Genomic DNA, 57,671 nt, shown 5'->3' on the forward strand with positions numbered 1-57,671 from the left:
GCTTTTCGAGTGCAAAAATGTAAGCAAAATTTTAAATGGAAAAGACCTATTTAAGGGCTTTTCAGCTAGGGTTTTGCAAGGAGAGAGGATTGGCATAGTCGGCGCAAACGGTGCTGGAAAATCGACATTATTAAAAATGCTGATTGGCAAAACCCGCATTGACGGAGGCGAGATCAAAAGGGGCGATATTAAAATCGGCTATTTCGATCAAGCTAGATCCGAAATTTCAGGCGATAAGAGTTTGATTGAGATTTTTTGCCCAAACGGCGGAGATCACATTATGGTGCGCGGACATTATATGCATGTTTATGGCTATCTTAAAAATTTCTTATTCCCAAAAGAATTTTTGGATAAACCAGTCAGCGTGCTAAGTGGTGGCGAGAAAAACCGCGTCGCCCTTGCCAAGCTTTTTACCGAGCAGTATGATTGCCTTATTTTAGACGAGCCGACGAACGATTTGGATATCGCTACAATCAACATTTTGGAAGATTATTTGCTCAGCTTCGAAGGGGCTGTTATCATCGTAAGCCACGATAGATATTTCATCGACAAAATCACAAACAAGCTTTGGGCGTTTGAAAAGGGCAAAATCGAGCAGATTTATATACCATACAGCGAGTATTTGGAGTATGAAGACGAGATAAAAGACCTTGAAATTTATGAAAGCGAGGTCGCTTCTAGCGTGGGAAATACTGCGCCGGAAATCAAAGAAAATAAAAAAGAAAAAACCGCCACTACCAAACTTAGCTACAAACAAAACAAAATTTTAGAAGAATACCCAGCCAAAATCGAAGAGATAGAAAATAGAATAAAAGAGCTAAATCACGCTCTTTCAACCCCTGAAATTTACCAGCAAATAGGGCTTCAACCGCTTTTTGAAGAGCTCGAAGAGAAAAAGGGCGTACTAAATCAAATGGAAAACGAATATTTCGAGGTGCTCTCGCTGGCTGAAAATTTAAAATAGGAAAATTTATGCTTTATTTTTTGATAATCATTTATATAATTTACACGATTTATAAAATTTCACTAGCCCTTTTACAGCTAAATTTCATTAAAGAAAACGCCAAAAAACCAGCCGTGATTTTATGCGAAGCAGACTATCAAAAGGCCGGAATTGTTAGCATTACAAATCTGAAATTTGAAATTTTTAACCTTGCGTTTGGGCTTTTGGTCGCGATTTTTTGGATTTGTTATGGTGCGGGTGCGTTGCAGGAATTTATCTACGCTAAATTTGGCAGGGGCGGCGCAAATTTGGAGGGCGGCGCGAGTATCCTAATCCAAAGCGTTTTTGTTTTGGCTTTCATCATACTTGGCGGGGTGATTGATTTGCCGTTTGAAATTTATGCTACTTTTGTTAAAGACAAAAAATTAGGATTTTCCACAATCACGCCTAAAATTTTCATCGCTGATAAGTTAAAAGCCCTTGCGCTAACGCTAATTTTTGGCTTTTTGGTGGTTTTTGCGCTAGTTTTTTGCGTGCAAAATTTGGGGCAGTTTTGGTGGGTGTATGGGTTTGGCTTTTCGTTTGGGCTGATTTTGCTGATAAATTTGATTTATCCCACACTAATCGCGCCGCTGTTTAACAAAATGTCGCCATTAGCTGAGGGCGAGTTAAAATCGCAAATTGAGATTTTACTCGCAAAATGTGGCTTTAAAAGTAGTGGCGTTTTCGTCATCGACGCAGGCAAGCGCGACAACCGCTTAAATGCGTATTTTGGCGGACTTGGGGCGAGCAAAAAGGTCGTGCTTTTTGACACTTTGATAAAAAAGCTAAGCCAGAGTGAAATTTTGGCAGTTTTGGGGCATGAACTAGGGCATTTCAAACACGGCGACATACTCAAAAATATCGCGCTTGGGGCGTTTATGCTGATTGTGATTTTTGGCGTGTTTGGAAATCTGGCTACAAAAGGGGTTTTTGACGCGCTAAATTTGGTGCGCGACGGCGGTGCGACGCTGATTTTTATCATGCTATTTTTACCGATTTTGCAGAGTTTTTTAGAGCCAGTGATGTCGAAATTTAGCCGTATGCACGAGTTTGGCGCAGATAAATTCGGCGCAGATAATGCGAGTAAAAATGATATGATTAGCGCACTTAAAAAACTTGGTAGCGAAAACAAAACTTTTCCGATTTCTCACCCGCTTTACAGCGCGATTTACCACTCGCACCCGAGCCTGTATGAGCGTATCAAGGAGCTAGAATGAAAATTTTCGAGGCGTTAAAATGGGCACACGGCAGGACAAATTCTAGGTATGTTTCAAGGGAGCTTTTGAAATTTAGCGAAAATTTAAGCAACGAAGAGTTTGTAATGCTCTTTAACCACGCTATGCGAAATGAGGAAAAATTTCGCCAAAGTGTCGAAATTTACGCTTCTGGCGTGCCACTTGAATACATCACAAACAAGTGCAAATTTTTCGATTTTGAGTTTTTCGTCGATGAGCGGGTGCTGATACCTCGCTTCGAGACTGAAATTTTGGTCGATAAAGCTTTTAGTGTGGCTCATCTTTTCAAAACTCCGCGCATTTGCGAGGTTGGCACTGGAAGCGGAATAATCTCGATTTGCCTTAAAAAATTTTTCCCAGACGCGCAAATTACCGCCACTGATATCAGCGAAAGTGCGCTTGAAGTAGCGCGCAAAAATGCCCAAAATTTGGGCGTGGATATTGAATTTGTGCATTGTGAATACCTAAGCGGGGTGCAGGGGGATTTCGATATCGTTGTATCAAATCCGCCATATATCGCCTCCTCGTATAAGCTCGATGAGCGGGTGCTAAAAGAGCCAAATTTGGCGTTAATTGGCGGCGAGAAGGGCGATGAGAAGCTAAAAAAACTAATCTTTTTAAGCGAAAATCGCACGAAATATCTGCTTTGCGAAATGGGCTATGACCAAAAGCAAAGCATGCAAGAAACGCTAAGCGAGCATGGATTTGCCTTTGAATTTTACAAAGATTTAGCTGGGTTTGATCGCGGATTTGTCGCAAGGAAAATGAATTAATGCAGGGCTCGAAACTTCATAGATTGCTTTGCTATAAGGCGTTTGGTTACAGGTATATCGACGCTGGAATCCTTGCTAGTGGCGAGAGATTTTTTAGCGATATTGATAGCCTTTCGCATAGCGTGCAAAACTGCGCGCTGTGCGAACTATCCAAAACACGCACCCACGCTATGGTGCCTTATGGCGATAAAAACGCCAAAATAATGGTAATCTCCCAGTGCCCAACGCACGCAGAAGATGAGAGCGGTGAGCCATTTAGTGGGAATTTGGGCGAGAAATTTAGGGTTAGTTTGAAGGAGCTTTGCGGTTTGGAAATCGGAGAAATTTACGCGTCGTATCTGATAAAATGCGCCCTAAATTTAAACAAAAAACTCACCTCTGAAATCATACTCAAATGCGCTCCCTACGCTATCGACGAGATTAAAATAATTCGCCCCAAAGTCGTGCTATGCCTTGGCGAGCTGTGCGCTAAAATTTTGCTTAAAAACAACAACCTCCCAGATATCAGGCTGATTCACGGCACGCCATTTCGTGAGGGCGGGATTACCTTCATACCGACATTTGATCTAAATTTCCTAAGCCAAAACCCAAGCCAAATTCCACTTTTTCACGATGATTTGCGCAAGATAAAGGAATTTTTGTGAGAGCGATTTTTGCGCTTTTAATCGCTGTTTTTTGCTTGGCGCAGGAGAGTTTCGACGAAAATATTTCGCTAAAAGATCTAAATTTTACGATAAGCGATGATGAAAATTCTAGCACCCAGATTTTGTTTGAGGGCGAGGATTTTATCCAAAAAAGCCTAGATGAGGGATACACGCTCTGGGACCCAGACAGTGAGAAAGGCGAGGTGTATAATCTCGTGGCAAATGCGATGAGTGCGACGATTGAAAACTCGCAAAATTCGGGCTTTAAAGTGGGTGTTTTAATGGCGCAAAATATCCTTGGCTCGCGCGCAGATAGCATTGCAAATGCGCTTTTGGCATTTGTGAGCGAGAGAAATTTGCAGGCGAATTTGCGCTTTTATTACATAGGAAATGAGAGCGAGGAGGGCATTATAGCGGCACTTGAAGCTATGGAGCGCGATAATGTCGCCCTCATAATCGCTCCATTAAATAGATCTGGCGTGGATATAGTAGATGAAAACTCTCAGTATAGTAGTATGGTTTTTGTGCCGACGCTAAATCAAAATTTAAGCGGGTTCGTGTCGAATAATATATATTTTGGCGGTATTGATTACAGCGAGCAAATGCAGTATCTGCTGGGGCGTTTCGCTGAAAATTTATATGCTATCGGCGATGAGAGCGCGCTGTCGCAGGTGCTAAACGATATGGCGTTTGATAGTCGCAATATCGAGGAGTTTTACACGATTAAAAGCAACCGAAATGCGGTTTTTGATTTTGAGGGCGAACTGCCACAAAATGCGAATTTTATCCTAAATTTGCCTAGCTCTAAAATACTCTCCGTAATCGGCGAAATTTCGCACAAAAAGCTAAACACACAAAATCTGCTTGCCACGCAAGTGGGCTTTGACGGCGAGATTATCGGTGCGCTTCCAAGCGCGATTGGCGGGAAATTTTACCTCGCAAACTCCATTTCGCCGGTTTCAAACTCGCTGCTTCATCGCGCGCTTAGCCTTGGCGTGGATTTGCGCTACGAGTGGATTGCATACAGCGCGCTTAGCGGGTTTGACTATTTTTATTCAAATTTCGCTTTAAACCGCTATGAGCGGGCATTTAGCGAGGAATTTTACGATAACGGCCTTAGGTTTGATACCAAAATTTACGAGGTCGGCGAGGGTAAATTTCAAAAATTAAATTAAAATTTCAAATTTTTTTAGAAAGGAATTGCATGAAAAAGTATTTCAAAACACTTTTTTTAGGGCTTTCGTTTTTGTTTTTGCTCGCTGGTTGTGCGAGTAATCAACACGGGTTAAACCAACCTACGCTAGATCAAATCAAATCTCGCGGAACTATCCTAGTGGGCGCTACTGGGGATTATAAACCGCTAAGTGTGCGCGAGCAAAACGGCACGCTATGGGGATTTGACATCGATATTGCAAAAGCTATCGCCGAGCGTCTTGGCGTGGAGCCTGAGTTCGTCGCTACTAGCTGGCCAAGTCTGAGCGATGATACTATGGCAGAGCGCTTCGATATCGCTACTACCGGCATTACGATTAACGAAACACGCAAAAAAACTATGCTAATGAGCGATGGCTACCTTGCTAGCGGTAAGACGATTTTGTGCCGCAAGGGCGACGCTGCGAAATTTACAAGCTTAGATAGTATCGATAAAAAGGGCGTTCGCGTGATGATAAACCCGGGCGGAACGAACGAGAAATTTGCGCGCGCTAATTTTAAAAACGCTAAAATCATCGTCCATAAGAAAAACGCCGAGATCCCAGCGCAAATCGCAAAAGGCGCAGCCGATGTGATGATCACAGAGACCACTGAGGCGCCGTATTATGTGGCAAACAACCCTAAACTAGCCGCTCCGCTGCTAGAAAGTCCATTTACGCGCGATGAAATCGGGGCTTTGATGTCGCAAAACAAGGGCGATTTGCAAAGTTTCGTAAATAAGGTAATCGCTGAAATGAAGGCAAACGGCGAGTTGAAAAAAATCACTGAAAAATACGGATTAGTTTATTCGTATTAAAATTTTAAAATTTTAAAATTTCGGTTGCGAGGACTGCTTTTGGTTTTCGCAACCGCTTTTAAAATTCCACGCTAACGCAATCTTGGATACTGCGCCGAAATTTTAGTTGTAGTATGGCAAGTTGCTTAGCGAAAATTTTGGTAACCTTATGGTGGGCAAGGTGCTCACCCTACGATACCACAACCTGTTACAATAAAAATGGTAAATGCAAAGATGAAATTTATAAATTTAGTCATTTTATATTCCGTTACCCATTGCCTATTCATTTATTATTTTTACACCATTTGGTGCAAATTTTGCAAATGGACTATTAAATTCTTGTCCGCATTTTTTACATTTAATAACACCAATATTTAAATTTGCTTGTTCGGCTTCTAGACAATATGGGCAAATAACATAATTATCAAATTCTGCATCTTTACCTATGACAGTGATAGTTGGGTCTTGATAATCTTTAAAAATTTTTCTATACCATTTTGTATTGAATTCATTTTGAACGATATGTCCAAATCTTACGCAATATATTTTTTCTTCTTCTATATTGCCATCTATATAATTTTCCCAAAACCCTTGATAATTTATAGATTTTGGAGCTATTATTATTTTTTCATCATTTTCTACAATCACCCAATCATCATCTATTTTGTTATCAATAATATCAAAAATATCAGCTGGAAAATCATAACCATATTTATTGTTATTAGTTATAATTTTGTATTTAAAATCGTATTTTTGTTTTTCTAGCAAATTTGCTGTTATTTGAATAACTTCATACAGGGTGTCAAAATTTAAATATTCATTTAGACTTTTATCGATGCATTCTACAATAGGATATTGGCTATTGTCAATATTTGGTTTCAAACTGACTTTCATTATTTAATACCTTTAAATTTGGTTTTATAATCCATATTGTAATAAACCTTATTGTTTGTTTTGTTATAATAGTAATGTATTTCCACATTTTCTGCGTCTATTTTCATTTTAGCACCGTAGGGTGGGTATCCTTGCCCACTGAATTTTATATTTTTATCAAATTTCATCATTTTTAATCCTTTATTCATTATTGCGAAGGTCATTATCATATAGTATTTTACTTTTTTGTTCGCACAAATGTATTAGTTTATCTAACTTTTGTTTATAATCAACAAGTAAATCTAATTCTTTTGATTTAATATGTGTATCAGATAAAAGCCTATTAAATTCATCTCCACAATTAATAATATTCATATTTAAACTACCTTGTTTTATAAACGACAAAACGGTTCCCATAACAAATCCATCTAGCTCTACTAGTTCAGAAAATAAATCATATAATTCATCGTTTTGTGGAACAGGTGGGAATTCTGTTTCTATTATTTTTTTATATTCTTGCTCTATTTTAAACATGTTAATCCCAAAATGTAACTATTTTTCCGTTTTTTGTCCAATAACCACCAATCTTATTTTTACCTGTGCCAGCACCGTAGGGTGGGTATCCTTGCCCACCGAATTTTATATTTTTATCAAATTTTATTTTAGCCCCTTTAATTCTTTTAAAATTTTCGGTAGATAAAAGAAAGTTTTTATATTTTAAATTTGCGAAATTTAGCCATGCCAAACCTCACAACCCCTTGAAAAACTCCACGATTTCGTCGCTGAATTTCACTGGTTTGCCGTTTTGCAGGTATGCGACTCTGACATCTTGGGCGAAGATTAGCTCGTCAAATTCGCGCCCATTTATATCTTTTAGTTTGTAGATTTTTTGCGTCAGCACCGCGCTTGCGTTTTTTAGCTCTTTGAGCGTGGTTTTGATTTCTAGTTCGTCGCCTAGCACCGCAGAGCGCAGGAATTTCGCCTGCAAATCGCTCACCACGAAATGCGAGTGCTCGCCAAAAAACCTCACGCCCGCGCGCATTAGCGCCTCGCTTCTAGCCCGCTCGCAAAATTTTATGTAGTTTGCGTGATACACGATGCCCTGCGCGTCGGTATCGTCGTAATAAATCCTAAATTTCATTGCCTCTGCCTATGCGCAAGTTTGGCACCATTTTTAGGAAAAACAGCACCGTTTGCGCGATTATCATTAGTTTGGCGCACCACTCGCTGGCTTTGTGGATTTGGGCGAATTCGGCTGTTTGCGTGCCTGCTTCGCCTAGCTTTTGCGCGTCAAGGATAAATTCCGTGAAATACAGCACGAAAAGTGTCGCTAAAATGAGGTTTATGAGCGCTAACATGAGGGTTGAGAGTTTTAGGTTGAAAGGCTGGGATTTGTTGTTGTTGAAATTCACCATTTCAAAAATGAGGCAAATTATCGAAATCGGCATTAAAATGGCGTTGTATTTGACAAAAATCGCGCTCATCATCTGACCGCTTTGGAAGTGGCTAAGCACGCCCTCGCCAATGAGGCTTTGCGGGTAAAAAATCGTCGGAGCCACAAGCGCGCCAAGGCTAAGCTCGATACCGATGAGCGCGCCAAGAGCGAGGATATAAATCGAAAAAATCGCTTTCATAAAAATCCTTAAATTTGTAAATTTCGTAAATTTTGTAATTTCGCGCCATTATACCCTAAAATTTGTCTTTATTTGGAAATTTTGAGTAAATTTGGCTGAAATTTAGCCGAATTTCTCAAATTTTATCATTATTTAAGCAATGTTTAAATAAAATAATTTTTCTTTTTTCGTGGTTGGATAGCTCAGTCGGTAGAGCAGCAGACTGAAAATCTGCGTGTCGGCAGTTCGATTCTGCCTCTAACCACCACTTTTATTCAAATTTAAATCCCAAAATCAGTGAAATTTAGGAAGTGGTATTTCGGACACTTTCACAAAAATCGCAAGATAAACCAAAAATTTAGCTGTCTTTATAATAAAATCGAAAAGATAAATTTGAAGCCAAGGGCGAATTTTGCGCCGAAATTTGCAAATTTGCCAGGCAGGGTTACAGAGGCGATAGCTAAATTTTATGACGAGCCAAAATTTGCGGGTGACTTCTTGCAAATTTTAGATAATGCCTGCAAAAACGGCGAAATTTCACGCGCGTGCAAAGATGAAATTTATCGTAGATTTTTAGCCGAGAAATTTTAGGCTAAATTTGAAAATTTGGGAAAATTAGCGCAAATTTCATGCAAATTTTAAACTAAATTTGTCAAATTTAACTCCAAATTCACGCTAAATTTCCCCCAAATTCACCCGAATTTTACCCCGCAAATTCCTCGTTTAAAAACTCCCCAGTATATGAGCGCGTTTTTTTGTAGTTTTTCGCTAGCTGTTTTGGTGTGCCTTGCGCTACGATTTTTCCGCCACCATCGCCACCATCTGGCCCCATATCTATGAGATAGTCGCAGTTTTTGATGATGTCCATATTATGCTCGATGACAAAGACCGAATTGCCCAAATCCACGAGGTGGTGCAAAACCTGCACCAGCCTATCGACATCGGCGAAGTGCAGGCCAGTGGTCGGCTCATCGAGGATATAAAGTGTGTTGCCAGTATCTGTGCGACTAAGCTCTTTTGCGAGTTTGACGCGCTGAGCCTCGCCCCCGCTTAGCGTGGTTGCAGGCTGACCTAGCGCGATATAGCCAAGGCCTACATCTTGGAGGGTTTTTAGCTTTTGGTGTATTTTTGGCACAGCTTTGAAAAACTCCAACGCCTCGTCGATACTCATCGCCAAAACTTCGGCGATATTTTTGTTTTTGTAGTAAATTTCAAGCGTCTGGGCGTTGTAGCGCGAACCGCCGCATGCGTCGCAAACCACGCTGATATCGGGCAAAAAGTGCATTTCGATTTTGATTTCGCCCTCTCCTGCGCATTTTTCGCAACGCCCGCCCTTGACATTGAAGCTAAATCGCCCGATTTTATACCCCCTTATCATCGCCTCTTTTGTCTGCGCAAAAAGCGCGCGGATCTCGTCCATGACGCCAGTGTAAGTGGCTGGATTGGAGCGTGGGGTACGACCGATTGGGCTTTGGTCTAGGTAGATGACCTTGTCTAAATTTTGCAGGCCTGAAATTTTGGCATTTTTTAGAATTTTAACATTTCTGGCGCGGTTAAGCTCCTCCAATGCCGCTGGCAGGATTGTTTGAAGCACGAGCGAGCTTTTGCCGCTGCCACTAACTCCGGTAATTCCGACTAAATTTCGCAAAGGAAATTTTGCGCTTAGGCCGTGAATATTGTTGATTTCGACATTTTTTATGCTTAACCACTCTTTTTGCGGACGGTTTTTTTGGTAATCAATCGTTTTGTGATTGTTCATATACAGCGCGGTTTGCGTGTCGCTTTTAAGCAGATTTTCCACGCTTCCGCTAAATACGACCTCGCCGCCGTATTTACCAGCCCCTGGTCCGATATCTACGACGAAATCCGCTTGTTGTATGGTTTTTTTGTCGTGTTCGACGACGATTACGGAATTTCCCTTTTGCTGTAAATTTCTAAGTGTATTGATTAACTTTTGTGTATCGCGCTCGTGAAGCCCGATACTAGGCTCATCTAGGACATACATTACCCCGCTTAGTCCGCTTCCAATCTGGCTTGCGATGCGGATTCGTTGCGCTTCGCCACCGCTGATTGTGCGCGCATCGCGCCCGAGGGTCAGGTATCCAAGACCTACATCGTTTAAGAAAAATAGCCTTTCGTTGATTTCTTTTAAAATCGGTGCTGCGATTTGCGCCTCTTGCGGGCTAAAATGGGCGAAATTTTTCTCATCGCCAAAGAATTTGACATTTTCTTCTATGCTTGTCTTCACCACTTCGCCAAGGCCTTTGCTAGCGACTTTTACAGCTAAGCTTTGGGGTTTTAGACGCAGTCCGCCACAAGCAGAGCAGGTTTTTTCGCTCATATATTCGTCTAAATCGTTTTCGTTTTTTAGCAAATCATAGGCGTATTTGATTGCGCCCTCGAATTTACGCATTAGTTTGTGTGATTTCCAATAAAACGGCACTTCTTTCGCGCTTCCGTATAAAATAAGCTGTTTTTGCGCCTCATCAAGCTCGGCGTATGGGACATCTGTGGGGATATCGTTTGAGGCGCAAAATCCGAGCAAAAATTTATAATAATAGCTTTTGTTAAACCCTGACATTACCTTAATCGCGCCGTTTTCGATAGAATTTGCCTCGTTTATGATTTTAGCTAAATCTAGGCTAAATTTAATCCCAAGCCCGTCGCACTCCTCGCACGCACCTTTGGGGCTATTGAAGCTAAAAGTCAGCGGTTCAAGCGGTGTAAATGAAATTTTGCAATCAAAGCATGCCATGTGTTCGCTGTAATGGATATGATCGTGCGCAAGCCCGAATTCATCGGCATTTGCGATATCTATTTCGACCTCGCCAAAGCTAAGTTTTAAGGAATTTTCGATGTCGCTTGCGATTCGCGTGGCGTTTTCTTCGCTGATACTGACGCGGTCGATGACGACTTTAATCGTGTGTTTTTTGGTTTTGGCTAGTTCGATTTCTTCGTCAAGTCTGACTAAAACGCCGTCAATCTGGGCTCTGACATAGCCTTTGTTTCGCATATCTTCGATCAAATCAGCAAAAGTGCCCTTTTTTTCGCGCACAAGCGGGGCAGAAATTGAAATTTTCGCGCCATTTGGGAGTTTCATAACCTCGGCGATGATATCAGATGAGCTCATTTTTGAGATTGGTTTGCCGCATTGGTGGCAGTGTTGCACGCCTGTTCTAGCGTAAAGCAAGCGCAAATAATCGTAAATTTCAGTTATCGTGCCCACGGTCGAGCGCGGGTTTTTGGAGGTGGTTTTTTGATCTATCGCGATCGCAGGAGTTAGGCCGTCGATTTTGTCGATATCTGGCTTGCCTACGCGGTCTAAAAACTGCCTAGCATACGCCGAAAGGCTCTCTACATAGCGTCTTTGCCCCTCAGCGTAGAGTGTATCAAAGGCCAGCGTGGATTTGCCAGAGCCGCTAAGCCCCGTAAAAACGACTAATTTATTTTTTGGAATTTTCAAATTTATATTTTTTAGGTTGTGTTCTCTTGCGCCGATAATTGTGATTTTATCGTTCATTTTAGCCTCTTTTTTGTGAAAATTAACCTTTAATTATATCTTAAAATTCTTTGAAAGAGTTTGCAAAAACGCTTAAATTTCAGCCATGTTTGATATAATTTTGAAAAATCAAAATTTAATGGATAAAAATGAAAAAAGTTTTAATCATAGCAAGTGGCGATTTCGCGCGCCATTTTTTAAATAGAATTTACAAATCCAAAGATGTTATCCACGAATACTTCATCATCGCAAAAGACAGCTCCTGCGTGCCTGAGGGGATTTTGGGTATGCAAAATTTCAGCGTGGAGATTTTCGATCCCACAAGCATAGAAAGGCTAAAATTAGTAGTAAATCAGGGCGAATTTGATAGGTGCATAATGATAATGGACATTGAATTTGACGCTAGGGTGAGCCTAAATAATCTCAAAGAAATTGCGCCAAATTTGGAAATTTATCTCGCTGATTTTTGGGATTTGGTGCAAGAGTATAAAGAAGAAAAGCATATTAAAATTTTAAATGTTTTATCGCTAAATTCATCTCGTTTTATGGGTTGTCTGCCAGATAGCCCGGTTTTTGCGCAGTATGTAGGGCTTGGCAGGGGCGAGATAATGGAGGTAAAAATCCCAGTGGGAAGCTCGTTTGCGTATCGCAAGGTAGGCACTCTAAGCTCGAAGCGATACAAAATCCCGATGATTTATCGCCACAACACCTACATAATCACCACGAAAAGCACGGTGATTTATCCAAACGATACGATTCTGGTCGTGGGCGAGCCAAGTGCCTTGCGCGCGGTTTTTGCACAGGTCAAACAGCAAAACGGCCAGTTTCCATCGCCATTTGGGATAAATATTTATGCACTAATTGATATGAAGGAAATGAGCGAGAGCTCGATTTATAAGACGCTAAGAGCGGTGGAGTATCTAGATAGCAGGCTTCAAAATCACAAAATTTGCATTAGGGTGGTGAATCCTAAAATTTCGCCTAGTTTCGAGGAGATTAAGGCCAAAAGCGATGATGAAAAATTTGAAATTTTAATTGATTATAAAGAGAAAAATATATCGAATTTAAACGGCGATGTGAGCGAAAATAAGGCTGGTTTGGTCGTGTGTGTGAGGGAGATTTTCGAAAAAAACAAAGCCTATTTGCAAAGTCTTGGCGTGCCGATTTTAAGCCTAGGGCAGAGCGAATTAGACGCGATAAAACGCAGTGTGGTGGTAAATGGCGGAGCGAATATGGACGAGGAATCAAGCGTGGTTTTTGATATCAGTTCGCAGCTTGGTATGAATATTCACCTGTATATTTTTAACGAAAACGGCGGTAAAGGTGGCGAGTTTGTGCAAAATTATCTAAATTTGTCAAAGCTTTTCTCAAAAGAGCTCATAATCCACGATGATATGAGCAAAAACCCATTAATCGAGCTTAGCGGAGAGAGTGATTTCTTGCAGTTTGTGCCATTTAGCGATAAAATTTTAGCCCCGAAATCGACAGCAATTTTCAAAAAAGACCTTGACAAAATGTATTTCAAACTAAGCCACAATCACCAAATTTTTCTTCCATGCGATATGGGGTAAAAAAATGCAAAATTTATGCTACAATAAGGCAAATAAAGGGGTTAGAATATGAAAATTGATATTGATTTGAAAGAGAAAAGTTACAGCGTTTTTATCGACGAATTAGCCAAAATTTCACTTCCTGGTAAGGTCGCAATCATCACAAACCCCAAGGTTAGCGGGCTTTGGCTCTCGTATTTGTTGGAGAGATTGGAGTGCGAGCAGAAATTTATTATCACGATTCCTGATGGCGAAGAGTATAAAAGCTTAGCCAGCGTGGAGCAAATTTTAGAGCAACTTTTTAGCTCCAAACTAGATCGCAAAAGCACGCTAATAGCACTTGGCGGTGGCGTGATTAGCGATATTACGGGATTTTGCGCGAGTATTTATGAAAGAGGGATAAATTTTATAAATATCCCAACCACGCTTTTAGCCCAAGTCGATGCTAGCGTGGGCGGGAAAACAGGCGTGAATAACCGCTTTGGCAAAAATTTAATCGGCTCATTTTATCAACCACGCGCCGTGTATTGTGAGAGTAAATTTCTCTCAACCCTGCCAGCGCGCGAATTTGGCGCAGGTGTGGCAGAAGCTATGAAAATGGCGGTAACATTTGATAAAGAGCTGTTTGAGTATTTTTGCGAGCATGATTTGAAAAATGAGAGCGAAGTAGCCCATATCATCGCAAAATGCGTGGAAATAAAAGCCGGTGTCGTGGCGAGAGATGAGCGCGAAAATGGCATCAGAGCGGTGCTAAACTACGGACACACCTTTGCGCATGTGATTGAGAATTTGACGAATTATTCTGTGTATTTGCACGGCGAGGCTGTGGCGATTGGCATGGTTATGGCAAATGATTTGGCTGTAAGACTTGGCAAACTAAGCGCAAACGAAGCAGAGAAAATTCGCGCAGTGCTTGCTAAATTCGGACTTCCGCTAAGCTATAAAATCCAAAATGTAGATAAATTTTACGAAATGTTTTATCTGGATAAAAAAAGTGCCTCAGGCAAGATAAAATTCATCATGCCAGACGGAATTGGTGATTTTTTCGTATCTGATGATATCGATGAAAATCTCGTAAAATCGACATTAAGAGCGTTTCAATGAATAGATTTTTAACTCTTTTTTTATTTTTTGTTTTTGCTTTTGGTGAGGGAAATTTAAGCGAAAATTTAGCAGAGCAAAATTTAAGCTTATCAGAGCAAAACAGCTCCGCCACTAGATTAAATAAAGAATATGTCAATTCGAGCGAAAGTGCCGATGTAGCGATGATTGCTCCGCTTGGCGAGCAGATTAGGGCGATTGATGAAGAGATCAAAAACAATCTTTGGGTTAGCAGATTTGCGAATTTCATCGGTTACCAAGAGCTTTTAAAACAGCAAAAAATCCTGCAAGATGAGCAAAAATCCCTAAGCGACGCGGACGAGATCAACGAAATAGGCAAAAAACTTCGCGCCGTAAATGAGCAACTTTCGCTTTTAAAAGAGTATGAAAAAAGCCCATTTTTGGACATTGTCGCTATGCCAGAGACCCCAGAACCAGAGCGCGTGAGCAATCCCTTTTCGATAATCACGGGCTTTTCAACGATTCGAAATTTGCAAGAGCAAAAATTAGAGCAAAAACGAAAAATCGAAAATTTAAAGGTTTTGATAGAAAAACTCGAAACCAAGGCCGAATTATATGCCAAAGTGGAGAAAATTTCCCCAGATGATAAACTTATCAAAGATTACGAAAATTTAAAATATGAAATCGGCGAATTTAGCTCTGCTTACGAGCTTGCTGGGACGACTTATGATGTCTATGAGAAAAAAATAAACTCCCAAATCACCGCGCTAACTGCCGATATCACGGCGCAAATCAAGCGCGCTGGAAATATCCTTATATGGATTGGCATAGTTTTGGCGTTGGCGTTTTTAGCCAAATTTATCGCCAAAAGATATGTTATAAATGATGAAAATTTCTACCTTGTCAATAAAATCATAAATGTCATAAATTTCACCATTATCGTGCTGATTTTGCTATTTTCGTATATCGACAATATGACGCATTTTGTCACCGTGCTGGGCTTTGCTTCGGCTGGTTTGGCGATTGCGATGAAGGATATGTTTATGAGCTCTCTTGGCTGGCTTGTAATCGTATTTGGCGGCACATTTAGGGTAGGGGATCGCGTCAAAGTCTGCAAAAATGGTGTCGTGTATGTGGGTGATATCATCGATATTTCCGTGCTTAGAATGACGATTTTCGAAGATGTTACGATGACTACATGGCGAGAAAACAAGCGCGCCGGCAGGGTTGTATTTATACCGAATAACTACATTTTTACAGATTTGCTGGCTAATTATACGCACTCTGGGTTAAAGACCGTTTGGGACGGCATCGATATCTTACTCACATTTGATAGCAATCACAAAAAAGCTATGTATATCATCAAAAACATAGTCAGGAAGTATTCGAAAGGCTACACCGATATCGCTAAAAAGCAAATGTCAAAACTCCGCTCTCAATATAGCATAAAAAACCCAAATGTGGAGCCTAGAATTTTTAGCTTTTTCGAGCCTTATGGTATTCAAATTTCGGTTTGGTATATGACGAATTCATACGCTACTTTGGGGCTTAGAAGCAATATTTCAAGTGAAATTTTAGAAAGCTTGCAAAAAGAAGATGATATCAAAATCGCTTACCCAGCTTACACGCTTTACAACGGCAAAACTTACGGCGCAAATAAAGCGCCAAATTTCGAGCCAAACGAGCCACCTATGGGGGAAGTATAGGTGAGGGTGTATTTTAAGACCTTTGGGTGTCGCACGAACATTTACGATACTGAATTAATCAAAAAAATGGTGCAAAACGCGCAGATTGTGGGCAATGAGAGCGAAGCAGATATCATTGTGGTAAATTCATGCACCGTTACAAACGGCGCAGATAGCGATGTCAGAGGCTATATTTCGCGTATGAATAGGGCTGGTAAAAGGGTGATTTTAACAGGCTGTGGAGCCAAATCGCAGGGGCAAAATTTGCTAGCAAAAAATCAAATTTTTGGCGTTTTTGGTATGAGCCAAAAGGCCAAAATCGATGAGTATTTGCGCGCAGATACGAAATTTTACGATATCGGAGATTTGGAGTATAAAGAAAGTAGCGTGCTCGGCGATTTTGAGAATCATACGAAAGCCTTTATCAAAATCCAAGAGGGTTGCGATTTTTCGTGTGCTTACTGCATAATCCCCTCTGTAAGGGGGCGTGCGCGCTCTATTGATGAGAATTTGATTATAAATGAGGCGCGAAATTTAGCCCAAAATGGTTTTAGCGAAATCGTCCTAACTGGCACAAATATCGGTAGCTATGGCAAGGATAGTGCCACATCTCTTGGGGCTTTGTTGCAAAGGCTTGGCAGCCTTTCAGGCATAAAGCGCATTAGGCTGGGTTCAATCGAGCCAAGTCAGATTGATGAGAGTTTTCGCGAAATTTTGGGCGAGAGCTTTTTGGAGCGACATTTGCATATCGCTTTGCAGCACACTTCGCAGACGATGCTTAGCATTATGCGTCGCAGAAACACGGCGTTTAGGGATTTGGAGCTGTTTTTGGAGCTAGGCGAGAGAGGGTTTGCGCTAGGCACTGATTTCATCGTCGCTCACCCTGGCGAGAGCGAGGAAGTCTGGGGCGAGGCGGTTGAGAATTTCAAAAAATTCCCGCTTACGCACCTGCACGCCTTTATTTTCTCTCCACGCCGGGGCACAGCTTCTGCTTCGATGAGTGGGAGGATTAATGGCGAAGTGGCGAAAGCTAGGCTTAAAATGCTTAAAAATATCGTAGCGTTAAATAATTTCGAGTTTCGCAAAGCTCACAAATCGCCGCTTTCGGTGCTAGTAGAGCGCAAAAATGGCGAGTGTTACGAGGGATACGATGAGTTTTATAATAAAATTTTGATAAAAAGCGAAAAAGATTTATCTAAAAAATGGGTAAGGATAGAAGATTATGAAGTCAAATTTGAGTCAAATGTGGCAGAAATTTAAGGCAAACAAGCTAAATTTAATCCTTGTGTTTTTGGGATTGCTTATCGTTTTGCTTAGTATTGTGTATTTTAAAGATGACGCGCAATACATCAGCGAGCGCGAATTTAGCGAGCTTATGCAAAGGGATTTGATCAAGCGAGCCCATATCGAGGACGGCGCGCTAAATTTCATTTACGAGGGCAAAAGATACCGCATTTTAGCCGATATCGTCGATCTCAAAGAGCTGGCAAATCACGCAGTTATCAGCAAATCGCACGGCAATAGTGGCGAAATGACAATCAGCGCGATTTTGGTGATTTTCACTTTTGCGTTTTTTCTTTTTGTCTATTATTTCGAAACCGTGCTTTCACGCCGTAAAAAAGGGCAAAATTTAGCTTCGCAAGCCCAAAATACTGCGCCGCAAAATTTCGCACCAAACTCATTTGAACCAGTTAAAAGCGATGTGAAATTTAGCGATATCGCAGGCATTAGCGAGGTCAAAGACGAGCTAATCCAAATCGTAGATTTTCTAAAAAATCCGCTCAAATACCAAAAATTTGGGATAAAACTTCCAAAGGGCGTTTTGATGATTGGGGCTCCTGGTGTGGGAAAAACGCTAATTGCAAAGGCCGTAGCTGGCGAGGCTGGCGTGCCGTTTTTTTACCAAAGCGGAGCGAGTTTTGCCGAGATGTTTGTCGGAGTGGGCGCAAAGCGCGTCAGGGAGCTCTTTGCCAAGGCAAAATCCTGCGCGCCTGCGATTATTTTCATCGACGAAATCGACGCTGTGGGCGGTAAAAGGGGCGTTGGGCGCAACGATGAGAGAGAAGCCACGCTCAATCAGCTTCTAACAGAAATGGACGGATTTGAGGAAAATAGTGGTGTAATGGTCATCGCAGCGACAAATAAAATTGATTTGATTGATGAGGCGTTACTTCGTTCTGGCAGGTTTGATAGGCGCATTTTTATCTCGCTACCAAACTACAAAGACAGGATTGAAATTTTAAAAATTTACCTTGCGGATAAAAAATTTGATTTAAATATAACCAAGGTTAGTCGCCTTTGCGTGGGATTTAGCGGGGCAGGCGTGGCGACATTTGTCAATGAGGCTGCGATGAAGGCATTGGAGAGGGGAAGCGATAAAATCGAGCTAATAGACTTCGAAAATGTGCGCACAAAGGTATTTTATGGTGTGCAAAAAAGCCAAATTTTAACCGAAAACGAAAAAGAAATCCAAGCCTTTTATCAGGCTGCAAAGGCGCTAATCGCGTATTGGTATTCGATGAATTTCGATAAAATCGAGCTTTTAAACGATAAATTTTTAAACGATGATTTCGAAATCCGCTCCAAAACCCAAATGCTAAATCAAATCAAAGTCCTACTCAGCGGCACAGCAGCCCTTGCGATACACAAAAATGACGCCTTTACAAACGGCTCAAACGATGTCAAAGAAGCCACCGAGCTGGCGCAAAAAATGGTCTATGAATACGCTATGGGGGATAGTTTCGTGCCAAATCCAGCCAGCGTCAATGAGATATTAAATTCGTGCTTTGAAGATGTGGGCGAGACGCTTCGCACTATGCAAGAGGCGCTAAATTTGATAGCGAAGCAAATTTTTGTTTATGAGTATATCACTCACTCTGGCGTGCGCTCGATATTGCAACCAGAGCTTGATGAGGACGAGGAAAATTTGGGCGAAGAGCATGGCGAAGAGCAGAGCGAAATTCAGAGTGAAACACCTGCGCCTAGAAGTGATAGATTAAATTTCGATGATTAGGAAAAATATGCAAAAAAAGGTAAAAATAGGAATTTTAACCATTAGCGACCGCGCTTCAAGCGGGGTTTATGAAGATTTGGGAGGCCCAGAGATAAAGCGCATAATGAGCGAGTGGATAGAGGGCGAGGTGGAATTTGACTACTGCATAATCGCCGATGAGCGCGCGCTAATCGAGGGTAGTTTGCGAGAAATGTGCGAGAGCGGGTGCGACGCTGTATTTACCACAGGTGGCACAGGTCCAGCCCTACGCGATGTCACGCCAGAAGCTACCGAGGCAGTGTGCGAAAAAATGCTACCTGGTTTTGGCGAGTTAATGCGCGCTGTGAGTCTAAAATATGTCCCAACCGCCATTTTATCGAGGCAAACAGCTGGTATTTACAAAAACTCTCTTATCGTAAATTTGCCGGGTAATCCAAAGGCGATTTTGCAGTGTTTAGAGCCGATTTTCCCGGCGATTCCATACTGCATAGATTTAATCGGTGGCGCTTATATCGAGGTAAGCGATAAAATCACAGCCTTTCGCCCAAAAAAGAAGTAAAAAATGCAAATTGAGAAAAACGATATTTTAAATTTTGCCAAATATTTCACCAAAATCGCCCACACAAGGGGGCGTTTGCGAATTCGCGTAAGCCCCAAGATTAGGGAGATTAGCGGGGTTAGTGAGGCGGAATTGAAGGCGAAAATCGCTAGTATTAGCGGGATAAAAGAGTATAAATTTAACCCGCTAATTGGCTCTTTGACGATCTTTTATGACAGCGAAATTTTTAAGCCCCAGCTGTGGGAGGAGTTTTTGTCTGGGCAGGTTTCGCCTGAGCTAATTTCGCTTGTAAATTCTACGGCTAATGATATTTACTCTTAAAATTTTCATAATTAAATGAAAATCGTTTTTATAAATTCAGCTAATTTTATACAAAAATATTCTATTATTTCACACTGAAAATTTGATAAATTTATCGTTTAAAACGCCTTAAAATTTTGATTTTAAGGTGTTTTGGTGCAAAATCAAATTTTACTTTTTCTAATTATGATAGCAAAAATCATAAGTATGTAAATTTCAAAATTTTAAAAGGAGAAATTATGCCGATTAGATTTTTTTTAGGTTTAGTTTTTGGCGGGGCTGGTGTCTATGCGCTCACAAATCGCAAAAAAATCGCACAAGGTCTTAGCGAGCTTGCCAAAAGCGAGGGTGCAAAAAAGTTAAAAGATAAGGTAAAAAGTGCGAGTGATGGCGTCAAAACCACGCTAAATAGGGCAAGCGATGAGATTAGCGAGAAATTTAAAAACGCTAAAAACAAGCCAGAAAAAACTGCTAATGAGCCAAAAAAATCCGCAAACAAAAAAAGCAACGAAAAATCAGTCGAAAAACCAGCGAAAAAACCGCGCGCGAAAAAATCAACCACCCCAAAACCACGCGCCAAACGCGCAGGCACTGCGACTGAGACGCAAATTTAAGGTTAGGGTATGAATACCAAACTAACTCTATCTCGCTCGCCAATCGATAATGCCCTAAGTGGCGCGCTAGCTGGGGCGATTGCTGGGGCTGCGAGCGAGATTGCAAATGTCAAAAAAGGCAAAAACAAAAAGCAGGCCATGCGCGACGGGCTAAATTCGGCGCTTCGTGGAGGCATTATCGCAGGTGGGGCGATTTATAGCGCGAATAAACTAGTCCAGGGCGAGTATTTAGGGGCGCTTGTGGGCGCAGTTTTGGCGACATGCGCGCTAGAAATGAGCGAAAATTTAATCACAAAGGAAGCAAAATGAGCAAAAAAAAGATTTCTAAAAAAGAGTTAAAACAAATTTTAAAATATTGCGAAAATAGCGCAAATGGCGAGTTTGGCGAGCTATCAAAATGGATAAATAGCGCACTTGGTGGCAAAAAATCCAAAAACCTTTCAAATTTTGCCGGGCTAAATCAATTAGGCAAAAGCAAATTTTTTAAGAAAAATTCATTTCTAAATGGCGCAATTTTGGGCGCTGCGGTTGTGTATTTTTTCACTAACGAAAATGCGCAAACAAACCTTTTTAAATTTATCGCAAAGGGCTCAGAGCTCTTTGAAATGGGGATTGAGGAGATGAAGGAGCGTTTTTTGGACGCAAAAGCGCAAATGAGCGAAAATGAAATTTGAAATAAAACACGAGTGTGCGGGGCGAATCAGGCTTAAAATTTGCGCTTTTAAAAATTTAAATGAGGGCGAATTTTTAAAAGAAATTTCAAAATTCAGCGGTGTTAAAGAGTGCAGATTTAACGCTAAAATCGGCGCTTTGATTATAAATTATGACAAAAATTTTACTAGTCCAGCTTTCAAAAATACTGCCCGCGAAGGCGAGGGCGAGAGTGAGGGCTCCCGCAAGAGCGCAAACTCTCGCAATAGCGCAAACTCTCGCAATAGCGCAAACTCCCGCAATAGCGCAAACTCCTGCAATAGCGCAAATACTAGCACTCGCGACGAGTTGATAAAACACCTAGCGAATTTAGACTTAGCCAAATTTAAGCGCGCTAAAAAGCGCGAACGCTCTCGCACTCCTAGCAAAAACGCTTTGATTGTCTCGGTCGCTGCGCTTGGGGCGAATTTTTTCTTTCGAAATTCAGCGTTTGTGCGACTTTTTAGCTTGATTGCTTGTTTGCCACTTCTCAAAGAGGGGGCAAAAGAGAGCCTAGCGCATGGACTAACTTCTAAAACGCTCGAAGCTTTGGCTGTGGGGATTTCCTTTGGCAGGGCCGATACTTTCGCGGCAAATAGCACAAATACAATGCTAGCCCTTGGCGAGTATATGGAAGAAAGCACCGTTTATAAAAGCGATGATTTGATAAAAGAGCTAGCTAAACCTGATATTAGCGAGGCGTGGGTTGAGGTAGAGCAAAACGGCGAAAAAATCGAGATGAAAATCCCAGCTAGCAAGCTTAAAACAGGCGATATCGTCGTGGTAAGATCTGGCGATATCATCGGTGTAGATGGCCATATTTTAAGCGGAGAAGCGCTGATTAATCAATCCTCCATGACAGGCGAAGCCTTGCCAGCGCGCAAAAGTAGGGGCGATATGGTGCTATCTGGCACGATTGTCGCAGAGGGCAAAATTCGAATTTGGGCTGAGAGCGTGGGCGATGAAACATCTGCGCACAGTATCAAAAAATACATCGCAAACGCACTCAAAGAGCGCTCGCAAATCGGTGCGCGTGCGATGAGGCTGGGCGATAAGCTAGTGCCTATTACCTTTGGGCTAGCTGGGGTTTCGTATCTGATAAATCGAAATTTCACTAGCGTTGCCTCTGTTTTGCAGGCTGATTATTCCTGTGCGCTCAAACTCCCGACGCCAGTTGCCTTTAAATCGAGTATTTCAAAGGCTGGCAAGGCTGGAATTCTCATAAAAGGAGCGAAAGCCTTAGAGAGCCTTGGAGCTAGCGATACCTTTGTCTTCGATAAAACAGGCACGCTCACACACGGGAATTTAGAGGTCGTAAAAATCATATCCTTTGATAAAAATTTCAGCGATAAAGACATTTTAAATTTGACAGCGAGCGCAGAGGAGCACTATTTCCACCCAGTCGCCCAGGCTATCGTTGAAGCAGCCAAAAAGCGAGGATTTATCCATATCAGCCACGATGAGGTCGAATTTGTCGTAGCGCACGGTGTGAAGACAAACATAGAGGGCAAAATTTTAATCATCGGTTCGAAGCATTTTTTACAAGATGATGAGATGATAGATTTTTCGCCGTTTAAAAAACGGATTGAAAACTTAGAAAATCGCGGTCTCTCGCTACTTTTCATCGCATTTGACGGCAAACTTTTGGGCGTGATTGGACTGCGTGATAGACTTCGTGATAATGCTAAATTTGTGATTTCCCAGCTTCGCAAAATAGGGGTCAAACAAATCATAATGCTAAGTGGCGATGTGAAGCAAAAAGCCGATGAAGTGGCGCGCGAGTTGGGGCTTGACGCGGCGTATGGGGAGCTTTTACCGACGCAAAAAACCGAGATTATCAAAGATTTGCAATCGCGCGGGCATAAGGTTACATTTATAGGCGACGGCATAAACGACGCTCCTAGCCTAATGGCGGCAGATGTGGGGATAGGTATGCCAAGTTCCGCGCACATCGCAAAGGCGAGCGCGCAAATTTTGCTTTTGAAAAACGATATCGAGGGCGTGGCGAAAATCAAAGCCGCAGCAGATGATACACTAAGGCTGATTAGGCGGAATTTTAACGCTACCGTTGGGGTGAATTCGGCGATTTTGCTTTTGGCTACGCTTGGGATTTTAAGCCCGATATCTACGGCGATTTTGCATAATGGCACGACGATTGCTCTGCTTTTAAATTCGATAAAAGGGGCTAAATTTGAAAAGTAAGGATAAAATTTTGGATTTGCAATTTCAGCGAAAACTAGCCAAAAATAGCCTTGCAGTGAGTATGGGAATCTGCGCGTTTAGCGGGTTTAAAAAGGGCAAGGCATGGCGTAAAATCCACAAAATAAGCGGAATTAGCATGCTTGGCTTTGCGATTTGGCACGCAAGTCTGTATGGCACGAGATACAGCGAGTATTTAAGCGGACGCAAAAATTTCAAAAACTCTAAAAAAGGCAAAAACTTTGGTAAAATAGCGCAAAATTTACCAAAGGAAAATAATGAAATTTAAAATAGACGCAAAAGACGGCGCAGCGCGCGCCTGCACCCTAGAAATGGCGCACGGCGTGGTGCAAACGCCGATTTTTATGCCTGTTGGCACGGTGGGTGCTATCAAAGGCCTAGACGCGCACGATATGAGCGATATTTTGGGAGCTAAAATCATTTTGGCAAACACTTACCACATGTATCTGCGCCCAGGAGCTGGCGTGGTAGAGGAGTTTGGCGGACTTCATGGATTTAGCAAATTTGGGGGAAATTTCCTAACAGATAGCGGTGGGTTTCAGGCATTTTCACTGCGGGCAAACACCAAAAACGACGAAAACGGCATAAAATTTAAAAGCCATATTGACGGAAGCACGCATTATTTCACGCCTCGCTCTGTGATACAGACGCAATACGCGCTAAATTCGGACATTATGATGATTTTAGATGATTTGGTCGATTTGCCACGCAATCCAAACGAACTTGAAAGCGAGGCTAAAATCAGACTTAAAAAGCGCATTGATTTGAGCGTGAAACGCACGATAAAATGGGCAAAGGAAGCAGTAGAATTTCACAGCGAAAATAAGGCGCGCGGATCTCACACTCACCAAAATATCTTTGGCATTATCCAAGGCGGCACGGATTATGAAGCGCGAAAAGAGTGCGCGCTCGCACTTTGTGAAATGGGCTTCGACGGGCTTGCGATAGGCGGATTGAGCGTAGGCGAGACAAACGAGCTTATGTATGACACGGTCGAGGGGGTCATGCCTTTTATTGATGAAAACAGACCGCGCTATTTAATGGGCGTGGGCACGCCAGAGGATTTGGTCGAAAATGTCGCGCGGGGCGTGGATATGTTTGATTGCGTAATGCCTACGCGAAATGCGCGCAATGGCACGATATTTACAAGCAGGGGCAAATTTAGCATTAAAAACGCCTGTTTCGTCCATGACCATGGACCACTTGATGATGAGTGCGATTGCTATACATGCAAAAACTTTTCGCGCGGGTATTTAAACCACCTATTTCGCGCGCACGAGCTGACATTTTACCGCTTAGCAAGTATTCATAATCTGCATTATTATCTAAATTTAGTAAAACAAATGCGAGAAGCGATAATGCGGGGCGAATTTGCTAAATTTAGGCTAAATTTTTACGCCAAAAGAGCCAAATAAAACGCCTAAACAAGGCGTTTTATCAGCAAAAACGAAAGTATATAAAGTGGCGCGATAACCGCACAGATTGCGACATGCTGCCACCAAATCAAATCGGGGTTAATAAAGCCAAAAAATCTGTTTAGCACATTTGCGCTAAATACAGCCACGAAATCCACAATCAAGGCTAAAATGAAGAGTTTGACCCCTGTTTTTTTGCTAAGATAAAAAAATGCCTTGGCTTTGTAAAAATATCCGCAAAACCCCAGCACGCCTAGCGCGCACAGCACGCCAAGGCCGTATTTTTGCAGCCCAAAGAAATTATTCATTTCTGCTAGTGCGACAATCAAAGTTAGGATAAAAAATAGATTAAATGAGTTGATTTGGCGTTTGGCGTATAGATCGTGTGTGGCGACTGCAAGGCCGTTAAATGCGAAATTTAGTGGGATTAGATAGGCTAGAAGCCAGATAAAAACTATGGCTAACTCTACGAAAATTCCAAGCGAAGCTGAATTTACAAAGCCTAAATTTGCGCTATTAGCGAGCAAAAATGAGATTATTTCGCCTTTGAAAAACATTAATCCCCCGGCGAAAATCAGTGGCAAAATGCACGAGAGAATTCCGTGTTTGCGTATGAAATTTGAATAAATTTTGCTCTCTAAATTTTCGTTTTGTTTAGGCTCGATTTCGACGAATTCGAAATTTACCTCTTTTTTGAGAAATGAAGTCTCGTCCTGTGGCTCTGGGCTTACGCCGTCTTTTATGTATTTGATAAAAACTGCTTTATCTTTTTCAGCGATGAAGCTTACAAAATCGCCGATTTTTAAATTTTCGTCGTGGAAATCAAAGGTAGAGTAGCTGTATCTTTTGCCATCATCGCCTAAGATTACAGATTTGTTTAGAATTTGTCCTGCAAGTTTCATAAAAACCCCGTGAAAGTGAAATTTCACGGAATTTTATAAATTTAAAGTAAATAAATATTTAAAATTTATTCTACGGTTACACTTTTTGCCAAATTTCGTGGCATATCCACATCGTTGCCAAGGCGCACAGAGATTTCAAGTGCTAGAAGTTGCAAGATTATCATCATTTCGAAAAATTCAGCCATTGGGCTGGTTTGGTCACTGGTTTTGATAAAATCATCTGCTAGGTCAAATTCCTTTGGACTAATGGCTAAAATATATGAATCCCTAGCGGCAAGTTCTTCGACATTGCTTTTGGTTTTCTCATACAGCAGGGATTGTGGCATTAGCGCGATTGTGAAAAGATGCCCGTCGGCTAGCGCGATTGGGCCGTGTTTCATCTCGCCACTTGGGTATCCTTCGGCGTGTAGGTATGAAATTTCTTTTAGTTTGAGCGCGCCTTCAAGTGCAAGCGGATAAAAAATATCCCGCCCGATAAAGAAAAATCCATGTCCGTGTAAATAGTGCTTGCTAAGGCGGTAAATTCGCTCTTGCAGGCGCGGATTTATTTTTAAAATTTGCGGAATTTTAAGCATTGTTGAAATTTGCTCGTTTTGCTCGTCTTCGCTGATAGTTTTGCGCAACCTTGCAGCATAGACGCTTAGCATCCATAGCACCATGACCTGCGTAGCAAAGGCTTTTGTGCTTGCTACGCCCTTTTCGATACCGGCGCGAGTTAGGATTACACTGCCTGCTAAGCGCACGATTGAGCTGTTATCGACATTGCAGATTGCTAGGGTTTTTAATCCTGCTTCTTTGGCGATTTTTAGGGCTTCTAGGGTGTCGGCTGTCTCGCCACTTTGGCTAATTACGATAAAAAGCGCATTTGGGTTTAAAAACGGCTCTTTGTAGCGAAATTCGCTAGCGATTTCGATTTTGGTGCGAATTTTGGCTAGTCTTTCGAAAAGATACGCGCTAACTAACGCAGCATGGTAGCTCGTGCCACACGCACAAATCATAATTTCATCTACACCCTCAAACAAATCAGGCGAAATTTCATCAAATTTAATATCCCCAGCCTTTATCACGCGCCCCATCATGGTCTCTGTGATGACTTGGGATTGCTCGTAAATCTCTTTTTCCATGAAAAATCTATAACCCTCTTTTTGCGCGTAGCCTTTGTCTTTCGGGAGTTCGCCGTAGTTTGGAGAGATTTTTTTGCCGTTTTGATATACGCTGATTTCATCGCTATTAGCCACGCCATACACGCCGTCATCTAGGTAGGTAACCTTGCTTGCTAGTCCGATTAATGGCGCGTCTGATGAGCTAAACAAAACTTCACCACTCTCGCCAAATCCCACGATTAGTGGAGCTGCGTTTTTGGCGAAAAATACCTTCCCAGGCGCTGCTTTTGTGATCAAAAGTGTCGCATAAGCCCCATGCAAACGCGCAATCGTAGCCTCGTAAGCCTTAAATGCGTCGGCGTGAATTTTATAGTATTTTTCAAACAAATGCACGATGACCTCAGTGTCTGTTTGGCTCAAAAACACCACGCCCTCGCTGCTAAGCTCATCTTTTAGCTCTTGGTAATTCTCAATAATTCCATTATGCACGACAAAGCTAAATTCGCCAAAATGCGGGTGAGCGTTTAGCTCGGTCGGTTTTCCGTGCGTCGCCCACCTAGTATGCCCAATCGATACTCCAAAACACTCGCTGCTAAAATCAGCCATTTTTTCATCTAAATTTTTTAGTTTTCCAACAGCCTTAAAATATGTAATATTCGCATTTTCCTTGCCCTCCATAATAGCGATTCCAGCGCTATCATAGCCTCTGTATTCAAGCTCTCTTAGACCATTTAGGACGATATTTTTTTTCTCTTTATTTCCGATATATCCTACGATTCCGCACATTTTTAAATTTTATTCCTTTCAGCAAAATTCGCAAAATTATAGTAATTTTTCGTAAATCGTTAGAAAATTTTTAAAAAATTAGCTAGATTAAATTTTAAAACTATATAATTACGATTTAAATTTTAGGAAGTTTTATGGAAATATTAAAAAAATTAGAAAATAATGAAAGATTAAATTTCGATGAAGCGACCAAATTGTGGGACTTAGACCTTTTCGACCTAGCTAAATTTGCAAACGCAATCCGCGAGCAAAAAAACGGCAAAAAGGTGTTTTTCAACTCAAATCGTCATATAAATCCTTCAAATTTGTGCGCTGATACCTGTAAATTTTGCGCTTTTTCGGCTCATCGCAAAAACGAGAAGCAATCTTACACGATGAGCAAAGATGAAATTTTGGGCATTGTGGCTGATACTGTGGCGCGAGGCACCAAAGAGGTGCATATCGTAAGCTCGCATAATCCAAATTTAAAGCCTGAGTGGTTTTTCGATCTATTTAGCACTATAAAATCTAAATTTCCAAATTTGCATATCAAAGCAATGACCGCAGCTGAGGTGGATTTTTTCAAACGAAAATGGAAAATGCCTTACGAAGAAACGCTAAAAAATATGATTGCTAGTGGCGTAGATAGCATGCCTGGTGGCGGTGCTGAGATATTTGACGAGGGCGTGAGGGAGCAGATTTGCAAAGGAAAGGTAAGCTCGGCAAACTGGCTAGAAATCCATAAAATTTGGCACAAAATGGGTCGCCAAAGTAATGCTACTATGCTTTTTGGTCATATTGAAAATTTCGCTCACCGCACAGATCACATTTTGCGAATTCGAGGTCTTCAAGATGAAGCTCTTAAAAATGGCAATGGTGGCGGATTTAACGCGTTTATCCCGCTTGTGTATCAAAGAGAAAATAATTATTTGCAAACGCCTAAGGCTATGGGTTCGGCTGAGATTTTAAAAACAATCGCGATTGCTCGAATTTTGCTGGATAATGTCGCGCATATCAAGGCGTATTGGGCGACTTCGACGCTAAATTTAGCCTTAGTGGCGCAAGAATTTGGCGCAGATGATATCGACGGCACGATTGAGAACGAAAGTATCCAAAGCAGCGCAGGTGCGCAGAGCAAAAAGGGTGTGAATAAAAAAGATTTTATCGATTTAATTCAAACTGCCGGGTTAATCCCAGTCGAGCGCGATAGTTTGTATAACGAACTTCAAATTTACGCATAAAATTTGATGAATTTTTCGAAAGGACAGAAATGTTAAAGTTATTTAAGTTAGAAGAGAATAAAACTTCTATCAAGCAAGAGTTAAATGCGGGAATTACCACATTTTTGGCTATGATTTATATCGTGCCTGTAAATGCTATCATTATGAGCCAAACAGGCATGCCATACGAGGCGCTAGTTACTGCAACTGCGCTAATTACGATATTAGCGACGCTTTTTAATGGCTTTTTTGCAAATACGCCAGTCGCACTTAGTGTGGGTATGGGCTTAAATGCGTATTTTACATTTGGGCTTTGTATGGGGGCGCAAATTCCATGGCAAACAGCCCTTGGAATCGTGTTTTTGAGTGGATTTTTATTTACTGTTCTTTCATTTACAAATTTCCGAATTTGGGTTATCAAATCAATTCCGCTTGATTTGCGTCGTGCGATAAGTGCTGGTATTGGCGCATTTATCTGCTTTATCGGGCTTAAACAAATGGGCATTATCGTAGCCGATCAAGCTACCCTTGTCGCTCTTGGCAATTTGCGTGATCCGCTTGTTTTGCTTGGTCTTGGCGGACTTACTATCATGATTTTGCTTTTTGTTTTGCAGGTAAAAGCTTCGTTTATTTTGGCGATTTTGATTACCTCTGTGATTGCGTGGGTGTTTGGAATTTCGCCTAAACCAGAGGGTATCGTCTCACTTCCTGCTTCAATCTCGCCGATTTTTGGACAGCTTGATATCATGGGCGCGCTAAAACTCGCGTTTTTGCCATTTATTATCACATTTTTTGTAACTCACCTTTTCGATAGTATCGGCACGCTAACTGGTGTCGGAAATAGGGCGAAAATTTTTAGCGACGAAGATCCAGAGGGTATGAAAAAACTAGCGCGAAATTTAACTGCCGACGCTGTTGGCTCAGTAGGTGGCGCGATAGTGGGCACTAGCACGGTTACAGCCTTTGCAGAAAGCGCAAGTGGTGTCGAGGCTGGTGGTCGCACTGGTCTAACTGCTGTGTTTGCGGCGATTTGCTTTATTTTGACGCTATTTATGCTTCCGCTTTTTAAAGCGATTCCAAGCAACGCGATTTATCCAGTGCTAGTAATGGTTGGAATTTTGATGTTTAGCGAGCTTGGCAAGCTTGATTACAGCGATATTGGAATTTTAATTCCGGCATTTTTTATCGTTATGCTTATGCCTTTTACATATTCGATTACAAATGGTCTAAGCTTCGGATTTATCAGCTATTTACTTGTGCGCTTGGTGCAAAGAAGGTTTAGCGATATAAATTTGGGTGTTTTGGTGCTAGCAGGAATTAGCGCGCTGGTATTTATTTTGCATTAATAAGGAGAAAATATGAAATTTTACAGCTTCGAAGAACTTGATAAAGATAGTAGAATCATCGCCAAGCAGGTGCGCGATAGCTTCGCGCCTGACGCGATTGTAGCGATTGCGCGTGGCGGGCTGACATTTGGTCATGCGCTAGCAAACGCCCTTGATATGAGGACGATTTTTTCGATTAACTCAATTCACTACGCAGATACGCAAAAGCTCGATACAATCGATGTTTTCAATATCCCTGATTTGGAACTTTATAAAAGAATTTTGCTAGTAGATGATATCATCGATAGTGGCGACAGTATGGTCGAAATCAAGCGTGTTTTGGAGGAAAAATACCCTAATGCTGAGATTAAAACAGCGGTGATTTTTTACAAAAGCAAGGCGCTAATCCAGCCTGATTTTAAAATCAAAGAGACCGATGAGTGGATTAACTTTTTCTGGGAAAATTACAAAATAGAAGAGTAAATTTTAAAATTTAGAAGTGGGCTGTGAAAAATTTTAATTTTTTGATTTTATATTTTTGTGCGGTTTTAGCAATGTGCATTATGTATGCGCCACAGCCCCTGCAACCGCATTTCGAGCAAATTTTAGAAATTTCAAAATTTAAAGCCTCACTTTTTACCACTGCAATTTTAGCCCCGCTTGCATTTGCTTCGATAATTTATGGCTATATTTTAGAAAAAGTTTCGATTAAAAATGTCCTAGTGGGGGTGTTTTTTGTATTTGGCGCGAGCGAAATTTGCTTTGCTTTTGCAGATAGTTATGAAATTTTGCTTACTATTCGCATAATCCAAGGCTTCATCGTTCCAGCGGCCCTGACTGGGATAATGAGCTACATCTCCCAAAGCGCAAACAAACAAAACCTAGCCAGCGCAATCGGCGCGTATGTGGGTATGACGATAGCTGGGGGATTTATCGGGCGATTTTTGAGCGGATTTTTTACCGATTTGTTTGGGTGGAGATTTTTCTTTTTTGTGCTTGGAGTGCTTGCATTTGGCGTGAGCGCGCTACTTTATAAAATTTTGCCTGTGATTAAAATCAGCCTTGTCAAACCCAAAATTCGCAACATAGCCCAAATTTTATCAATTCCGCGAAATATCTATATTTTTTGCGCGATTTTTGGCATGTGCTTTGTCTTTCAAGCTACGCTAAATGTTTTGCCATTTGAGCTAAAAAGGCTTCTTGGCGAATTTAACGGCTCGAAAATCGGCTTTATGTATTTTGGCTATATCGTGGGAGTTTTTATTTCCTTTAATGTCGCGCGAATTGCGAATTTTTGCAAGGGTCCGACAAACGCGATTATGATAGGGTTTTTGATATATTTCATCGCGCTTTTGCTTTTGCATGTGGAGAGTTTCGGCGTGATTTTTGGTTCGATGATAGTGTTTTATTTCGGCTCGTTTATGGCGCACTCGGTCGCCACTGCGCATGTCAATAAAAAGGCCACCGCTCACAAGGGCATTACAAACGGACTTTACATTAGTTTTTATTATTGTGGCGGGGCTTTGGGGAGTTTCGTGCCTGGATTTTTGTATGATAGCTTTGGCTGGGGAGCCTTTTTAAGCGCGCTTTGCGTGGTGGTTATGGCGTCGATATTTTTTATATGGAAACTAAAACGATATGAGCTTAGAAAAATTCATTAAAAACGAAATTTTAATCCTAGCGATTTTGTTTTGTGCTGACGCGCTTTTTTTGATTTACGCCATATCAAATTTAAGCATAAGCTACTATGAGGCTGAAATTTTTTATAACCAAAACAGCCTAACTTCGCTCATAGCAAATGTTTCGTGCAAAATTTTCGGACAAAATGATTACGCGCTAAGGGCGCCTTTTTTGATTTTGCATTTCATAAACTGCGCCTTGATTTATAAAATTTCAAAATTTACCCTAAAACGCAGATTTGATAGACTTGTCGCAACTGCGCTATTTATGGGGCTTCCCGCCTCGATGAGTAGCGCGATTTTGCTAAATCCAGCCGGCATTATTATCTTTGCTACGCTTTTGGCATACTATTTTGCCAAAACCAAAAACTGGGGCGCACTTATCGCTGTTTTGGTGCTTAGCGCTTTTATTGATAGGGCGTTTTTTATGCTTTATATTGGTTTTGGAATTTGGGCTTTGAGATCTGGGAAGCGAGAAATTTTTGTGCTAAATTTGGCTCTTTTTGTATTTAGCATAATCTTTTATGATATCGGCACGCAGGGCAAACCGCGTGGGTATTTCCTAGACGCTCTTGGTGTATTTGCAGGGGCGTTTTCGCCTTTTGTTTTTTTGTTTTTTGTCTATGCGATTTATCGAATTTGGATTAAAGAAAACAAAGATTTGCTCTGGTATATCGCTACTAGCGCGTTTTGTTTGGCACTAATTTTTTCGCTTAGACAGCGTGTGGCTATGGAGATGATGCTACCATACTGCGTGATTGCGACGCCACTAATCGTGCGGGTCGTGTTTAATTCATACAGAGTGAGGCTTCCTAGATTTCGCTCTTTTCACAAATTTGCCCTTGGCGTGAGTTTGTTTAGCTTAGTTTTTAGCTATTTTTCTGTGATTTTTAGCGACGCGATGTATGTGGTGTTTTTTCAAAATCGCCCTAGCAAACATTTCATTTATAAATTTGATGTGGCAAAAAATTTAGCTAATGAGTTAAAAAAGCGCGGGGTTGCAAGCGTGCTTTGCGATGATGAGCAAATGCAACTACGGCTTAAATTTTATGGTATAAACAAAGGTTTTGACGCCATAATAGAGGAAAAAAATGAAAGAAATTTTGATCAAAGTATTGATATTTATAAACTTGGCGTTCAAATTGCGAAATTTTATGTTAAAATATAGCGAATTTTTATGAAAGGTAAAAATTATGAGAAAAGGTTTCACATTAATTGAACTTATTTTTATTGTAGTTATAGTTGGGATACTTGCAGCGGTTGCAGTTCCCCAAACAGAGCGAAATGCCCTAGTCGAAGCGAGCGATCAGCTCGTATCACACATACGCTATACGCAACAATTAGCGATGTATGATAATAAATTTGACGCAAATGATCCTAATTGGTTTAGAAGAGTTTGGAGAATACAATTCCATAATGACAATTCCGGTAAAAACGACGGTTGGAAATATACTGTTTTCCAAGATACTTCTAATGCGCTTACTAATCAGCCAAATTGCGGAGAGCCTTATGACTGTGTTGCCAGAGATCCGCAAAATCCAGCTAGACTTTTAACTGCTGGTTTCGCTGGTCAAACCTTTAATAATAGAGGCGATTTGATAAATAACAAAATGTTTTTACAAGGCAAGTATGGCATTGTAAATATTCGATTTACGGCTGGTTGCGCTAATGTGCAAACAATCTCGTTTGATCATATCGGACGCCCAATGGGTGCATTACAAGCTTCTGCTACGCCGTATGATAGGGTGTTTGTCGAGGATTGTAATGTAACACTTACAAATGACGCTGGCGATAGCTCTGTTATTACCATACGCCCAGAAACCGGATATGTTTCATATCAGCTAAGTGGCGCAGATATCAGCCAATAATATAAACCAAACCCAAGGAAAAAGATGAAAAAATACATACTAACGCCTATTTATTATGTCAATGATGTCCCGCATATCGGGCATGCTTATACTACGATTATCTGCGATACTATGGCTAGATTTTATCGTTTGCAAGGGCATGAGGTTATCTTTAAAACCGGCACCGACGAACATGGTCAAAAAATCGAAGAAGCCGCTGCTAAACGGGGCAAAACACCGCAACAATACGCAGATGAAATCAGCGCGAAATTCAGAGAATTATGGGATAAATTCGAAATTTCTTACGATATGTATTCAAGAACGACAGATAAAAACCACGAAATAGGCGTGCAAAATGTATTTCGCAAAATGTATGAAAACGGCGATATTTACAAGGGCGAATACGAGGGGAATTACTGCGTTAGTTGCGAGAGTTTTTTCCCGTCAAATCAGCTAATAGATGGCGAATACTGCCCTGATTGTGGCAAAAAAACTAGAATTTTAAAAGAAGAGAGCTATTTTTTCAGACTTAGTGCTTATGGCGATAGGCTCTTAAAATGGTATGAGAGCGATAAGTGCATTTTGCCTTTGGGTAAGAAAAATGAGGTTATAAGCTTCGTAAAAAGTGGCTTAAAAGACCTTTCTATCACACGCACAGGCTTTGATTGGGGTATTAAAATTCCAAGCGAGTTAAAAGATGATAAACATGTTATTTATGTTTGGTTGGACGCTTTAATGGATTATCTCACTTCCATAGGTTATGGTGTAGATGACGCTAAAATGGACTTTTGGGGCGACACGCTTCATATAGTCGGCAAGGATATTTTGAGATTTCACGCTGTGTATTGGCCGGCGTTTTTGATGAGCTTAAATTTGCCTATGCCACGCACTATCGCAGCGCACGGCTGGTGGACTAGGGACGGACGCAAAATGAGCAAAAGCTTAGGCAATGTCGTAAATCCTGCCGAGGTGGCTGACGCTTATGGTTTGGAGCAGTTTAGATACTTTTTGCTCCGCGAGGTGCCGTTTGGTCAAGACGGCGATTTTTCGCAAAAAGCTATCATTAGTCGCATAAATTCAGAACTTGCAAACGAACTTGGAAATTTATTAAACCGCATTATCGGTATGAGCGCGAAGTATTCGGCAAATATCATAAACTCCAAAGATGTATTAAAATACTACACAGACGAGATAAACGAGGCAAATGCTTTGATAAGCTCGGCGATTGCTCAACTTGAAGAAGTCGCGACAAATCGCTATTTAGAGGAGCTTTGGAAGGCTCTTGCGCTGGCAAATGGCGCGATTGCAAAATACGAGCCGTGGAATTTGATAAAAAATGGCGAGAACGAAAAGGCAAATGCGCTTGTGGCGCTTGTAGCCAATATTTTGGCCAAAGTTGCTGTGCTACTTAGCCCAGCTATGCCAAAAACTGCGGATAAAATCGCATCTGCGCTTGGATTTAAAATTTCAACTGAAATTTACGAAAAACTCTGTCTTCGTGGCGAGTTATTGGATTATAGCGCGAGTGCGTGCGAGCCGCTGTTTGCGAAGGTAGAAAGCGAGCTTATGAGCAGACCAGAGGCGCTAGCTGAGGCCAAAAAAGATGAAAACGCTGAGGCGCAGATCAAAATCGATGATTTTGCAAAATGTGTGATTAAAGTAGGCAAGGTCTTGGAGTGCGAAAATATCGAGGGTAGCGATAAATTGCTAAGATTTATGATTGATTTAGGCGAGGAGGCTCCACGCCAAATCATCAGCGGTATCGCTAAATTTTATAGTCCAAAAGAACTAATCGGCAAACAAGTCTGCGTCCTAGCAAACCTAAAACCAGCCAAAATTTTCGGCCACATTAGCCAAGGTATGATTTTAAGCGCGGAAGACGGCAAACTTACGCTTCTTGGCACACATGGCGAAGTAAAAAACGGCGCGCGAGTAGGGTAGGTTTGTGCTGTTTATCTCCCAAATTTCGGCACAAATTTTGCTAAAATTTAGCGCGAATTTACGCATTTTGGCGATTAAATAATGACAAATTTAGCCAATCTAGTCCGCATTGTAAATGGAAAAATGCTAAACCGCCCGAGTGTTTCGGCGGTGGAGAGTTTTTCTATTTGTGCGCATAAAATTCACAAAAAAGCAGCCTTCATAGCGGTAAATGCGAGTGCAAAAGATGTCGAGACGGCTATTGCAAACGGCGCTTATGCCGTGATTTTTGATAGTGATTTTAAGGTTAGCAACGACGAGGTCGCCTTTATCAAGGTCGAAAATTTAAATGTCGCCTTGCTTAGAATGATTAAATTTTTAGGCGATATTTGGCGCCACCAATTCGTGCTAATTGATGAAATCCAAGCCTCGATTTTGCGCTTCATCAGCGTGCCAAAAAACCTGATTTTTGCTCCAAACACGCTTCACGAGCTTTTTATTCATCTAATCAGCCACGAGCAAAAGCACATTTATTTCACCAAAAATAGGGAATTTTTACAGCTTTTGGAGATTAGCTATCAAAAAATCGAAAAAGATGAAAATTTAAGCGAAACTTACAGCGGGTCGATATTTTATTCGAGTTTTATTTATGATGAAATTTATTATTCAAATTTAGTTTTTCCGCAAATTTTCCTGCCAGATTTGTGTGGAATTTTGAAATTTTTGGGGCGCAAAAATATCGAATTTAGACTTCAAAATTTCAGCGCTCTAAGCCATTTTGAGCCGATTTTCGTGGATAAATTTTTAAATATCACCCCTTTTGGTGAGAGTTACCGCGCCTTTATCATCGAAAGTGATAAAGAGCTTTTTGTGCGCGCGGCGCAGTATTTGCGGGCTAAATTTAGGGATAAAATTTTAATTTGCGCGAGCTGGGACGATGAGTTTGGCGAAACCGCAATCGATTTTAGATTTTCAAAACTAGAAATCCTAAAAACAATCCCAGAGTTTCACTATGCCCTGATTTACGGCAACCGCGCTGATATAGTGAGTTTTTTGAGCCAAAAACCGCGCGAGAAAAATCTGTTTTTTTAAATTTAGGAGGCGTGAATGAAAAGCGTAGAAAATATAGAAAATCTCATTACAAGCAATCCTTGGATTCACAAACTCCACAAGGCTGGGCTTTTGCGCATTATCGCTGAGCCTTGCGATATAGATTTAGAAATCGCTCATATCAGCTATATCGAGGTAAAAAAGCCAAATTCGCAAGCTCTGCTTTTTTTAAATCCGACAAATTCATCTGGGGCGAAATTTGCGCCGGTGCTGACAAATGTTTTTGGGAGTTTCGAGGCGCTAAATTTGATTTTAGGCCGTGAAGTAGAGGAGATCGCAGGCGAAATCGAAGCGCTTTTAAAGCCAAAAAAACCAAAGAATTTTAAAGAAAAAATCGATTTTCTCTCGTATTTAGTATCGCTTCGCAAGGTTTTTACAAAAAGAAAAAAAGTGCAGGGCGAGTGTCAGCAGGTCGTGCATACTGGCGCGGATGTCGATTTGGGCGCGCTTCCTATCCTAAAAACTTGGAAAAACGACGGCGGAGCGTTTATTACTATGGGGCAGGTTTATACGAAAGATTTAAACGGCGATACCCAAAATTTGGGCATGTATCGCTTGCAAGTCTATGATAAAAACCGCCTTGGCATGCACTGGCAAATCCACAAAGACGGCGCGCATTTATATCACGAATACGCGCGCGCTGGGCGCAAAATGCCAGTATCAGTGGCGATCGGTGGCGATCCGCTGTATATTTGGTGCGGTCAAGCGCCCCTGCCAAAGGGCGTTTTTGAGCTTTTACTCTATGGTTTTATCCGCAAAGAGCCAGCCTGCCTAGTCAAATCTATCACAAACGATATTTATATCCCGCATGACGCGGATTTCGTGATAGAGGGCTTCGTCGAGCCTGGCGAGATGTGCGATGAGGGGCCATTTGGCGATCATACGGGCTTTTATACGCCGATTTTGCCGTTTCCGGTGATGAGAGTGGAGGCTATCACGCACAAGACAAATCCGATTTTTGCCGCCACAGTTGTGGGCAAACCGCCACTAGAAGATAAATTTATGGGATATGCCACAGAGCGCATTTTCTTGCCACTTTTTCGCACGAGCGCGCCTGATTTGATTGACTATCGTATGCCTGAAAATGGGGTTTTTCATAACCTAATTTTGGCTAAATTTCACTCTCGCTACCCAGCGCACGCCAAACAGCTTATGCACGCATTTTGGGGCGTGGGGCAGATGAGCTTCGTAAAACACGCGATTTTTGTGGGTGAAGATGCGCCAAATTTGGGCGATTACAGGGCACTAGCAAAATTTATCCTTGATAGGATTTCGCCTAGATCACTCACATTTAGCGAGGGTGTGTGCGACCAGCTAGATCACGCTAGCCCAAATGCGTGCTTTGGCGGTAAGCTTGGTATCGATGTTTCGCAGCCTAGCGCGAGTCCTGCGCCACAGGTGCTTAGCGATGAGGATTTGTTGGAGAGCTTTCACAATGTCAAAAAAGATGTAGTCTCCCTAGCGCAGCACTTTACCGAGTGCAAAAATCCCTTTGTGCTTGTGAATTTGAAAAAATCTTCTAGTGTGAGGGATACTTTTGAGCAACTTTGCAAGGAAGCAGGGGCGAATTTTAAAATTTTGATTTTTACAGATGAGAAAAATGACCCAAACAATCTATATATGAGCCTTTGGCGTGTGGTGAATAATATCGACGCTCTACGCGATGTTTTTATAAATGGCGAGCATATAGGAATCGACGCTACTAGCAAGGGCGCGCAGGACGGGTATGATAGGCAGTGGCCGGGCGAGACGCTGTGTTCGCGCGAAGTGCTAGAAACTCTGGTAGCTAGGGGGCTTATTGAGCGCGACGAAGAGTTTTGGCATAAATTCGAGATAGTTTAAATTTGGAGATTGAAAATGTTTGAGAGCATACAGGGATTTTTTAATTCACAGATTACTTCGCTTTTGTTAGAAGCGACGCGAGATACGCTGTATATGACCTTCGTATCGACATTTTTGGCGTTTTTGCTAGGTAGCGTGCTAGCTATCGTGCTGGTGCTCACGCGCGCTGGCGGGCTATACGAAAACCGCTCGCTATACGCTGTGCTTGATATCGTGGTGAATATCTTGCGAAGTTTTCCGTTTATTATCCTGCTAATCGTGCTGTTTCCATTTACGAAAATGCTCGTAGGCACGAGTATCGGTACCACGGCGGCGATTGTGCCTCTAACAATCGGCTCTGCGCCATTTATCGCGCGTCTAATCGAAAGTGCGCTAGTCGAGGTCGATCCCGGCGTAATCGAGGCTGCGAAGAGCTTTGGGGCGAGTAAGTCGCAGATAATCTTCCGCGTGATGTTCGTCGAGGCACTGCCTGCGATAATAAACGCTATTACGCTTACTTTGATTGTGATTATCGGATTTACGGCTATGGCTGGCACGGTCGGTGGCGGCGGACTGGGCGATGTGGCGATTAGGTATGGATTTCAGCGTTTTCGCCCTGATATTATGGCTTATACGGTCGTGATTTTGATAGTAGTCGTGCAGATTATCCAAAGTGTGGGAAATCTGCTATATAAAATCACGAAAAAATAGTGGAATTTGCGTTGGTTTTGTTTGTAGAATTTGAGTGAATTTTGAATTTGTGAATTTGAATTTGCGCTAAATTAGCCCGCAGAATTTGCATTTAAAATTTGCTCATTTAATCTGAATTTGTGCGCAAATTTAGGTTGATTTGAGAGAAAATTTCGCTGTTTTCACACGCTGTCTTGGCGGGCTGTTTATTTTCGTGCCAATTTTCAAAATTTGATTTAAATTTTAGCTATTTAACTTAAAATTTGAAATTTAGCGCAAATTTGCTTTCAATTTTATCTTAAATTTATAATCCTTTGGGTAGAATCATGTTTCTTATTTTTTGTGGCCCATTCGTCTAGCGGTTAGGACACTGGCCTCTCACGCCGGTAACAGGAGTTCGAGTCTCCTATGGGTCACCAATTTTAATTTTTAATCATTTCTTAATATTTATGATTAATTCCTAATCAATGATATTTATACAGTTCTTCTTTTTGCTTTTATGTTATAATCGTTTGGTTAATTTACAAATTTAAATCTATTAGTCTTAAATTTTAAATTATTTTAAGAGTATATCTTAAAATATCGTAAAATATGTCGAGAGAAAAACTTTACTATTTAAGTATAAAATTTAATTTAGAAGTGTTAGTATTACAAATCGAATAAAAGGAAAGAAAAATGCAAAATATACGAATACATGAAGATGAAAATTTTCATCTATTTTTAAATGATTACATCAAAAAGCACGATAAAATTTCTAGTTTAAAGCCATTTTATTTTTATATGATAGTGATGATTTTGCCTCTATTTTTATCAAAAGATATCAAATTCTCAAATTTTATAACGCAATTTATTAACTTTATGGCGGATTTTTTTCCAAATATAAAAATAGTTGCCTCTCTTAGCAAACAGTCCGATTTTATCGCATTTTACTATGCTTTTAGTTGGTTAGTTATTATTGGAATTTGCATTTATTTGATAATAGATATCCCAAAAGCCTATGAGCGTTCGCAAGATTTTTTTGGAACAGGCAAATTTCAAAAACATGAATTAAGTAAAATTTTAATTGATTATTATAAAAAAAGGAGATTTTGGACTTTTATAGCACTTGTTCTACTTTTTAATGTGGCTTTCAAAAATTTCACGGGTAGTATATACACTACAACTTTATTTAATTTAGAATTGCATAAATATTTTGATAATAGCGTCAGCTTATATATTATAAATTTTGTGTTTCAAGGTTTTGCTTTGTTGGTTGCCGTAGATACGGTTAGAATTGTTGTATTTCATCTCTTAAATTTAAGAAAGGTTAAAAAATGAGTGATATGGCTAAAAATGTAGAAAATAATTCAACATATGAAGATATAAAAGATAAATTTGGCTCTCTTGTAGATGCGGTCGATAAGGCTTTTTCTGATAAAAATCTTGGGTTTTTGTCAAGCCCTATTGTTGCTGCAAAACTTGCGGATAAAATTTTAACAGCGCAAGATTTTGATTTGTTTAAACAAAATTTTAAAAACGGCGTAAAAGAACAATATTGTAATTCGGATATTAAAAATAAAAATTTCAAGGCTACATTTACTTATAATTTTGATAATGAATATTTCATGGATTTTACACTAGGTCTCTCTGATTGTCGCTAAATTTTAAAAGGCCAAATTCTGCCAAATTCAGCCTTTAAAAAGAGGTAAATTTAGATATTTAAACTACCGCCGTATTTGATTTTTTTGATTTCTGGTTCTTCGTCGATTTTTTGCATAATCTCTTCTATATTGTTGCTGTTCGCGGCGTCGATTTGCTCGTCTAGGTCTTGGTATGAGTATATCATAGCTACATCGCTTACGCCTTTTAGGGCTTGCATAGCCTTAAACGCACCCAGCTCTTGATCTAGGCTCTCGGTTTGGATAGTCGCTACGATTTTGCCATCTTGTGCAGCCACGACTTCGCAAAACTCTATCTTTGCCACGAGAGCACTAAGTTCGTCCAAATTTGTCTTATTATCTGTGTAGATTATCACGCTTGAAATGTTCATTTATAGCTCCAAAAATGAATTGTTTTGTCGTATCCTGCGCCAACTAAGTGATCGCCATAAAATGTCATGTTGTTTATGATTTCGCCATCATAAGGGATTTTTTTGATGATGCTTCCAGCTTTGTTTATGATATTTATGCCATCAAGTGTCGTAAATGCGCCAAAATCCTCGCTTAATGCCACACTATACACGATAAAGCCAGTTTCGAAAAGCTTAGACTCTCTTGCGTTTTCGTAGTAGCAGGTTTTGTCGTTTGAGCCAGTTATCACCCTCTCGCCTACAAAGGCTACATTGAAGACATTGTCTTTGTGGATACTTTTTTCGCGTAAGAATTTTTTCTCTTTTGTGTCAAAAAAGTAAATCATACCGCCTTCGTTTGAAAGAAGCAATAAATTTTTCTCGCGGTCAAAGCTCACACCACCAAAAGGCGAATCTGAAATTTTGTGCTCGAATTTTACCGATTTTGAGGCTATGTCGTAGTATAAAATTTCGCTTCCCACGCCTAGTAAAATGATAGTATTGCTATCTAGCAAAAATAGTCTTTTGATACCAGTTATCGGCAAATCAAAGGTGTCAAGCGTGCCATTTTCATACACGGCGAGTTTTTTGTGCATATAATCGCCATTTATCAAAAGGGCAAATTTTTCACCTAGTTTATCGACATCGATGACCTTAGAATCGATATTGCCATCGACATAGCTTTTGACTTGCGGAAGAGCTAAAACAAGAGTAGCGTTTTCATCGCTCCTACTTATACTAAAAAGCTTTCCGGTGTCCGTGCCAGCATAGATTTTTTCATCCATTTGCTTTAAAATCGCGATGTTGCCATCTACTATGACTTTGTCATTTGCAAAAAGAAAGGTTGCTAAAAAGATAAAAGCAACGAATAATTTTTTCATTTTTTACCTCGTAAATTTTGTGTGAGTTTGGAGGTCCAAACTCACAACAAAATGGTTATTTGATATCAGCGCCCTGATTTAAAATGTCAAGTAAATTTGAGCTAGTATTTGAGTCTGCAAAGCGACTAAAATCTGCTTCAAATTTGTTTTGAACTAGCTCGGTTGCGTTTGTTTGAATAACATGGCAAGAAACGCAGTCGTATCTAGCCATAGAAAGTGCGCCATCAAGGCTCTTTTGATTCTCATCACGCAAATCTGCTAAGTGGCTTTGTGGGACTGATTTGATCTGCATAGCCTGTGCAGCCTCTGGAAGGTGGCATGTGGTGCACATGTTGTTTTCGGCTGTGATAGGTAGCATATCGTCCAAAGTGTGTGGGATTAGCGGAGGAGCGTTCTCGAAGCTTCTCTCGAATACCATATTTTCGCCTGGTGCGCCACCTTTTACCTCATAAGTAGGCAAGGTTAGGTTTTCGTTAGTGTAATCCTCTCTAAATTTAGGACTTTGCGCAAGCTCTAAATTTGGTATATCTTCCTTTTTCTCGACAACCGGCGTTGGTGTGGCTGGCTCTTGTGGCGCAGCAGCTGGCGCTACCTCTGCCTTAGGCGCTTCTGCTTTTACTTCGTTAGTAGTAGCAGGTGCTGAGGCGGGTTGTGTTTGCGCTACTGGTTGGTTTGTATTTGAGCTCGCTTTGCCTTTTTCATCTTGGCAACCGCTCAAACCCAAACAACAAATTGTAGCTGCAACAAGGCTTAAAAAAGCAAATTTCTTTTTCATTTTTTTACTCCTAGTATGCTAAAATTTAACGCATCATCATCGCAAATTTGGACACATCTACCGCAACTTATGCACTCAGAATCGATTTTAAAACTCTCTTTTGAGACCATTTTTAGCACCTGAACCTCAGGGCAAACGCTCTTGCATTTGTTGCATTTGGTGCATTTGTTTGCATTATGAAAAATGCGAATTAAGCTAAATTTACTTGCTATCGCCCAAAATCCCCCTAGTGGGCATATATGGGAACATATTATTCTATTTCCTGCGAAAATTTCAAATATCACAATGATTGCGGCTATACTAAATGCACTAACGCTAAGGCTAACGACCGCTCTTGTGAAAAATCCGACGAAATTTAGTATCTCAAAGGCTGCTATACTAAACAATCCGCTACAAAGTAGGACTAAAACTAACAAATAGTATCTAGCGTTTTTGCTGACGCTAAACATTTTGGTCTGGATATTTAAAACTTTTCTTATCCAAGCTGCCAAATCTGTTAGGATATTGATAGGACATACCCAACCGCAAAAAGCTCGTGGCGCAATCAAAGCGTAAAACGCAAATATGATTAACGCGCCAACTATGCTAAGCGCACCTAGGCTAAAACTTGCCAAAAATAGTTGAAGCACGGCAAAAGGATCGCTTAAATTTATAACTCCAAAAAGCACTGACGAACTTAAATTTCCTTGCAAAATTTTAAATCCATAGCAGTTTCCAGCTATGAAAAGGCCAAGGATTAGGAATTGAACTAATCTTCTTAAAAGTGTGTATTTCATAGCTCGCCTCCGTTTAAGTAATCAATACCTTTTTTCAAATTTAAGTTGATTTGGCTATCGGCGTCTTTTAGCTTCGCGTCATCGCCTTCGATCCAACCTTTGACATAGTTGTCATTTGCCTTGCCTAAAACCGAATTTCGTGGTAGCACCGTAATGGCTGCTTTTTCGGTTATACAGGCTTTCTCGCATTTTCCACACCCCGTGCAGTAATCGCTATCGACAACAGGAAGCAATAATGCGTGTTTTTCGGTTCTTTCGTTGCGTTTGTATTCGATAAATAAAGCCTTATCCAAAACAGGGCAGGCTCTATAACATGCGTCGCATTGAATTCCAAAGTATGCAACGCAGTTTTTCTGATCTACTACTGCAACGCCCATTTGTGCTTTGTTGATATTTAATTTGTCATTTTCGCTAACTTTTTGTTTATCTAACGCGCTAGTTGGGCACGCTACTGTGCAAGGTATATCCTGGCACATATAGCATGGAGTTAGTCTTGGCTGGAAAAACGGAGTTCCGTTTGGCACTCCGCTATCGCCAAATTCTGCTAGTTTTAGCGTATCAAATGGACATGCCTCTACACACAGCCCGCAACGAATACATTTGCTCATAAATTCTTTTTCATCAAGGGCACCTGGCGGTCTTAGACGGATTTTATCCTCTGCTCTAGCAAATTCACAAAATCCACTTCCGCCTGCTACAAGCAGTCCTAATAAACCTAAAACTTCGCGTCTTTCCATAATTATGCCTTATAAATTTTTACTGCGCATTTTTTATAGTCTGTCTCTTTTGAAAGAGGGCAGGTCGCGTCTAGACAAACTTTGTTGATAAATACATTTTCATCAAACCAAGGAACATAGACAAGACCCACAGGCGGAACATTTCTACCTCTGAAATCTACTCTTGCTTTTACTTTTCCTCTTCTTGATTCTACCCATACAATATCATTTTGAGCTATGCCCATTTTATCGCCGTCTGCTTTGTTCATAAAGCATAGAGCTTCTGGAACAGCGCGGTAAAGCTCAGGAACACGCATAGTCATCGTGCCTGAGTGCCAATGTTCCAAAACACGACCTGTGCATAGCCAGAACGGATACTCTTCGCTTGGCATTTCGCATGGATCCATGTAAGGGCGGAAGAAAATTTTACCTTTGTTTTTAAATGAAGTTTTCTCATCGCCTGAGGTTGCGCTTTTCATATCGCCTGTCGGAAGTGCGCCTTGGTTACCATAGAACGCAAAATCACTATCAGGAGCTGCTTTTTTAGCGTAAGTGTCGTATTTGGTATTAAATCTCCATTGAGTCTCTTTACCATCGACAACTGGCCATCTAAGACCTCTAACTCTATGATATGTATCAAAATCAGCTAAATCGTGTCCGTGTCCGTCGCCGAAAATTCTATACTCTTCGAATAGATATTTATGCACGAAGAATCCATAGCCTTTAAATACCTCTCCGTCGCTTCCTACGACATTTCTGCTATCGCCGAAAACTTCGGTGCAGTCAAAGCCTGCGATGATTGGATCATCTGCTTTGTATTCAAGTGCGCGTTTGTTAGCGAACAATACATCAAATAGAGTATCTTCTGGATCGTAACCCATTTTTTTCGCTTCTTCTAAAACATCTGGCAAGGTTAGCTTATCATCGATTTTTCTCTCGCCCCAGAAATCTTTAATTTTAAAGCGTTTTGAGAATTCTAAAATTTGCCATGTATCGCTCATCGCTTCGCCTACTGGCAATACTTGTTGTCGCCAGTGTTGAGTTCTACGCTCAGCATTACCATAAGCTCCCCATTTCTCATAAATCATAGCAGTTGGCAAAATCAAATCCGCTACTTTTGCAGATACGCCTGGATATGGATCGCTTACTACGATGAAGTTATCCATCTCTCTTGCTGCTTTGATCCAGTGGTTAGCATTTGCGGTGTTGTGCCATGGGTTATTTACATGAACCCAAGCAAATTTAACCGCGCCATCTTCAATATCTCTCATTAGTTTTACATAAGGGAATCCTGGGCGTGGGTTGATTGTGCCAGCAGGGATTTGCCATACTTTTTCTGTCATTTCTCTGTGTTTTGGATTTGCTACGACCATGTCAGCTGGCAATCTGTGGCAGAAAGTTCCTACCTCGCGTGCAGTTCCGCAAGCACTTGGTTGTCCTGTTAGCGAGAATGCGCCTTCGCCTGGTTTGGCTTGTTTGCCTAGCAAGAAATGCACCATATAGCTTTGCTCATTTACCCAAGTTCCTCTTTGGTGTTGGTTCATACCCATTGTCCAGAAGCTTACTACTTTTCTGCCTTTTTCGACATATAAATCAACTAAGCCTTGAAGTTTTTTCTTGAAAGTTTCTAAATCCTCGTTGTCATCGCCTTTGGCAAGTTGGGCAACGAAATCTAGTGTATAAGGCTCTAAGGCTTTTTTGAAATCTTCAAAACCGATTAGCCAGTGAGCATCAGCTTTGCCATTGCTTTTATTTTCTAGCGTGTCGCCAGCTTTCATACCAAGGTATGATAGTGTTACGCCTTCGTTTTCGCTAAGAACTTTTGATAGCTCTTTTTCTACTGTATCGACCTCTTTTGGATCAAATTTAGGGTGTTTTGGATTTGGCCTCATACCATAACCGATATCAACTGGACCTGTTGCAAACACACAGTGCTCTTTGACGAAATTTTCATCAAACGCTTCTGGGTGGTTATATACAATCTCGTGAGCGATTAAATTCCAAATCGCAAGGTCAGTATGAGGTTTGAAAATAATCTCAATATCTGCAATGCTAGAAGTTCTGCTTGAAAAAGTTGATAAATTTACAACTTTGTATTTATCAGGATTTTTAAGTTTAGCGTCATTTACGCGAGACCAAAGCACTGGGTGCATTTCTGCCATATTGGCACCCCAGCACACTACTGTATCAGTTAGCTCGATATCATCGAAGCAGCCTGACGGCTCATCGATACCAAATGTTTGCATAAACGCAACAACCGCACTTGCCATACAGTGGCGAGCGTTCGGGTCGATATTGTGAGATCTAAAACCTGCTTTGATAAGTTTGACAGCAGCGACACCTTCCATGATAGTGTATTGACCGCTACCAAATACAGCTAGGCCGCTTGGACCTTTTTCCTCGTAAGCTTTTCTGAATTGCGCTTCCATGACATCAAAAGCTTTTTTCCAGCTAACTTCGCCGAATTTACCTTTTTTGTCAAATTCGCCTTTTTCGTTCATACGCAAAAGAGGTTTTGTGATACGGTCCTCGCCATACATAATCTTAGCATTAAAATAACCTTTAATGCAGTTAAGACCACGATTTACGGGGCATAGTGGATCGCCTTTTACAGCTACGATTTTTCCGCCTTTTGTGGCAACCATAATACCACAACCGGTTCCGCAAAAACGACAAGCCGCTTTGTCCCAGCGCCAGTCTTTTTCGCCATCCGCTGCACTAGCTAGGCTTGGGGCAGAAATTCCAGCGGCACTACACGCAGCAGCAGCTGCTGAACTTTTGATAAATTCTCGTCTGTCCATAGAATTATCCTTTCTTTCAAAGAAATTTGTGAAACACAAGGCAAATTATAACAAATTATTAATCAAATTTATTGATTTAAATCAATAAAATTTGCAATAAATCCCTAAATTTCTAATATGTATAAAATTATAATTTTTAAATTTAAATAAATTTAGCACGATTTTGCTCTAATAATCGAATTCCTGCAAATTTTGTATTGATATAGAATATTAATGTATGTGGATAAAATTAAAATTTGATATTTTGGAAATTTGGGCCGAAATTTGAGCTAGCAAGCTAGCTCAAATTTTATTTATTCGACTTCTGCGTCGATGACATCATCGTCTTTTTTGGCGTTGTTTGAATTTGCGCCTTGGTTTTGGTTGGCGCTAGCTGCTTTGTAAAGATCCTCAGCCGCCTTGCTTAGGGCATTTACCTTGGCATCTATTTGATCTTTTGTCGCGTTTTCGTTTTTGAGAACTTCTTTTAAATCATTTAGTGCGCTTTCGATATTTGCTCTTAGTTCGCCTGGGACTTTTTCGCCCATTTCAGCAAGTGATTTTTCTGTTTGGTGAGCGATAGCGTCAGCGTGATTTCTAGCATCTACGCTTTCTTTGCGCTTTTTGTCCTCTTCTTTGTGAAGTTCGGCGTCTTTTACCATTTTGTCGATTTCCTCGTCGCTTAGACCGCTCGAACCAGTAATGCGAATATCAGTTGCCTTGCCTGTGGCTTTGTCTTTTGCGGTAACAGTTAAAATTCCGTTTGCGTCGATGTTAAACTCAACCTCGATTTGAGGCACACCGCGAGGGGCTGGCATAATGCCTTCTAGGTTGAAATTTCCTAGTGATTTGTTATCTCTGGCAAATTCTCTCTCACCTTGCAAGACATTGATCGTAACGGCTGTTTGATTATCCTCAGCAGTCGAGAAGACCTGTGATTTTTTGGTTGGGATTGTAGTGCCTTTGTCGATAATTTTAGTCATTACATTGCCAAGCGTTTCGATACCAAGGCTAAGTGGCGTAACATCAAGCAAAAGCACATCTTTTACATCGCCTTTGATAACAGCACCTTGCACGCTTGCGCCGATTGCGACGACTTCGTCTGGATTGACGCTTTTATTTAGCTCTTTGCCAAATGCTTTTTTGACCTCTTCTTGCACAAGTGGCACGCGAGTTGAGCCACCGACCATGACGACCTCTTTGACATCGCTCATACCAAGACCTGCTTCGCTAACGACGCGTTTTAGAGTGTCGATTGTCTCATCTACCAAACTATCAATCATGCTTTCAAATTTAGCCCTAGTTATGGTTTTCATAAGGTGTTTTGGGCCCGAGGCATCTGCTGTGATGAAAGGTAAATTTACCGTTGTCTCCATTGCACTTGAAAGCTCTTTTTTAGCGTTTTCTGCGGCCTCTTTTAGGCGTTGCATTGCCATAACATCATTTTTAAGGTCGATTCCGTTTTCTGCTTGGAATTCGCTTGCTAAAAAGTCAATTACTTTGTTATCAAAGTCATCGCCACCAAGGAAGGCATTTCCGCCAGTTGCTAGCACTTCTACCACGCTATCGCCGGTTTCTAGCACGGTGACATCAAATGTTCCGCCGCCCAAATCATAAACCACGATTTTTTCGGCTTCTTTTTTGTCTAATCCATACGCCAAAGCTGCCGCGGTTGGCTCATTTACGATACGAAGGACATTTAGCCCTGCGATTGTGCCAGCTTCTTTTGTCGCTTTTCTTTGGCTATCGTTGAAATACGCAGGCACAGTGATGACTGCATCGACCACAGGCTCGCCCAAGAAGGCCTCAGCGTCCTCTTTTAGCTTGATTAAAACTTTTGCTGAAATTTCTTGTGGGGTATAGACTTTGCCCGCGATTTCGACCGCGCACGCACCGTTGCGATCTACGATTTTATACGGAAGGCGTTTTTTGGCCTCTTGCGCGTTTTTCTCGTTCATCATCAAACCCATAATTCTTTTAATCGAATAAATCGTTTTTTCAGGGTTTGTAACAGCTTGGCGTTTTGCACTATCGCCGACTAAAACCTCGCCTTTGTCGGTAAATGCGACAACTGATGGAGTTGTGTTTTTGCCCTCTTTGTTAGGAATAATCTTGCTTTCGCCCCTTTCAAAGATACTGACACATGAATTTGTTGTGCCAAGATCGATACCAATTACTTTTCCCATGTTTTATCCTTTTTATTAAATTTTGTTTTCTTTAAATTTTGTAAATTTGCGAATTTACTTCGCCAAAATAACCATTACAGGGCGCAAAATTCGCTCTTTGTAAAGGTAACCTTTTTGCAAAACTTGGACTATGTCGTTTGTTTTGGCTCCCTCTTTTTCTACGAGTTGGATTGGGTAAAATTTACCGCTTTCGCTCTCGTAGCCCTCATCGATCGAAATCGGCGTAATGCCGTATTTTTCAAATGTGCTTAAAAACAAATTTATACATTGCTTCACGCCTTCTTCGATTTTATCGGCTAGTTCGTTGCCCTCAATATCGATTTTCGCGGCCTCTTCGAGTGCGTCGATTATCGGCAAGAGATCTTTTGCAAATTTTTCCGCCGCATATTCCACGGCTGTGGTTTTTTCGCGCTCCAAACGCTTTTTGATATTGTCGAAATCGGCACTAGCGCGGTAAAATTTATCCGTAATCTCGCTAAGTTCGTTTTGTAGCTTAGTGATTTCATCATCTTGCGCGCTTTCGCACTCACACTCACTTTGTATCTCTTCGCTAAATTCATCGCCGTCGTCAGCTAGCGGACTTTGGCAGCCGCAACCAGCGCCGCAGTTTTTGTGCTCTTTTTCCTCAAATTCACCTGCTGAATTTTGCGTTTTTTCGTCAAATTCTTGGCTCATGCTACTCCTTTACTAAATTTAAAAAATTTTTCATAATCCTCATAAACACTTCCAGCGCAAATCATTGTAGCGTCCTTGTTTTCGAATTTTACCGGGCATTTTATCCCCATAAAACCAGGCTCGAAATAGGGCGCAAAGATTAAATTTTTGTCAAAATTCACGGCGATTGAGGGGTTTAACAAAATTTTAAATCTCTCATCTTTAAAAATTTTATACGCCATAACTTCGTTTGCGATAAACTCGATTTTTGAGTTTTTCAGCTCGCGGATTTTGGTGTTTAGCTCCCTAAGACCGATTTGCATAGAGGCGACTTCCAAATCTTTGAGCGAAATTCCGATTAAATTCGACAAAAGCTCGAAAATTCTGTTATCAAATTTCAAAATAATCTCATCTTTGTCGAAAACCAAAATCATAAAACGCTTATCGTGCTTTATGACCTCGGTCAAACACTCGCTTTCTGCGCTAAAAATCATACAATAAATATCAAAATCCTCTAAGATTGCTTCTAGCTCATCGCCGTCTCTTAGCGATAAAATCTCGCTAAAATCGAGTTTAGCGCGCCAGTAATCTTGCATAGTAGCTACTGTGGGGATACGCCCGCCACTGACATGAAGCTGCGTGATTGCGCCCTCGTCACTGAGTTTTTTGAAATACACCCTAATCGTCGAGGCTGGTATAGCGACCTCCATGCGCCCGCCTAACTGCGACGAGCCAATCGGAGCGTTGAGGTCCAAATAGGCTTCGATGATAGAATCAAGTATCAAATCACGCTTGTTTGTTTTCATTTATTAGCACTCTTTCGTTTTGATTGCTAACATTATACAACATTGAGTGGCAAAATGTCAAGGTTTTTTAAAAATTTTAGCACTTTACTTGTTTGTTTGCTAAATTTTGAAATTTCAAAATTTTGATTTTGTGTGCAAAATTTGGCGGTTTCATAGCTAAATTTCCCCCTTAAAATTCTTGGAAATTTTGTAAAATTTTATGTTTGTTTTATGAGAAATTCTGTATAATTCACACGATATAACGCAAAAATTTACTAATTTTGCTTATAAACAATACAAAATTTAGATAAACTATACAGATTAATGTATAATTAATCCTAAAACTTGTATAATTTTGGCATGTTAGAAACGAGCGATATATTCAATATTTTGCATAATGCCGTCGAGGCAAAAAATATGGGCAAAAAGATTTCTCACGCTGTAATGGCGAAAAAGCTTGGCGTGTCGATGAGGACATATCAGGATTGGCGCCTTGGCACGACCAAACCGCAGGCAGCGACTGCGATTTGTCAAATGCTCTGCGAGCTCGATAGCGACGAGGCTTCTTTTGTGCTACATAAAATAAAAAAATTATTAGGAGACTGATATGTATAAGATCACATTGCAAGAAAAAATGGATTTACAAAGCGTATTTTGCGCAATTTATGCAAAAAAAGAGTCAAAATTTAGCGCATTTTATCGCGCGTTTTTTAGACGAATTTTGGCTAGATAATTTAGATCCAGCGACGCATTACTCGCTAAAAACTTGTGAGTAATAAAAAAATTTTTTACAGTGAAATAAATGCAAAAATATGGCGTCGTTAGGATTTGGTTATCATGGGTTTTTAGCGAGTAAATGAGTTTCGTGTGCAAATTCGTAGAAATTTTGTAGATAAAAAATGCGAATTATAGTGAAAAATTTTAAAGTTGCAATTTGAGTTAAAATTTTTATTTAAATTTAGTTATTGGTTATAGCGTGTGAATAGCTTCGTATAAAATGCCTCAAAAGCGCGCATGTGCAGTGGCTAGAAATGTAATACCAAAAAAGTCGCTTATAGCGGCGCTAAATCTTTGCTCGCTAGCTTCAATGTTTTCTGTTGTCATTTTTTCTCCTTAAAGTTAATTTGTTATTAATCGTCTAAATCGTAATTTGTTATATACAAATGAAATAATCTTTCAATTTCATCGGAAGTGATATTTATATCAACGCTATTATGGTTTCCGTAGCCAAATTTTCTTTCTTCGCTTGCTGTTATTTTATGCAGAATTTTCATTTGTTGATTAAACACTATATACTCTTCAATATCTTCAAAAGTTCCGTTTTTATCTAAACAATTTTCGTATAAAAATTTGGTTTTGCGGTTTGGCTTTTCTAAATATCTTGGCATATTGTTTTTGGTAAAATAAGTAACTGCATCTAAAAATGCACTAACCCATTCACTATGACACTCTCTGTTATATAGTTTTTTCAAAAATTCCTTGCTTGGGTTCCAAACATCTATTGGGACATTATATTTTCTAAGTAGTGCTATTTTTGGTCGTGGGTGTGGGGATTGGAGTATCGGAAAATATAGCGAATTATGAAAACGAGCCAATTCTATATCGCCTTCATAATTGTTTATAAATTCAATGTAATGTCTATCGGCTTCTGAAAGGTCGTTTGTGTATTTGCTAACATTTCCACCTAAATAATATTCATACAGATAAGGTTTATACCCACTTTGTAATACAAGCTCTAAAATATCAAGTTGATTATTTCTTAACAAGGTTCTAAAAAAATTCTCCGCTGTGTAATGGTGCTCGTTTCGGTGCATTCTATCAAAGTTTTTCCATATAAGATGAGCTGTATTATTTTCATCAAAATATGGTTCAAATTCCCAAAAATCACCTATTTCTAACACTCCAAGTGCTGTCTGCATCATAGTAACTTCTTCAAATTTAACGCCGTTTTCATATAAAAGCTTTACTGCTTTTGTAGAGTTGTTTTCCATAGCGTATGCCATAGGGCTGATTTTATGATTATCTTGTTTATGAATATCGGCACCCATTTTTATAAGCTCTTTCATAGTGTTTTCATCATCATAAAAACTAGCATACATAATAGCTGTAACGCCGTAATGAAGTGGTTCATCTACGCTAATATTATTATCGCTTATAAAATTTAAAATTCTAGCCGTATCTTTGGACTTTAAAATTTGACGAAATTCTTCCATTTTTGGATTTTTTTTGACTTCTGTAAAATCTATATCCCAGTAACGAAATGCAAAATTCTCAACTTCTTCTTGCGTAACATATTTTGAAAGCTGTGAGTTTTTTGATATGTTTGTATCGGCTGTAACTACAAAATTCGACTTTTTCTTATCTAGTTCTACAATCCTTAGTATAATAGCTAAGAAAATAACAGGTAAAATCCATAATAAATTTTTCATATATTAAATCTTTTATAAAATTTACCAAATTTAACCCACAAATTGTGGGTTAAATTTAGCGTGATAAAAGGTGAAATTTACGCGTTATTGCCTTTTGCGATCTGCTCTTTTAATGCGCGTTTTAGAACCTTGCCAGTGGCGTTGCGTGGCAGGTCTGGCACGAAATGCACGACCTTTGGAATTTTGTAGTTTGCTAGGTGATTTTTCAGATAAGTTTTGATTTCGCGTTCGCTTAATTTTTGATTTTCTTTGAGTTGCACGAAGGCTACGACCTCCTCATCGGCGTATTCGTCTCTGATACCCACGACCGCACAGGCCTCGACTTGTGGCATTTTGTAGATTATTTCCTCGACTTCGCGCGGATAGACATTTATGCCTTTGGCGATGATGATATCTTTGATACGATCGACGATATAGATAAATCCCTCATCGTCCATATATGCCAAATCTCCCGTGCGAATCCAGCCGTTTGTCAGCGTCTCTTCTGGCGGGATATTTAGGTAGCCTTCCATGACGCAATCCCCGCGCACGATAATCTCGCCAATCTCGCCACGAGCGACTTCCATGGTTTCATCATTTACGATTTTGACCTCGTATCCGTCAAGCGGTGTGCCTACGCTTAGGATTTTTTGTTTGTCGTAGTAGTTTAGCGATACGATAGGCGAACACTCGCTAAGTCCATAACCCTCGATAAGGTGGGCTTTTGGGAATTTTTTGTAAAATTCGTCGATTGTTTGTTGCGCAAGAGGGGCTGCACCCGACATAAATACTCTAAGCTTATTAAACCATCTGAATTTCCAGCCAAGTTTCGCCTTGCCTAGCATTGTATAAACAGACGGGATTCCCAAAAATACCGTTGCTTTGCGTTTTAGGGCGGTATTTAGGACATTTGTGATAGGGAAAACTGATTTTAGAGCGATTATGCTCGCGCCGTTATATAGCGATAAAATCAGCGTTGCAGTCAGCGTGAAGCTATGAAACATCGGCAAAAATACCAAAAATCTATCCTTGCCACTCACATTGTAGCGAGGAGTGGCTTTATCGGCGTTTGAGAGTATGTTTTTGTAGCGAATCATAGCGCCCTTTGGCCTGCCTGTCGTGCCTGAGGTATAGACGATATGGCTTAGATCGTTTTCGGTCGGAGATTTCGCTATTTCTAGCTTGGTTTTACAGGTTAGGACAGTATCAAAGCTGACATTGTGCTCGCTAAGTGCGCCTTGTGTTTGCGCGTTTGGAAGGGCTGAGTTTGGGGTTGGCTCATCGCTTTTGCCCTTAACCCAAATTATGCGTCTGATATCTGGTGCGCTAATGCTTTTAAGCTCCTTGCTAAGGGCGGTCGAAGCGAAAATCATGCGAGAGCGCGAATTGTCTAAAATATACTCAATTTCCTCGTTTTTAAGGAAGGTATTCATAGGCACAGCGACCGCGCCGATTGAGGTAATACCTAGAAAAATGGTGAAAAACTCATAGCCGTTTTGCACATACATAGCCACTCTATCGCCGAAGCGAATTCCACTATTTTGCAAATATGCGCCAATCGCATCGACTTTGGCTTTAAGCTCTGCGTAGCTAATCTCCATATCTTCGTCATAAATCGCTATATGGCGAGATTTTTCGCTCGCATAGAAACTTAAATTTTGGTATAAATTTTCGAATTTATATGTCATGTTTTACCTTTGTGTGGTTTGGTTTCCCGCGAATTTTATCAAAATTTATATAAATTTAGTTAAATTAAATCAAAAATTTAAGAAAAGATAAATTTAGACGCACAAACGGCGTCTAAATTCGGTTATTTTTTATCTTTTGGCTTACCTGTGCCTAGTTTTACCTGTTTTTCGGCTTTTTGCGCTTTTTTTAGGGTTTCTAGTTTTTCCAAGCCCTCGTTTCTAAGGCTATTTTCCATAAGCATGATTTCTTCTGTGCCGGTTCTGACCAAATCCACATCGACTTTAAATTCGCTAGGATCGATTTTTTCATCATAATCAATTCTGGCTAAAATGCAGCGAAACGCATTTAATCTTGCGGCTTTTTTGTCATTACTATCTAGCACGATCCATGGCGCGATATCGGTGTTTGAGGCTAGTAGCATTGAGTATTTTGCCAAAGTGTATTGCTCCCAAAGCTCTTGTGATTTGGCATCTACTGGGGAGAGTTTGTATTGTTTAAGAGGGTCTGTGCGGCGTGCCTCGAAGCGTTTTTGTTGCTCCTCTTTTGAAACTGAGAAATAAAATTTAAACAAAATAATGCCAGAATTTGCTAGCATTTCCTCGAATTTCGGCACTTGGCGCAAAAATTCTTTATGCTCAGCATCGGTGCAAAATCCCATTACAGGCTCGACCATAGCGCGGTTGTACCAGCTTCTATCAAAAATCACGATTTCGCCAGCGCTTGGCAAATGCGCGACATAGCGTTGGAAATACCATTGCGTTTTTTCGACATTGCTTGGTTTTTCAAGTGCGACTATACGGCAACCGCGTGGGTTTAGGTGCTCGGTTAGGCGTTTGATTGTGCCGCCTTTGCCCGCTGCGTCGCGACCTTCCATGATGATTAGGACTTTTAGCCCTTTATCTTTGACATAGCGTTGAAGTTTGAGTAGCTCGATTTGAAATTTTACAAGCTCGCTCTCGTAAAATTCTTTGTTCATTTTTTTGATTTTTTTGCCCTCGTATGCGATTTGTTTGAGTTGTGTATCGCTTGTTTGTTCAGCCATTTTGTTCTCCTTTTTTGAAAATAAAACTTAGATTATACATTTAAAAGAATTAAAATTTAATATGTTTTTGATAATATTACGAAAAAATTTCAAGGCAAATAATGAGAATTTTATCTTTTATTTTTCTATTTTTTATCACGCTTTTTGGCGAAGTAATCGCGCCAAATGAGGCTTTTATCGTCGATACAAACACAAGCGAAAGTGAAATTAGCTTAAATTTTTGCGTCGCAGATGAGATTTATATTTACAAAGATGAGATAAAAATTTTCATTGATAGCGCAGAAGTTGGCGCACTTTTAAATTTCCCGCAACCAAAAGCGTATAAAAATTATCAAATTTATGACGGAAATTTCAGCATTGCCCTGCCTATGGGGCTAGTGCTTGCAAATGCAAAAGATAGCAAAAATTTTCAAATTTTAGTGAAATTTCTTGGTTGCACTGTGGGTGGGTTTTGTTACGAGCCACAAAACAGAGGCTTTGCGCTAAATAAAAGTGGCAAGAGTTATGAAATTTCGGCGTTGAAAAATCCCGGCGCAGGTATTTCGGGGCAGAATTTAGAACAAAATTTAGAGCAAAATTCGGGGGATTTTGGCTCAAATTTAAGCCAATCGCAAATTTTAGAAATTTTTGAAAACAAAAGCTTTTTTATGACCTTGATTTTGTTTTTTGGTTTTGGCGTTTTGCTCTCTTTGACACCTTGCATTTACCCGCTCATACCGATACTCTCGTCGATTATCGTGGCTAAAACAGCTAGCAAGCCAAGCGTGAGATTGAGCCTGATTGTAAGCGTAATTTATGTGCTTGGCATGGCGAGTTCGTATGCGGTTTTGGGCGCTGGTGTGGCGGTTTTGGGCGAAAATTTGCAAGGGATTTTGCAAAATAAAATCGCCCTAATCATCACGGCAGCCATTTTTGTGGCTTTGGCGTTTTCGCTTTTTGGGCTTTATGAGATTAGGCTTCCTAGTGGGTTGCAAAATTTCCTAAGTGCCAAAAGTGACGCGAGAAGCGGATTTGTGGGCGTTTTTTTAATGGGGGCGATTTCATCGCTTATGGTTAGCCCTTGCATTTCAGCCCCGCTAAGTGCTGCGCTAATATACATCGCAAATAGCGCAAATATAGCACTTGGTGCTAGTGCGCTTTTTGCTTTGGGGCTTGGAAGCGGGGTTTTGCTCATTATAATCGGGCTTGGAGGCGCGCTACCGCGTCCAGGCGAGTGGATGGAAGTGGTGCCAAAAATCTTTGGATTTTTGCTTTTGTTTATGGCGGTTTGGATAGTGCGCTTCATAATCGGCGAAAATTTAGCACTGCTATTTTACGCGATTTTGTGCGCTTTAATGGCTGGGGTTTTGGGATTGTTTGATGCGCGCGCAAACGCACTAAAACGCGCACTCGCGCTTTTAATCGCCGTTTATAGCGTGCTTTTGCTAATCGGTTTTGCAAGCGGGGCGAGGGATTTTACTAAGCCACTTAGCGAAATTTCGGCGCAAAAGGGCGTAGCTACGCAAAAAGGCGTTATGGCGCAAAGCGCGAAAAATGGGGAAAGATTTATTTTCGTGCGAGATTTGGGCGAGTTACGCGAGGTGATTAAAGGCTCGCAAAAGCCCGTGATTGTGGATTTTTGGGCGCAGTGGTGCAAAAACTGCGAAGAGAGTGAGGCGGCGTTTGGCGATGAGAGTTTGGCTGAAATTTTGTCAAATTTCACGCTTGTTAAGGTTGATTTGACCCAAAACAGCCCCCAAATGAGCGAGATTAAGAGAGAATTTGGCATTATGGGACCGCCTGCGATTTTGTTTTTTAAAAACGGCAGTGAGTTAGAAAACCTGCGCCAAATCGGCTCGCTAAATTCAGCGAAAC

At 40.7% G+C, this 57,671-nt stretch carries 56 protein-coding genes and 2 tRNA genes (2 of these 58 running past the window's edge); 37 read left to right on the forward strand and 21 right to left on the reverse strand.

Features of this window, described 5'->3' with window-relative positions:
- The 6 genes in view from abc-f to OFN73_RS04065 are tightly spaced (at most 29 nt apart) and all read left to right on the forward strand, a layout consistent with a single transcriptional unit that may run on beyond the window.
- On the forward strand, positions 1-964 hold the final stretch of the coding sequence (abc-f, locus tag OFN73_RS04040) for a ribosomal protection-like ABC-F family protein (RefSeq protein ID WP_270862341.1). Its footprint begins 989 nt before the window's first position; 964 of the gene's 1,953 nt are visible here — the last part of the coding sequence; its start codon lies off the left edge, out of view; it ends in the stop codon at positions 962-964.
- Positions 965-972: 8 nt separating this feature from the next.
- Positions 973-2,202: a M48 family metallopeptidase gene (locus tag OFN73_RS04045; protein WP_270862342.1), complete on the forward strand. Its 1,230-nt coding sequence runs from the start codon at positions 973-975 to the stop codon at positions 2,200-2,202.
- On the forward strand, positions 2,199-2,993 hold the full coding sequence (prmC, locus tag OFN73_RS04050; RefSeq protein WP_270862343.1) for a peptide chain release factor N(5)-glutamine methyltransferase: 795 nt from the start codon (positions 2,199-2,201) through the stop codon (positions 2,991-2,993). Before OFN73_RS04045 ends, prmC begins: the two co-directional genes overlap by 4 nt.
- On the forward strand, positions 2,993-3,637 hold the full coding sequence (locus OFN73_RS04055) for a uracil-DNA glycosylase (RefSeq protein ID WP_270859188.1): 645 nt from the start codon (positions 2,993-2,995) through the stop codon (positions 3,635-3,637). The genes prmC and OFN73_RS04055 overlap by 1 nt, the downstream gene beginning before the upstream one ends.
- Complete coding sequence (locus tag OFN73_RS04060; RefSeq protein WP_270862344.1) at positions 3,634-4,812, forward strand: hypothetical protein; 1,179 nt, start codon at positions 3,634-3,636, stop codon at positions 4,810-4,812. Before OFN73_RS04055 ends, OFN73_RS04060 begins: the two co-directional genes overlap by 4 nt.
- A 29-nt stretch (positions 4,813-4,841) precedes the next feature.
- Entirely contained in the window at positions 4,842-5,645 is an 804-nt protein-coding gene (locus tag OFN73_RS04065; protein ID WP_270862345.1) for a transporter substrate-binding domain-containing protein, read from the forward strand.
- Positions 5,646-5,903: 258 nt separating this feature from the next.
- Here the strand turns inward: OFN73_RS04065 and OFN73_RS04070 are convergent, their stop codons facing one another.
- Genes OFN73_RS04070 through OFN73_RS04095 form a run of 6 tightly spaced genes read right to left on the reverse strand, consistent with a single transcriptional unit; the run spans position 5,904 to position 8,131 of the window.
- Positions 5,904-6,518, reverse strand: coding sequence for a hypothetical protein (locus OFN73_RS04070; RefSeq protein ID WP_270862346.1), 615 nt, complete (start codon positions 6,516-6,518; stop codon positions 5,904-5,906).
- Positions 6,518-6,688 (reverse strand): hypothetical protein, encoded by a 171-nt coding sequence (locus OFN73_RS04075; protein ID WP_270862347.1) that lies wholly within the window; start codon positions 6,686-6,688, stop codon positions 6,518-6,520. Before OFN73_RS04075 ends, OFN73_RS04070 begins: the two co-directional genes overlap by 1 nt.
- Before the next feature lie 10 nt (positions 6,689-6,698).
- Positions 6,699-7,031: a hypothetical protein gene (locus tag OFN73_RS04080; protein WP_270862348.1), complete on the reverse strand. Its 333-nt coding sequence runs from the start codon at positions 7,029-7,031 to the stop codon at positions 6,699-6,701.
- A gap of 1 nt (position 7,032) precedes the next feature.
- On the reverse strand, positions 7,033-7,242 hold the full coding sequence (locus OFN73_RS04085) for a hypothetical protein (RefSeq protein ID WP_270862349.1): 210 nt from the start codon (positions 7,240-7,242) through the stop codon (positions 7,033-7,035).
- Positions 7,243-7,245: 3 nt separating this feature from the next.
- Complete coding sequence (locus OFN73_RS04090; RefSeq protein WP_270862350.1) at positions 7,246-7,638, reverse strand: YbgC/FadM family acyl-CoA thioesterase; 393 nt, start codon at positions 7,636-7,638, stop codon at positions 7,246-7,248.
- Entirely contained in the window at positions 7,628-8,131 is a 504-nt protein-coding gene (locus tag OFN73_RS04095) for a DUF4149 domain-containing protein (RefSeq protein ID WP_270862351.1), read from the reverse strand. The genes OFN73_RS04090 and OFN73_RS04095 overlap by 11 nt, the downstream gene beginning before the upstream one ends.
- Positions 8,132-8,302: 171 nt before the next feature.
- On the opposite strand from OFN73_RS04095, the gene OFN73_RS04100 reads away from it, so the two are divergent.
- Both OFN73_RS04100 and OFN73_RS04105 read left to right on the forward strand, forming a co-directional pair.
- Positions 8,303-8,378, forward strand: a tRNA-Phe gene (locus tag OFN73_RS04100).
- A 29-nt stretch (positions 8,379-8,407) separates the two neighbouring features.
- Complete coding sequence (locus OFN73_RS04105; protein ID WP_270862352.1) at positions 8,408-8,701, forward strand: hypothetical protein; 294 nt, start codon at positions 8,408-8,410, stop codon at positions 8,699-8,701.
- A 112-nt stretch (positions 8,702-8,813) separates the two neighbouring features.
- On the opposite strand, the gene uvrA is transcribed toward OFN73_RS04105, so the two are convergent.
- Positions 8,814-11,630 (reverse strand): excinuclease ABC subunit UvrA, encoded by a 2,817-nt coding sequence (gene uvrA, locus OFN73_RS04110; RefSeq protein WP_270862353.1) that lies wholly within the window; start codon positions 11,628-11,630, stop codon positions 8,814-8,816.
- 128 nt (positions 11,631-11,758) lie between these two features.
- Between uvrA and OFN73_RS04115 the strand changes: the two genes are divergently transcribed.
- The 13 genes from OFN73_RS04115 (at position 11,759) to tgt (ending at position 24,696) form a co-directional block, all read left to right on the forward strand.
- Positions 11,759-13,180 (forward strand): TrkA C-terminal domain-containing protein, encoded by a 1,422-nt coding sequence (locus tag OFN73_RS04115; protein WP_270862354.1) that lies wholly within the window; start codon positions 11,759-11,761, stop codon positions 13,178-13,180.
- 48 nt (positions 13,181-13,228) lie between these two features.
- Positions 13,229-14,263, forward strand: a complete 1,035-nt coding sequence (aroB, locus tag OFN73_RS04120) for a 3-dehydroquinate synthase (protein WP_270862355.1) — start codon at positions 13,229-13,231, stop codon at positions 14,261-14,263.
- Positions 14,260-15,927 (forward strand): mechanosensitive ion channel family protein, encoded by a 1,668-nt coding sequence (locus tag OFN73_RS04125; protein WP_270862356.1) that lies wholly within the window; start codon positions 14,260-14,262, stop codon positions 15,925-15,927. Before aroB ends, OFN73_RS04125 begins: the two co-directional genes overlap by 4 nt.
- On the forward strand, positions 15,928-17,166 hold the full coding sequence (mtaB, locus tag OFN73_RS04130) for a tRNA (N(6)-L-threonylcarbamoyladenosine(37)-C(2))-methylthiotransferase MtaB (RefSeq protein WP_270862357.1): 1,239 nt from the start codon (positions 15,928-15,930) through the stop codon (positions 17,164-17,166).
- Entirely contained in the window at positions 17,129-18,919 is a 1,791-nt protein-coding gene (locus tag OFN73_RS04135; protein ID WP_270862358.1) for an AAA family ATPase, read from the forward strand. The genes mtaB and OFN73_RS04135 overlap by 38 nt, the downstream gene beginning before the upstream one ends.
- A 7-nt stretch (positions 18,920-18,926) precedes the next feature.
- Positions 18,927-19,457: a molybdopterin adenylyltransferase gene (gene mog, locus OFN73_RS04140; protein ID WP_270862359.1), complete on the forward strand. Its 531-nt coding sequence runs from the start codon at positions 18,927-18,929 to the stop codon at positions 19,455-19,457.
- Between the two features lie 3 nt (positions 19,458-19,460).
- The gene (locus tag OFN73_RS04145) at positions 19,461-19,778 is read left to right on the forward strand and encodes an HMA2 domain-containing protein (protein WP_270862360.1); all 318 of its coding nucleotides are present in this window, start codon (positions 19,461-19,463) and stop codon (positions 19,776-19,778) included.
- A gap of 218 nt (positions 19,779-19,996) precedes the next feature.
- Complete coding sequence (locus tag OFN73_RS04150; RefSeq protein WP_270862361.1) at positions 19,997-20,371, forward strand: hypothetical protein; 375 nt, start codon at positions 19,997-19,999, stop codon at positions 20,369-20,371.
- Positions 20,372-20,380: 9 nt separating this feature from the next.
- Positions 20,381-20,680: a Cys/Met metabolism pyridoxal-phosphate-dependent enzyme gene (locus tag OFN73_RS04155; RefSeq protein ID WP_270859170.1), complete on the forward strand. Its 300-nt coding sequence runs from the start codon at positions 20,381-20,383 to the stop codon at positions 20,678-20,680.
- Positions 20,677-21,045 carry a YtxH domain-containing protein gene (locus OFN73_RS04160; protein ID WP_270862362.1) on the forward strand — a complete coding sequence of 123 codons (369 nt, stop codon included), beginning with the start codon at positions 20,677-20,679 and terminating at the stop codon, positions 21,043-21,045. Before OFN73_RS04155 ends, OFN73_RS04160 begins: the two co-directional genes overlap by 4 nt.
- Positions 21,035-23,263: a heavy metal translocating P-type ATPase gene (locus tag OFN73_RS04165; RefSeq protein WP_270862363.1), complete on the forward strand. Its 2,229-nt coding sequence runs from the start codon at positions 21,035-21,037 to the stop codon at positions 23,261-23,263. The genes OFN73_RS04160 and OFN73_RS04165 overlap by 11 nt, the downstream gene beginning before the upstream one ends.
- Positions 23,253-23,549, forward strand: a complete 297-nt coding sequence (locus OFN73_RS04170; RefSeq protein ID WP_270862364.1) for a hypothetical protein — start codon at positions 23,253-23,255, stop codon at positions 23,547-23,549. The genes OFN73_RS04165 and OFN73_RS04170 overlap by 11 nt, the downstream gene beginning before the upstream one ends.
- Entirely contained in the window at positions 23,539-24,696 is a 1,158-nt protein-coding gene (gene tgt / locus OFN73_RS04175; RefSeq protein WP_270862365.1) for a tRNA guanosine(34) transglycosylase Tgt, read from the forward strand. The genes OFN73_RS04170 and tgt overlap by 11 nt, the downstream gene beginning before the upstream one ends.
- Positions 24,697-24,701: 5 nt before the next feature.
- Here the strand turns inward: tgt and OFN73_RS04180 are convergent, their stop codons facing one another.
- Positions 24,702-25,598, reverse strand: coding sequence for a hypothetical protein (locus OFN73_RS04180; RefSeq protein ID WP_270862366.1), 897 nt, complete (start codon positions 25,596-25,598; stop codon positions 24,702-24,704).
- A gap of 65 nt (positions 25,599-25,663) precedes the next feature.
- Entirely contained in the window at positions 25,664-27,487 is a 1,824-nt protein-coding gene (gene glmS, locus OFN73_RS04185; protein ID WP_270862367.1) for a glutamine--fructose-6-phosphate transaminase (isomerizing), read from the reverse strand.
- 134 nt (positions 27,488-27,621) lie between these two features.
- Here glmS and mqnE point away from each other — a divergent pair, with 134 nt between their 5' ends.
- The 13 genes from mqnE (at position 27,622) to OFN73_RS04250 (ending at position 40,718) form a co-directional block, all read left to right on the forward strand.
- Positions 27,622-28,707 carry an aminofutalosine synthase MqnE gene (mqnE, locus tag OFN73_RS04190; RefSeq protein ID WP_270862368.1) on the forward strand — a complete coding sequence of 362 codons (1,086 nt, stop codon included), beginning with the start codon at positions 27,622-27,624 and terminating at the stop codon, positions 28,705-28,707.
- Between the two features lie 29 nt (positions 28,708-28,736).
- Positions 28,737-30,032 (forward strand): NCS2 family permease, encoded by a 1,296-nt coding sequence (locus tag OFN73_RS04195; RefSeq protein WP_270862369.1) that lies wholly within the window; start codon positions 28,737-28,739, stop codon positions 30,030-30,032.
- Between the two features lie 12 nt (positions 30,033-30,044).
- The gene (locus OFN73_RS04200; RefSeq protein ID WP_270859160.1) at positions 30,045-30,494 is read left to right on the forward strand and encodes a phosphoribosyltransferase; all 450 of its coding nucleotides are present in this window, start codon (positions 30,045-30,047) and stop codon (positions 30,492-30,494) included.
- Between the two features lie 23 nt (positions 30,495-30,517).
- The gene (locus tag OFN73_RS04205) at positions 30,518-31,672 is read left to right on the forward strand and encodes an MFS transporter (protein WP_270862370.1); all 1,155 of its coding nucleotides are present in this window, start codon (positions 30,518-30,520) and stop codon (positions 31,670-31,672) included.
- On the forward strand, positions 31,650-32,858 hold the full coding sequence (locus OFN73_RS04210; RefSeq protein ID WP_270862371.1) for a hypothetical protein: 1,209 nt from the start codon (positions 31,650-31,652) through the stop codon (positions 32,856-32,858). The genes OFN73_RS04205 and OFN73_RS04210 overlap by 23 nt, the downstream gene beginning before the upstream one ends.
- 25 nt (positions 32,859-32,883) lie before the next feature.
- Complete coding sequence (locus tag OFN73_RS04215) at positions 32,884-33,558, forward strand: pilus assembly FimT family protein (RefSeq protein WP_270862372.1); 675 nt, start codon at positions 32,884-32,886, stop codon at positions 33,556-33,558.
- A 24-nt stretch (positions 33,559-33,582) separates the two neighbouring features.
- The gene (gene metG / locus OFN73_RS04220) at positions 33,583-35,478 is read left to right on the forward strand and encodes a methionine--tRNA ligase (protein ID WP_270862373.1); all 1,896 of its coding nucleotides are present in this window, start codon (positions 33,583-33,585) and stop codon (positions 35,476-35,478) included.
- Between the two features lie 81 nt (positions 35,479-35,559).
- Complete coding sequence (locus OFN73_RS04225; protein WP_270862374.1) at positions 35,560-36,549, forward strand: hypothetical protein; 990 nt, start codon at positions 35,560-35,562, stop codon at positions 36,547-36,549.
- 15 nt (positions 36,550-36,564) lie between these two features.
- Positions 36,565-38,409 carry a menaquinone biosynthesis decarboxylase gene (locus tag OFN73_RS04230; RefSeq protein ID WP_270862375.1) on the forward strand — a complete coding sequence of 615 codons (1,845 nt, stop codon included), beginning with the start codon at positions 36,565-36,567 and terminating at the stop codon, positions 38,407-38,409.
- A 15-nt stretch (positions 38,410-38,424) separates the two neighbouring features.
- Positions 38,425-39,099: a methionine ABC transporter permease gene (locus OFN73_RS04235; protein ID WP_270859153.1), complete on the forward strand. Its 675-nt coding sequence runs from the start codon at positions 38,425-38,427 to the stop codon at positions 39,097-39,099.
- Between the two features lie 323 nt (positions 39,100-39,422).
- Positions 39,423-39,497: transfer RNA gene (locus OFN73_RS04240), tRNA-Glu, on the forward strand.
- A gap of 256 nt (positions 39,498-39,753) precedes the next feature.
- Positions 39,754-40,395: a hypothetical protein gene (locus OFN73_RS04245; RefSeq protein ID WP_270862376.1), complete on the forward strand. Its 642-nt coding sequence runs from the start codon at positions 39,754-39,756 to the stop codon at positions 40,393-40,395.
- Positions 40,392-40,718, forward strand: coding sequence for a hypothetical protein (locus OFN73_RS04250; RefSeq protein ID WP_270862377.1), 327 nt, complete (start codon positions 40,392-40,394; stop codon positions 40,716-40,718). The genes OFN73_RS04245 and OFN73_RS04250 overlap by 4 nt, the downstream gene beginning before the upstream one ends.
- A 50-nt stretch (positions 40,719-40,768) precedes the next feature.
- Here the strand turns inward: OFN73_RS04250 and OFN73_RS04255 are convergent, their stop codons facing one another.
- The 9 genes from OFN73_RS04255 to OFN73_RS04295 form a co-directional block, all read right to left on the reverse strand.
- Positions 40,769-41,107 carry a chaperone NapD gene (locus OFN73_RS04255; RefSeq protein ID WP_270859412.1) on the reverse strand — a complete coding sequence of 113 codons (339 nt, stop codon included), beginning with the start codon at positions 41,105-41,107 and terminating at the stop codon, positions 40,769-40,771.
- On the reverse strand, positions 41,104-42,006 hold the full coding sequence (locus tag OFN73_RS04260) for a WD40 repeat domain-containing protein (RefSeq protein ID WP_270862378.1): 903 nt from the start codon (positions 42,004-42,006) through the stop codon (positions 41,104-41,106). Before OFN73_RS04260 ends, OFN73_RS04255 begins: the two co-directional genes overlap by 4 nt.
- Positions 42,007-42,061: 55 nt before the next feature.
- Positions 42,062-42,781, reverse strand: coding sequence for a nitrate reductase cytochrome c-type subunit (locus OFN73_RS04265; RefSeq protein WP_270862379.1), 720 nt, complete (start codon positions 42,779-42,781; stop codon positions 42,062-42,064).
- Positions 42,778-43,557, reverse strand: coding sequence for a quinol dehydrogenase ferredoxin subunit NapH (gene napH, locus OFN73_RS04270; RefSeq protein ID WP_270862380.1), 780 nt, complete (start codon positions 43,555-43,557; stop codon positions 42,778-42,780). The genes OFN73_RS04265 and napH overlap by 4 nt, the downstream gene beginning before the upstream one ends.
- On the reverse strand, positions 43,554-44,294 hold the full coding sequence (gene napG / locus OFN73_RS04275; RefSeq protein ID WP_270862381.1) for a ferredoxin-type protein NapG: 741 nt from the start codon (positions 44,292-44,294) through the stop codon (positions 43,554-43,556). Before napG ends, napH begins: the two co-directional genes overlap by 4 nt.
- A gap of 2 nt (positions 44,295-44,296) precedes the next feature.
- Positions 44,297-47,074 (reverse strand): nitrate reductase catalytic subunit NapA, encoded by a 2,778-nt coding sequence (gene napA / locus OFN73_RS04280; RefSeq protein ID WP_270862382.1) that lies wholly within the window; start codon positions 47,072-47,074, stop codon positions 44,297-44,299.
- Positions 47,075-47,367: 293 nt separating this feature from the next.
- Positions 47,368-49,239, reverse strand: coding sequence for a molecular chaperone DnaK (gene dnaK, locus OFN73_RS04285; RefSeq protein ID WP_270862383.1), 1,872 nt, complete (start codon positions 49,237-49,239; stop codon positions 47,368-47,370).
- Positions 49,240-49,293: 54 nt separating this feature from the next.
- Positions 49,294-49,914, reverse strand: a complete 621-nt coding sequence (locus OFN73_RS04290; RefSeq protein WP_270862384.1) for a nucleotide exchange factor GrpE — start codon at positions 49,912-49,914, stop codon at positions 49,294-49,296.
- A complete protein-coding gene (locus tag OFN73_RS04295; protein ID WP_270862385.1) occupies positions 49,911-50,699 on the reverse strand; it encodes an HrcA family transcriptional regulator in 789 nt (262 codons plus the stop codon). Before OFN73_RS04295 ends, OFN73_RS04290 begins: the two co-directional genes overlap by 4 nt.
- 339 nt (positions 50,700-51,038) lie before the next feature.
- Here OFN73_RS04295 and OFN73_RS04300 point away from each other — a divergent pair, with 339 nt between their 5' ends.
- Together OFN73_RS04300 and OFN73_RS04305 are read left to right on the forward strand one after the other, a co-directional pair.
- Positions 51,039-51,284, forward strand: coding sequence for an XRE family transcriptional regulator (locus tag OFN73_RS04300; protein WP_270859471.1), 246 nt, complete (start codon positions 51,039-51,041; stop codon positions 51,282-51,284).
- Position 51,285: 1 nt separating this feature from the next.
- On the forward strand, positions 51,286-51,411 hold the full coding sequence (locus OFN73_RS04305; protein WP_270859421.1) for a hypothetical protein: 126 nt from the start codon (positions 51,286-51,288) through the stop codon (positions 51,409-51,411).
- 397 nt (positions 51,412-51,808) lie between these two features.
- On the opposite strand, the gene OFN73_RS04310 is transcribed toward OFN73_RS04305, so the two are convergent.
- The 3 genes from OFN73_RS04310 to ppk2 all read right to left on the reverse strand — a co-directional run bounded on the left by OFN73_RS04310 (position 51,809) and on the right by ppk2 (position 55,817).
- Positions 51,809-53,107, reverse strand: a complete 1,299-nt coding sequence (locus OFN73_RS04310) for an ankyrin repeat domain-containing protein (RefSeq protein ID WP_270862386.1) — start codon at positions 53,105-53,107, stop codon at positions 51,809-51,811.
- 77 nt (positions 53,108-53,184) lie between these two features.
- The gene (locus OFN73_RS04315) at positions 53,185-54,774 is read right to left on the reverse strand and encodes a long-chain-fatty-acid--CoA ligase (protein WP_270862387.1); all 1,590 of its coding nucleotides are present in this window, start codon (positions 54,772-54,774) and stop codon (positions 53,185-53,187) included.
- Positions 54,775-54,896: 122 nt separating this feature from the next.
- Positions 54,897-55,817, reverse strand: a complete 921-nt coding sequence (ppk2, locus tag OFN73_RS04320) for a polyphosphate kinase 2 (protein WP_442867879.1) — start codon at positions 55,815-55,817, stop codon at positions 54,897-54,899.
- A gap of 101 nt (positions 55,818-55,918) precedes the next feature.
- Between ppk2 and dsbD the strand changes: the two genes are divergently transcribed.
- On the forward strand, positions 55,919-57,671 hold the 5' portion of the coding sequence (gene dsbD, locus OFN73_RS04325; RefSeq protein ID WP_270862388.1) for a protein-disulfide reductase DsbD. 26 nt of this gene lie beyond the right edge of the window; only the first 1,753 of its 1,779 coding nucleotides appear in the window; it begins with the start codon at positions 55,919-55,921; its stop codon lies off the right edge, out of view.

The organism is Campylobacter sp. JMF_14 EL1 (assembly GCF_027737585.1).
In the GTDB taxonomy this organism is placed as follows: Bacteria; Campylobacterota; Campylobacteria; order Campylobacterales; family Campylobacteraceae; genus Campylobacter_B.

What these genes read in the sequence shown, in the direction of transcription:
- OFN73_RS04045 (WP_270862342.1), top strand. Translation starts at nt 973, where the DNA reads ATGCTTTATTTTTTGATAATCATTTATATAATTTACACGATTTATAAA.
- prmC (WP_270862343.1), top strand. Translation starts at nt 2,199, where the DNA reads ATGAAAATTTTCGAGGCGTTAAAATGGGCACACGGCAGGACAAATTCT.
- OFN73_RS04055 (WP_270859188.1), top strand. Translation starts at nt 2,993, where the DNA reads ATGCAGGGCTCGAAACTTCATAGATTGCTTTGCTATAAGGCGTTTGGT.
- OFN73_RS04065 (WP_270862345.1), top strand. Translation starts at nt 4,842, where the DNA reads ATGAAAAAGTATTTCAAAACACTTTTTTTAGGGCTTTCGTTTTTGTTT.
- OFN73_RS04070 (WP_270862346.1), bottom strand. Translation starts at nt 6,518, where the DNA reads ATGAAAGTCAGTTTGAAACCAAATATTGACAATAGCCAATATCCTATT.
- OFN73_RS04075 (WP_270862347.1), bottom strand. Translation starts at nt 6,688, where the DNA reads ATGATGAAATTTGATAAAAATATAAAATTCAGTGGGCAAGGATACCCA.
- OFN73_RS04080 (WP_270862348.1), bottom strand. Translation starts at nt 7,031, where the DNA reads ATGTTTAAAATAGAGCAAGAATATAAAAAAATAATAGAAACAGAATTC.
- OFN73_RS04090 (WP_270862350.1), bottom strand. Translation starts at nt 7,638, where the DNA reads ATGAAATTTAGGATTTATTACGACGATACCGACGCGCAGGGCATCGTG.
- OFN73_RS04095 (WP_270862351.1), bottom strand. Translation starts at nt 8,131, where the DNA reads ATGAAAGCGATTTTTTCGATTTATATCCTCGCTCTTGGCGCGCTCATC.
- uvrA (WP_270862353.1), bottom strand. Translation starts at nt 11,630, where the DNA reads ATGAACGATAAAATCACAATTATCGGCGCAAGAGAACACAACCTAAAA.
- OFN73_RS04115 (WP_270862354.1), top strand. Translation starts at nt 11,759, where the DNA reads ATGAAAAAAGTTTTAATCATAGCAAGTGGCGATTTCGCGCGCCATTTT.
- aroB (WP_270862355.1), top strand. Translation starts at nt 13,229, where the DNA reads ATGAAAATTGATATTGATTTGAAAGAGAAAAGTTACAGCGTTTTTATC.
- OFN73_RS04125 (WP_270862356.1), top strand. Translation starts at nt 14,260, where the DNA reads ATGAATAGATTTTTAACTCTTTTTTTATTTTTTGTTTTTGCTTTTGGT.
- OFN73_RS04135 (WP_270862358.1), top strand. Translation starts at nt 17,129, where the DNA reads ATGAAGTCAAATTTGAGTCAAATGTGGCAGAAATTTAAGGCAAACAAG.
- mog (WP_270862359.1), top strand. Translation starts at nt 18,927, where the DNA reads ATGCAAAAAAAGGTAAAAATAGGAATTTTAACCATTAGCGACCGCGCT.
- OFN73_RS04145 (WP_270862360.1), top strand. Translation starts at nt 19,461, where the DNA reads ATGCAAATTGAGAAAAACGATATTTTAAATTTTGCCAAATATTTCACC.
- OFN73_RS04150 (WP_270862361.1), top strand. Translation starts at nt 19,997, where the DNA reads ATGCCGATTAGATTTTTTTTAGGTTTAGTTTTTGGCGGGGCTGGTGTC.
- OFN73_RS04155 (WP_270859170.1), top strand. Translation starts at nt 20,381, where the DNA reads ATGAATACCAAACTAACTCTATCTCGCTCGCCAATCGATAATGCCCTA.
- OFN73_RS04160 (WP_270862362.1), top strand. Translation starts at nt 20,677, where the DNA reads ATGAGCAAAAAAAAGATTTCTAAAAAAGAGTTAAAACAAATTTTAAAA.
- OFN73_RS04165 (WP_270862363.1), top strand. Translation starts at nt 21,035, where the DNA reads ATGAAATTTGAAATAAAACACGAGTGTGCGGGGCGAATCAGGCTTAAA.
- tgt (WP_270862365.1), top strand. Translation starts at nt 23,539, where the DNA reads ATGAAATTTAAAATAGACGCAAAAGACGGCGCAGCGCGCGCCTGCACC.
- OFN73_RS04180 (WP_270862366.1), bottom strand. Translation starts at nt 25,598, where the DNA reads ATGAAACTTGCAGGACAAATTCTAAACAAATCTGTAATCTTAGGCGAT.
- glmS (WP_270862367.1), bottom strand. Translation starts at nt 27,487, where the DNA reads ATGTGCGGAATCGTAGGATATATCGGAAATAAAGAGAAAAAAAATATC.
- mqnE (WP_270862368.1), top strand. Translation starts at nt 27,622, where the DNA reads ATGGAAATATTAAAAAAATTAGAAAATAATGAAAGATTAAATTTCGAT.
- OFN73_RS04195 (WP_270862369.1), top strand. Translation starts at nt 28,737, where the DNA reads ATGTTAAAGTTATTTAAGTTAGAAGAGAATAAAACTTCTATCAAGCAA.
- OFN73_RS04200 (WP_270859160.1), top strand. Translation starts at nt 30,045, where the DNA reads ATGAAATTTTACAGCTTCGAAGAACTTGATAAAGATAGTAGAATCATC.
- OFN73_RS04210 (WP_270862371.1), top strand. Translation starts at nt 31,650, where the DNA reads ATGAGCTTAGAAAAATTCATTAAAAACGAAATTTTAATCCTAGCGATT.
- OFN73_RS04215 (WP_270862372.1), top strand. Translation starts at nt 32,884, where the DNA reads ATGAGAAAAGGTTTCACATTAATTGAACTTATTTTTATTGTAGTTATA.
- metG (WP_270862373.1), top strand. Translation starts at nt 33,583, where the DNA reads ATGAAAAAATACATACTAACGCCTATTTATTATGTCAATGATGTCCCG.
- OFN73_RS04225 (WP_270862374.1), top strand. Translation starts at nt 35,560, where the DNA reads ATGACAAATTTAGCCAATCTAGTCCGCATTGTAAATGGAAAAATGCTA.
- OFN73_RS04230 (WP_270862375.1), top strand. Translation starts at nt 36,565, where the DNA reads ATGAAAAGCGTAGAAAATATAGAAAATCTCATTACAAGCAATCCTTGG.
- OFN73_RS04235 (WP_270859153.1), top strand. Translation starts at nt 38,425, where the DNA reads ATGTTTGAGAGCATACAGGGATTTTTTAATTCACAGATTACTTCGCTT.
- OFN73_RS04245 (WP_270862376.1), top strand. Translation starts at nt 39,754, where the DNA reads ATGCAAAATATACGAATACATGAAGATGAAAATTTTCATCTATTTTTA.
- OFN73_RS04250 (WP_270862377.1), top strand. Translation starts at nt 40,392, where the DNA reads ATGAGTGATATGGCTAAAAATGTAGAAAATAATTCAACATATGAAGAT.
- OFN73_RS04255 (WP_270859412.1), bottom strand. Translation starts at nt 41,107, where the DNA reads ATGAACATTTCAAGCGTGATAATCTACACAGATAATAAGACAAATTTG.
- OFN73_RS04260 (WP_270862378.1), bottom strand. Translation starts at nt 42,006, where the DNA reads ATGAAAAAATTATTCGTTGCTTTTATCTTTTTAGCAACCTTTCTTTTT.
- OFN73_RS04265 (WP_270862379.1), bottom strand. Translation starts at nt 42,781, where the DNA reads ATGAAAAAGAAATTTGCTTTTTTAAGCCTTGTTGCAGCTACAATTTGT.
- napH (WP_270862380.1), bottom strand. Translation starts at nt 43,557, where the DNA reads ATGAAATACACACTTTTAAGAAGATTAGTTCAATTCCTAATCCTTGGC.
- napG (WP_270862381.1), bottom strand. Translation starts at nt 44,294, where the DNA reads ATGGAAAGACGCGAAGTTTTAGGTTTATTAGGACTGCTTGTAGCAGGC.
- napA (WP_270862382.1), bottom strand. Translation starts at nt 47,074, where the DNA reads ATGGACAGACGAGAATTTATCAAAAGTTCAGCAGCTGCTGCTGCGTGT.
- dnaK (WP_270862383.1), bottom strand. Translation starts at nt 49,239, where the DNA reads ATGGGAAAAGTAATTGGTATCGATCTTGGCACAACAAATTCATGTGTC.
- OFN73_RS04290 (WP_270862384.1), bottom strand. Translation starts at nt 49,914, where the DNA reads ATGAGCCAAGAATTTGACGAAAAAACGCAAAATTCAGCAGGTGAATTT.
- OFN73_RS04295 (WP_270862385.1), bottom strand. Translation starts at nt 50,699, where the DNA reads ATGAAAACAAACAAGCGTGATTTGATACTTGATTCTATCATCGAAGCC.
- OFN73_RS04300 (WP_270859471.1), top strand. Translation starts at nt 51,039, where the DNA reads ATGTTAGAAACGAGCGATATATTCAATATTTTGCATAATGCCGTCGAG.
- OFN73_RS04305 (WP_270859421.1), top strand. Translation starts at nt 51,286, where the DNA reads ATGTATAAGATCACATTGCAAGAAAAAATGGATTTACAAAGCGTATTT.
- OFN73_RS04310 (WP_270862386.1), bottom strand. Translation starts at nt 53,107, where the DNA reads ATGAAAAATTTATTATGGATTTTACCTGTTATTTTCTTAGCTATTATA.
- OFN73_RS04315 (WP_270862387.1), bottom strand. Translation starts at nt 54,774, where the DNA reads ATGACATATAAATTCGAAAATTTATACCAAAATTTAAGTTTCTATGCG.
- ppk2 (WP_442867879.1), bottom strand. Translation starts at nt 55,817, where the DNA reads ATGGCTGAACAAACAAGCGATACACAACTCAAACAAATCGCATACGAG.